The following is a 57,671-nucleotide window of genomic DNA, read 5'->3' as shown; positions in this document are numbered from 1 at the left end:
CCATCAGCTTTTGTTTCTTCGGGCTTAAGCAGTACCCCTGGATAAAACTCCCATTCTCCATCTAATTTAATATTTCCTTCTCTATCTATTTTCCAATCCCGAATATCCAAAACTCCTTTTTTTGCTATATACTTGCTCTCTTGATTTGGAAAATTAATTATTAGAAGATTGCTGATAACTATGAGAACAATTATGATTGAAATAGTTATAGAAATAATATGTTGAATTTCTAGCTTTTTATGTTTTGCCATATCCTCACCCTTTTTGATTGCCGTGAATATAAAATACTGTACTTTATATTGCCAATCCCATTATTACCCCTAACTTTGTTTTATTACCAAAATTTTATATAATAAAAAAGTTGGAACAATTTGTGAAATTATTCCAACTTATGATGATAGTTAATTAGTATTCTTTATTACAAATATTATTATAATATTTTCTTTTATTAATATATACTCTTATATTGCTAAACTTTATGATATTATTCGCTATTTTATTATCCCTTTAGGATAAATGACAAGCTACCATATGGCCTGATTCTCTCTCTATTAACTTTGGCTCTATTTCATGACATTGATTCATGGCATATTTACATCTAGTAACAAATTTGCAGCCTGACGGTGGATTAAGAGGGCTAGGTACATCTCCTTCTAATACCTTAATAGGATTCTCTATAGCCATTCTTGGATCAGGCTCAAGAACTGATGATAAAAGGGCTTGAGTATAAGGGTGAAGAGGATTGTTATAGATTTCATCACTCTTCCCTATTTCTATTAATTTTCCTAGATACATTACTCCTATTCTATGGGATATATGTCTTACCATAGATAAATCATGGGCTATAAATAAATATGTCAATCCCATTTCATTTTGCAGATCCTCCAGCATATTTACTACCTGTGCTTGAATAGATACATCAAGGGCTGATATAGGTTCATCACATAATATAAATTCTGGATTAATAGATAATGCCCTTGCTATGCCTATTCTCTGCCTTTGTCCCCCGCTGAACTCATGGGGATATCTATCCAGATGGTTCTTTCCTAGTCCTACTTTTTCCAATAATTCCAAAGTCCTCTCCTGTCGTTCCTTTTTACTGCCTATATGGTAAACATCTAAAGGCTCTGAGATTAGATCTTTTACAGTTAAGGTTGGATTAAGTGATGCATAGGGGTCTTGAAATATTACCTGCATTTTTCTTCTATAAGGTCTTAAATCTGACTCCTTTAATTTAGCTATATCTTTTCCTCTATAGAGAATCTGACCACCAGTTATATCAAAAAGTCTAATAATACTTCTACCTGTAGTAGATTTGCCACAACCAGATTCACCTACTAACCCTAGGGTTTCTCCTTCATTTATATAAAAACTCACATCGTCTACAGCTTTTAAATATTGTGATTTACCCATGAAAGATGATTTTTTCACTGGAAAATATTTTTTTAGATTATTAACTTCTATTAACCTTTCTTTTTTCCTATTTTCCATTATTATCATCTCCCTTATCTAAGAGCCAGCACATAGCTCTATGAGCATTTTCTCCATAATATTTAGGCTGTTGTTTTTTGCAGATATCCATTACATAAGGACAACGTTCTGCAAAAGGACATCCTTCTATTGCCTTAGATAAATCTGGTGGATTTCCTCTTATTGGCACAAGTCTTTGTCTTTCCTTAGTATCTTTATTTGGTAAGGATTGAAGTAATCCTTTTGTATATGGATGCATTGGATTATAGAATATATCATCTACAGTTCCTTCCTCCATAATAAGTCCTCCATACATAACTATTACTCTATTGCATGTATTAGCTACTACTCCTAAATCATGGGTTATCAAAATAATTGATGTATCCATCTTTTCCTTCAACTCCATCAGCAATTCAAGTATCTGAGCTTGAATTGTGACATCTAGAGCTGTAGTAGGTTCATCTGCTATAAGCAGCTCAGGTTCACAGCTTAATGCCATGGCAATAATAGCCCTTTGCCTCATACCACCGCTGAATTCATGAGGATAGTTATTATATCTTTCCTCTGGAGAAGGAATACCTACCATTCTTAGCATTTCTATGGCTTTATTTTTAGCTTCAATTTTACTTAATCCCTGATGCCTTCTTATTACATCAGATATTTGTGTTCCCACTGTAAATACTGGATTAAGTGAAGTCATGGGATCTTGAAATATCATAGCTATATCATTGCCACGAATTTTCATCATTTCCTTTTCAGTTTTATCTACTAGGTTTTCTCCCTTATAAACAATCTCGCCATTTGTAATCTTTCCTGTTCCCTTAAGTAATTTAATTATAGACATGGAAGTAACTGATTTTCCGCTTCCAGATTCTCCAACTACCCCAAGGACTTCTCCTTTTTCTAAGTTAAATGAAACTCCACGAATTACTTTAACCTCACCACTATTATTAAAAAAAGAAACCTTTAAATCCTTCAAACTTAATAAGGGCTCTTTCATGTTAAATCTCTCCTTTTCCTTGCCTAATCATTATTTGCCTTAGGCTCAAATGCAACTCTAAATACATCTCCTAAAATATTAAAGCTAAGTACTGTAAGCAATATTAATATCCCGGGAAATAAGGCTAAGTATGGTGCATCTCCAATATATCCTTGGGCATATTTAAGCATACTGCCCCAAGATGAATCTGGTTGACGTACTCCTAATCCTAAGAAAGATAGAGATGATTCTGTTAGAATTGCTCCTGCAATATTTAAGGTTGATGCTACTATAACTGTAGGAAAAATATTTGGTATAATATGTTTAAGCATAATAATATTAGACCTTTCTCCTATAACTTTTGAATATAGTACATACTCCCTTTCCTTAACTGAAAGTGTCTCAGCTCTAACAATTCTTGCTATCCCCATCCAGCTGAATAATCCTATTATAATGATGATATTTTGAATCCCTGGTTTTAAATAAGCATTTAATATAAGTATTAGAAAAAAAGTAGGTATACTCATAAGTATATCTATTGTCCTCATAATTAAGCTATCAACTCTCCCTCCAAAATATCCGCTGATAGTTCCTACTATAGTCCCTATTACCGTTGATATTATCATAGAAAGAAAACCAACTGTCAGAGATACCCTTCCTCCATACAGTGCACGAGCGAAATAATCTCTCCCCATCTCATCTGTACCAAATATATGGTCTTTGCTAGGGGAACTCAAACTATTCATTACATCAATCTTATTTGGATCATGGGGAGATAGAAAGGCGAAGATAGATGCAATTACTAATATGAAGATTATCGTTAGAGCTATAATCCCTAATTTATTTTGTCTTAGCTGATATTTAAGATTTGTTTTTAATCTATCATTCATTGTTATTTCAACTCCTTAATCCTTGGATCCGCAATACCGTATAATATATCTGACAATAAATTTCCTATAATCAATATAAAGGATGAAAACATGGTAATTGCCATAATAAGTGGATAATCATAACTAAATATAGATTTAATGCCTAGTTGTCCCATACCTGGCCATCCAAAAATACTCTCTGTAATAAATGCTCCAGATACTAGTCCTGGTAAAGACATGCCTAGTATTGTAATTACAGGTAAAATTGCATTCTTTAATACGTACTTATACAACACTTCTCTTTTGCTAGCTCCTGATGCATATTCAACCATTACATAATCTTCTCTTAATTGAGATATGGTGCTTGACCTAATATATCTAGTAACTGTAGCTATATTTTGTAAACTTAAAACAATTGTAGGCATTATTCCATGCTTTATTAAATCCCAAGTAGTATGTACTCCTATGGTTCTCATTCCAATACTTGGTAAGAGTTTTAATTTTAAAGATAATACATATACTAGCATCATTGCAAACCAAAAACTTGGTATGGAAATGCCAAGATAGGAAGTAAAAGTAGCAATATTATCAAAGAATTTATTTTGATTTACAGCTGAAATAAGACCTATTATAATTCCCAAAATCATAGAAATCACTAGAGAAGCCCCCATAAGACCTAAAGTTGCTGGAAGTCTTTCAATTATTTGCATTGCTACAGGTCTATGATTTACTAGTGAATATCCTAAATCACCCTTTAGTGCAGACTTTAACCATCTTATATATTGTATATGTATGGGACTATTGAGACCCATGCTTTCTCTTATACTTTCTATCTCTGCTGGCCCCATCTCTGGAGTGATATAGGCCTGTACCGGATCTCCTGGTGCTAATTTTATAAGAAGAAATGAAACTATAGATATGGCAATCATCATTGGTATTGCTTGAATCATTCTCTTTATAATCATTCTTACCACATAAATTCCTCCTAATATAATCACAAAAGTAAACTAAAATTTAGTTTACTTTTGTGGTCTTTATTTAAATTATTCCATAATATAAAGCTTAGATAAATCTCTAAACATAAAGATTGGAACTGGCTTAGCTTCTTCTATTCCACCATATTTTTTATTTACTGCAACTATTGAATTTGGATAAGCTATTGGATATACTACCATATCCTTCATTAATTGTTTTTGAATAGTTTGATAGATTTCCCCTCTTTTAGCTTCATCTGTTTCAACTACTCCATCTTCCCATGCTGCATCTAATTCTTCGTTTGCATATCCCATAAAATTGTTAAAATCCCCCGTTCTGAACAATGGTTTATATCCGTTTGGCTCTACACCCATTACATAACCATTGAACGCCAAATCAAAATCTGTATTTGAAGCATCAAGTAATTTATCATAAAATGCTCCTCTTTCCATTGGTAGAAGTTCTAATTCAATGCCAATTGCCTTTAATTGTTGCTGCATAATAAGCCCAAAGCCTTCATTTTCTTTACTTGAGTTGATATATGCTAATCTTAACTTTAGGTTTTCAACTCCTGCATTTTTAAGAAGTTCTTTTGCTTTTTCCACATTATATTCGTATTTTTCTACATCTGAAGTATGGAATTGTGTACTTGGTACAAATACGGAATATGCTTTCTCCGCATATTCTGATGATTTATAAACTCCTGTTATTATCTCATCTTTATTTATTCCATAGGCTATTGCTTTTCTTACATCCTTATTTTGTAAGTCCTTGTTAGTTAATCTAAATACCATATTATTCAACATACCCTCTTTGTAAAGAACTACATTGAAATTTTCATCTGTATTAAATTTATCCACATCTGCAGTAGTTATATATCTAGCAGACAATTCACCATTTAATAATGCTGTATTTGCTGCATTTGGATCGGCTATTACTCTAAATACTACTGATTCAAGATTTGGTTTTCCGTCAAAATATTCATCAAATCTAACTAATTCTACCTTTTCACCACTCTTCATCTCTTTGAATTTAAATGGCCCTGAACCTATTGGCTCTAGATTTTTTGTACTCTTTGCTAAATCTTCTTCGCCCTCAAATATATGTTGCGGAATTGGACGGATACCACCTAAACTTCCCATAAATGGTACTGAAACTTCTGGTAATATGAATTCTACTGTTAAATCATCTATCTTTTTAGCTTCTACTGGTTTTCCAGCAATTATAAATGAACCTCTGGAATTAGCTTTTTGCTTTTCATCTGTGATTGAATTTAACGTAAAGATTACATCATCTGCATTTAAATCCTCTCCATCATGCCATTTAAGTCCTGATTTTAGCTTTAAGGTATAAGTTAGATAATCTTCTGAAGGAGTAATACTTTCAGCCAAGAAGAATTCTGTTCCTTCTTCATCAATGACATAAAGTGGCGCAAATATTGCATTGTTAATAGTCATAGTAACTCTATCTCCAGCGTATAATGGGTTCATTACATTTGGGTCACTGGCAATTGCAAATATGAAAATCCCACCGTCTACCTTCTGTGGAGCTGTTGGCTCTTGTCCTATATCCGTAGGTGTATCAGTTGGTGCTGGGTCTTCTGTTACTGTCTTATTGCCACAAGCCGTTGATACCAGCATAACTAGTGAAAGTAATAGTACTAACCATTTCTTGTTTCTCATTTCAGTCCTCCTAATATATTGTTAATTTTTTAATATATCAAATCCATAGTTATTGTACAATTACTTTATATATGAATCAAATTGATTATTTTTATATACATGAATGCTAGTATAGCTTAATCTAATGACCTGAATATTCATAGAATTAGGTTTTTTTAGGCTGATTTTACTGCATTTTAAATAGTTTTATATGTATATGAATTTTAATAGTATAAAGCATTACTTTTTCAGCTTTCTCGATATTGTTGATGGATTTACGCTTAAGGCTTTTGCCGCTTTTCTGATACTTCCATGTTCTTTAACTGCCTTTGTAAGAATATTATATTCAAATTCATCCATAATTTCTTTTAATGGTCGATTTGTTTCAAAATAATCTATATCTTGATTTACATAGTAAACAGAGCCTTCTTTTTGGTTAATTGATTCAACATACCTCAAATCCTCAATAGTTATTATACCGTTAATAGTAATTAGAATTAATCTCTCAATTTTGTTTTTTAATTCTCTGACATTTCCGGTCCACTCTTTATCTATCAATGCTTCTATTACATTACGTGATAATTTTTTTGTGGTGTTGTATTTCTTATTAAAATAATCGGTATAATATAGAGATAAAATTGGTATATCATCTCTTCTCTCTGATAGAGGAGGTATAAAAGCTGGTATAACATTAAGCCTAAAATACAAATCGTTTCTAAACAACCCTTGCTCGACTAAATCTTTAATATCTCTGTTTGTTGCACATATAATGCGTATATCAGATTTAATTTCCTTATAGCCACCTACCCGTAAAAACTTGCCGTCTTGAATTACTCTTAAAAGTGCTGATTGTAAATTCAAAGACATTTCCCCAATTTCATCCAAAAATAAAGTTCCTTTTTGGGATTGTTCAATAATTCCTTTTTTTCCAAATCTTGATGCTCCCGTAAAAGAACCTGCTTCATATCCAAAAAATTCTGACTCTTTTAAGCCATCCACTATTGATGCACAATTTATTTTAATGAATGATTCTTCTTTTCTGTTGCTGTTATTATGTATTAATTCCGTCAGCAGTTCCTTCCCCACACCTGAATCTCCTGTAATTAAAACAGGAGCATCTGACTTTGCTACTCTCAAACATAGACTTATAATGTCTTTCATTTTATCGTTTATACTAATAATATTTTCAGTTTTATATTTATTAAAATCCTTGGGTATTATTGCACAATTGTCTTCATCATACAATACATAACCGTCATATTTTTCCATGCTTGTTCCCTCCTATGCTTTTTATTAAATAGTAATACTAAAAATAAAATCCATAGTCTTTTGCAGTTGTTTCAAATTTATTAAGATAACTAATTGAACCTTCCTTATCCAACTGACTTAAAAGAACGATAATAATATTTATTACGCTGAAAGGAGTCGCATAAAAATCTGTTATTGATATTGATTCGCAAGGTATAGTAAAAGTGATATCAGACAAAGGTGTCAGAGGGGACATTATATTGTCAGTTATAGATACAATTTTAAAATTATTCTTTTTAAAAAAATTTGTTACTCTTATAGTTTCTTTTGGATATCTGGCAAATGCAATTGAAATGACAATTGAATCATGGTCGAATAAAGAAAATTTATTAAAACTATCCGTTCCGTCCGATATTATTTTCGTAGCTTTTTTACCTAATTTATTAAACATTTGCTCGGCATATATTGCAATCACACTCGAACTTCTAGTTCCAATAATAATAATTTCCGGAGCTTTATAAATTTCTTCTATTATTGAATAAAATACGGATTCATCAAAATTTTCCATCATTTTATTTAGATTTGATATTTCCTTATTAATTATTAAATTTTTTATATTATTAATTTTGGGATTTACATTGACCAAAGAGAATTCAAATCTGTCTGTAGATTTCAATTCTAGCATAGCAAATTCTCTGATAAAATTTCTAAAACTCTCATAATCACTAAATCCTACTTTATTAATATATGATGTTATATGTTCTAAATCTACAGATGTAATTTTGGAAATGTCCATCATATCTAAGAATGATATTTTCTTATAATTTTCTTTTATATATTCAGCTAATCTTGTTTCATATTTATTCAATGTAAGGGAACTGTCTGTCAATCTATCAAAAAAGTTAATATTTTCCATACAAATCCATCCTTTCTATCCGTTTTAATAACATTTTCTTGTCCTCATTGTATCATATAGATATATATTCTCAATACCAATTCAAAAAAGTGTTGCAATTAAGCAACAACAATATTGAATTAAATGCATTTGTTTTTTAGTATTATGAGATAATATATATAAACCATTTATAAATTAGTATTTATCGTATAAATTGACAATCTAGTGTTGCATAATAACAACATGTTCGAATATAGCAACAGTAATTATCTGAATATTGAAATTATAATTCCTGATAAATGTTGAAATTCTGATATAAACCACATTGAATTGACTTGGCATGATTTTTGCTATTTATAATACTGCAGAAAGCTAAATTTTATAAATAGGGGTGATGTAAATGAAATTTATAAAATCAATTGGTTTCCCAAAAATGCATAAGGAAGAAGGTGAAAAGAGAGATTTTTTACCAGAATTATTTGAAAATTTAAACGAATATGACGTTCAAATTTTTCTCGAAGAGGATTATGGAAAAGATTTGGGGTATACTCCACAAGATTATATCCAAAAGAACAAAAATATTATATTCACTCCTCGTAATGAGGTGTATAAAAAAGACTTAATAGTCGTTTTACGAGCTCCTGAAATAGATGAGCTTAATCTTATCAATGAAGATTCAACACTAATTTCTATGCTTCATTATGAAACTAGAGAAACAAGGAATAATATTCTTCGACAAAAGAAAATAAATTGTTATTCGATGGACTCGATGCTTGATGACGAAAATCAGAGAATTATGGTAAATTACCGAGGAACATCAAGAGCTGGCTCTCGTATAGCTTTCGAACAATTAAAAAAACAAACCAATAATTTTCAGAATACAAAAGACAAAATAATCAATGTTACTATTATAGGTATGGGTGCTGTTTCTGCCAATTGCGCCAAAGCCTTCGAGGAATTTAGTGATGAGGAATTCCTTTCGAAAAATAATGGTAGAGGTCTTATAGTCCATATGATTCCAAGAAATATAACTCAAAATTATGAAAATTTAAAAATAATTATAGAAAAATCTGATATACTCGTAGATGCAAGTAAAAGACCTGATCCTACCAAAATAATAATACGAAATGAGCTGATTAATTATTTACCTGATTATGCTGTAATACTTGATCTGACTGCTGACCCATATAATGATAGTGTTTCGCCTGCACAAGTTAAGGCAATAGAAGGAATTCCAACAGGGACATTGGATAAATTCGTCATAGAAATTGACGATGATTTATATAATAATTTACCCAAAACAGTCAATAGTAAAAACAGAAGATTAGTAGTAAGCTGCAATGCTTGGCCTGGTGTTGATGCAAAAGATTGTATGAAACTATATGGCAGATTGATAACACCATTCTTGGATGTAATATTAAGCAAAGGTCCTCTTAACCTTAATGAGAAAAGTAAAAATATTTATGAAAGATCTCTCTATAGATCTTCATTAGATTATTATTTAAACAACAAAAACAATTAAAATGAGGTGATTAAATGTTCAGAATAGGAATAGATACTGGGGGAACAAATACAGACGTTGTTTTGACAAATGTTGAGACAGGAAAAATATACTATACAAAAACTCCCTCTACTCCAAAAGAATTGCTTAAAGGCATCAACACAGGCATAAATAAAATCATTGATGAATATGGAGTTAAACCCCAGGAAATCGAAGAATTGATTTATGGTACAACAATAGTCGTAAATATGATTGCACAGAAACTTAATGAGGCGACTGCATTAATAACAACTAGAGGATTCAGAGATGTTCTGGAAATTGGAAGAGCATATAGAAGTGAAAATATTTATGATATTAACATGGACAAGCCAGAACCTCTAATAAAAAGAAATTTAAGATTCGAAGTTTCTGAAAGAATAAACTTTTTAGGTCAGGAACTTGAGCCTTTAAATGAAAATGAAGTTATAGAAATTATTAATAAATTAAAAGAAAAGAAAATTCGTGCTGTAGCCGTATGTTTGATGCATTCATACGCAAATCCCGATCATGAAATAAAAATAAAAGAAATAATAAATAGAGAATGGCCGGAAGCTTATGTTTCAATTTCAGCTGATATCAATCCTCAATTCAGGGAATACGAAAGAACATCTACTACTGTAATAAATGCATTTATGATGCCAAGTATGGCTTCACATTTAGTCGATTTTAAAAATCAAATGGACAATAGCCAAATAGATGCAAAGTATTATATGATGCAAGGTAATGCAGGAATAATGACATTTGATACAGCATTAACAAAACCTGTTTCAGTATCGGATTCAGGGCCAATTGCAGGTATCATAGCGGCAAACTATATAAGTAAATTGATAGACGAAAAAAACATTATCACTTTTGATATGGGTGGAACGAGTACTGATGTTGCATTGATTCAAGACAATGTAATGAAATTTACTACAGATAGTCATATTGAAGGGTATCCCATAAGCATTCCTACAGTTGATCTTAATTTTATTGGAGCCGGAGGAGGAAGCATTGCATGGGTTGATGGAGGCGGCGCATTAAAGGTTGGTCCTTTGAGTGCAGGAGCAGAACCTGGACCTGTATGTTATGGAAAGGGCGGAGAAAAACCCACCGTAACTGATGCAAACCTCGTTACCGGAAGAATTAGACCTGAAATATTTGAAGAAAATTTGGATAATGCAATGGAAAAAACTGAAAATGCAATTTCCAGATATATTGCAGCTCCTTTGGGCATTGACACAATAAAAGCAGCGGAAGGTATCATTGATGTGGTAAATTCTAACATGATAAGGGCTATAAAATTTGTTTCTGTTCAAAAGGGATACGACCCAAGAGAATTTACACTAGTAGCCTTCGGTGGTGCAGGTGGACTTCATGCAGGAAAACTTGCTGAAGAGCTTGAAATTCCGAAAGTTATTGTTCCTTATTCACCAGGAACTTTCAGTGCAGTAGGATTAGTATTATCTGATATAAAATGCGATTACGTTCATTCTAAGTTGATGACAAAAGAGCAAATAAGTCCAGAGATATTAAATGATATATATATAGAACTGGACAAGCAGGGGAATGACGGACTTGAAAAACAAAATGTATCTGAAGAAAATAAGCTACTAATAAGAACTTGTGATATGAGATATTTTGGTCAAGCTTTTGAAATAAGTGTTCCACTTCCACCCAAAGCTTTAACTGAAAAAGATATCGACGATATGATTGAAAACTTCCATAATCTTCACGAACACGCATATGGCCATTGCATGAAAGAAGACCCTATTGAATTCGTGAATTATAGAGTCAGTGCAATTGGAACCATTGTAAAACCTGATATTAAGAAAAGTTCACAGGTAAATAAAATAGAAAAAAGATTAGGGACAGCTATTTTTGACGGCAAAGAGCACAATGTACCAATTATAAATAGAGATTCATTAAGCACCGGCGAAACCATTGAAGGTCCTGCTATAGTAGCTGAAATGGGTGCCACCGTAGTTATATACCCTAATCATACGGCTACGGTTGATGACATGAAAAACATTATTATGCACACAAATATTAATGTATAAGGATGGTGAATTAAATGGCTAATGTTATTTTGCTTGAGGTTATCAATAATGCTTTACGTTCTGTAGCTGAGCAAATGTCAGCTACTATGGTCAGAAGCAGCTACTCAACTATTGTAAAAGAAATGATGGACTGTTCTTCTGCTATTTTTGATGGCAGCGGGAGATTATTGGCTGAAGGAGCTAATATTCCGATACATTTAAATTGCCTTGGACCATGTTTAAATACTGTACTTACAAAATATTTTTCAAAGGAAGATTTAAATCCCGGAGATTTAATACTAACCAACCACCCATATGCCGGTGGAGAATCTTTGGGCAGTCACCATACTAAGGATTTAATTATGATAGCACCTGTATTTCATGATAATAATGAGCTTATTGCATTTTCTATGACAATGTTACATCACAAAGATGTTGGCGGAGTTTGGACAGGCGATTCGTGGACTGTTGAAATATGGCAAGAAGGGTTCTTATTGGAACCAATAAAATTATATGATAAAGGAATAAGAAATGAAGCACTTTGGAATGTAATTCTAAATAACACAAGAACTCCAAGAGATATGAAAGGTGACTTAATGGCTCAAATTTCTGCATGCAATATTGGAATAAAAGGTTTTAAACAAATTGTCAAAAAATATGGTTTAGAGCTTGTAAAAGAAGTTACGGAAGATCTTTTGAATTACTCCGAAAGATTGACAAGAAATGAAATAATACTTATAAAAGACGGTAGTTACACACATGAGGAAAAGATTCTTGATGACGGATTTGAAGGAGGTCCATATAATTTAAAATTAACAGTAATAGTTGAGGGAGATAATATAACCTTTGATTATACCGGCACTGATAAACAAATAAGAGGTCCTATAAATTCACCTCTTTCAGCAACTATTTCAGCAACATATTATGCCATGAGGTGTATAACAAATGCAGATATTCCATCAAATCAAGGGTGTCAACGGCCAATAAAAGTAATCGCTCCAGAGGGAACTCTTGTAAACTGTCAAATGCCAATAGGATGCTTCCAAAGAATGGTTACAGATCACATATTAGTTGATCTGATAATGGGTGCAATGGCTAATGCTATACCAAATAAAGTAATGGCTGATTCTTGCGGAACAAATTATGATTTTTGTTCAGGAACCAATTTGGAAACTCATCCTCGTGGCGGTGAAATAACTCACCGACAATATTGGGGTGAAATAGTACCTGGTGGTCTAGGTGCGAGATCTGACAAAGATGGTATAACAATAATGTCATGTCACGTCACAAATTGTCCTATTCCTCCATTAGAAGCTCAAGAAATAGAAGCCCCTATGCTGTTTATTGAGAGATCTATTCTGCCAGATTCTGAGGGTGCAGGAAAATTCAGAAGTGGATTCGCACAAAGAAGAAAATGGAAATTAGTAGGGCATGATGGCATATTCTCACACGTATCACAAAAATCAAAAATACCTCCACAAGGGATGCACGGAGGAAAACATGGAAACACGAGTAAATGGATAATAAATGAGGGAAAAGAAGATGAAAAAATATTGGACTATGCTATGGGTGATGTGATTTTTCTTAATTACGGTGATACAATAACATGTATTACAGCAAGCGGTGGAGGATATGGAAATCCATTAGAGAGAGATATGGAAAAAGTTAAAGAGGATGTTGAAATGGGCTTAGTTTCTATAGAAAATGCAAAGTTGAAATATGGAGTTATAATTAATCCTATAACACATGAAATAGATTATGAAGAATCAAACCGTCTAAGAAATATCAAATAGACCACAAAATCAAGCCACTTAAGAAATATTAAATACTAGAATTAAATTATGAAAGGAGAATTTTCATGAGTGAAAATGTAAAAAACATCCTGAATAAAGATAAAAAGCAGGTTAGTTTCGGTATGGCTTTTTTATGCATGGTCTCTTTAGCTTTAATATTCGTGGGTGGATTTGCACTACTAAAAATATCTACACAAGTTGTATTTTTGATTGCTATTATTGTGTGTTCAATAATAGGTATTATTAATGGTTTTAGTCTTCAAGATATAGAAAGCTTTTTCCTAAAAGGATGTAAAGATGTAATATTAGCTGCAATGATACTAATGGCAGTTGGTGCTGTCATTGGTTCATGGATAGTATCGGGTATAGTGCCTACTATAATATATTACGGGCTCAGCATATTAACTCCCGCTACATTTATTATTGCAGGTTTTTTAATATGTTGCATAATATCATTTTTTACAGGAAGTTCATATACTGCTATTTCAACTCTAGGCGTAGCATTTATGGGTATTGGAATTGGGCTAAATATTAATCCTGCCATTACAGCAGGCATGGTAGTTTCAGGTTCTGTTTTTGGAGATAAACTCTCTCCTTTTTCAGACTCAACTAACTTAGCAGCAGCAGTATCTGATTGCAATGTCTTTGAACACGTTAGGTCTATGTTATTTACAACAATACCTGCTGTAATTATATCAGCAATATTGTATTTCTTAATAAGTCTAAAATATCAAGGACTTGAACTTGATATGACTTTGATTAACAATATAAAGGGAGTTTTAGATACTAATTTTAACATTACTCCTATACTTCTAATAGTTCCAATATTCACAATATTTTTGGCTGTAAAAAAGATTCCACCTCTTGTTGCATTAATTATTAGCTCGCTTATGGGAATCTTTGCAGCATTTTTATTCCAAGGCTCCCATTATGAATTAAAGACAATAATAAATTCTCTTGGCAACGGATTCAGCATCAATACAGATATACCTGAAATTAATAAACTACTTAACCGAGGCGGAATGTTAAGTATGATGGGAGCAACAGCACTAGCATTCTTAGCTGTTGGACTCGGTGAAATACTTCAAAGTATAGGAGTATTAGATGTAGCATTGAATAAAATGAATAAAATTATCCGTTCTGAAGGCACTCTAGTTATATTCACTCTTTTAACGAGTTTGATTGTAACAATTTTGTGTGCGAGCCAGTATATTTCAATTATTCTTACTGGTCAATTAATGAAAAACTCATATACTGAGTACAAAGTTAAGAAGACTGTTTTATCACGGACTCTTGAAGATGGAGGAACAATATTCTGTTATTTGATCCCATGGTCTACATCTGGAGTATATATAGCAGGGGTTCTGGGTATAGAAGTCACCGCATATGCACCGTATGCATTCTTCTGCATTCTATGTCCTATAATAGCAGCTATATATGCTTTCACTGGATTTGCAATATTTAAAGAAGATGAAAGTAAAGAACCGGTTTAATCATCCGATTCATTTACAGATTAGGCAGATGAAGGTTTTTTGAGAAACAATTATTAACAACTAAAATACAAGCCTAAATTAAAGTGGCTATCCTATAATGATAAAAATAATCATTAAAAAGATAGCTACTTTTCTCTTTGAATTCACTTATGTCTGAAATTTATTTTATCTCCCTAAAACAAACAAAGCCTTTTCTTTAGCAAAGTTTTGTACATTAAACAAAAGCAATATCTCATCAATTCCCTTCTCTTTGACAAGCTCTTCTATACTCATATTAAAATGTCTAGGATCTATAACTATGATTTTTTCATAATGATTTGTTAGAAATGGAATAAAGCTATTAGCAAAAGAATCTTTGATTACCAATAAAGATTTTTTGTTTTTCACTGATGTTTCTATTTCCATTAGTGATTTATCTCCTCCTAAGAAATAAGAGTACTTATCAGTTTTATTTAAATAAGTTTCATCATAAAGGCTATAAACTTCTTCTTTATTATTAATTTTAATATTATACTTCACATTCTCCTTTGGTTCATAAATATATATATCATCTGGTTTTCCTAAATAAAAATTAGCCTTTCTATAATTAGTTCCCCAAAACTCTTGAGATATCTTTTTTACTATAAACTCCTCTTCCTTTAATGGATTTTCTCCTATTGCTTCCATATAATATTTATAAGCATAAAAAACTCCTTTAGTAGTCCAATGATGGTCAGTTCTATAGTATATATCTTCATTAGATTTTTCACTTAGGGCTTTTACTAAATTTATTAGTTTCATTTTTCCATTAAAAGAGGATTTCAATTTATCTATAATATAACTTTCATCAACTATAGGAGCATATAAGGGCAATTTATGATTTAGAACTGTAGACTTACTAGGTACCAATAGAGAGGTAACAGGAATATTATGCTTATTCATTTTATCTAAAAATATACTGATACTCTCTATATTTTTCTTTAATTGTTCTTCATCTATTTCCTTATCTATATCAAATAAATAATCTTCTTTTCCAAAGTAAGCTCTGCCATTATCCTTTTTTAATAAAGATAAATCTGCAATTGTCTTTAATCCTATCCAATTATCTTTAGAGATAAATTGGTCCGTTGTATAGGTTTCAAAATCTTTACTAAACTTTCCAGATATTATAGTATCCAAATTAAGCTTTGGAAGTCCTTGTAGATATCTATTTTCTTTGTTGGAAAACACCCTTTTGGGTGATACTATATTACCTATGGATAATGATAATAATAATCCAGTACATATTATAACTCTTGCTTTTTCTTTCATATCTATCCTCCTAAAAACGAAAATATAAAAATGGATTATAAGATTGATCTACTAGATATGCTATTGATAATACTACTACTAAGAATAAAAATACATTTTCTGCAATCCATGATATCTTGCTAAATCTATTATTCACATGCTTCCACAACCTCTTAGGTATATCTGTTGACCCTATTATAAGAATTAAAAATAATAATATATTGGTATATAGTAGATATAAAGATGTATGGTTAAAAATATCATTACTTCCAAATCCAAATAAGATTTTAATATAACTTAGCCCATCCTTTATGGAATCAAAGGCGAATATGGCCCATGATACAAGGACTAGAAATAGGGTATAAATTCTTGTAAGCCACTGAGGTAATTTCTTCAATATATCAAGAAGAAATAGTTTTCTGCAATCAATATAATTCCAAAGAATAATCCCCACAGGGCAAAATTCCAGCTGGCACCATGCCATATTCCAGTTAAAATCCAAACTATTAATATATTTCTAATATGATTAAACCTCCCTTTCCTATTGCCCCCTAAGGAATATATAGATATTCCTTGAACCATGTACCTAGAGATATATGCCATCTTCTCCAAAACTCGGTAATGCTTTTAGACATATAAGGATAATTAAAATTCTCTAAGAAATTAAATCCAAAGATCTTTCCAAGACCAATAGCCATATCTGAATATCCAGAGAAGTCAAAGTATATTTGAAAGCTAAAGGCCAATATACCTAGCCAAGCAGTTAACACTGGAATATTTGACATATTTAGATGGGATATATTGTCCCAGAGGATGCCTATATTATTTGCCAACAAAACTTTCTTTCCTAGACCTAAAGTAAATCTCTTTATACCTTCACTAAATAAATCATAGGATTCCACTCTATTATCCATTTCTCCTGCTACAGTCTGATATCTGACTATAGGCCCTGCTATAAGCTGAGGGAAAAGAGTTACATAGGTGCCAAAGGAAATAATATTATTTTGTACTTTTGTATCCCCTCTGTAGACATCTATTGTATAGGACATAGTTTGAAAAGTATAAAAGGATATGCCTATAGGTAAGGTAAGACTTAATAGCGGAATACTAGAACCTAATATATTATTTATATTGGATATAAGAAAGTCAGAGTATTTGAAAAAACCTAATAATCCTAAATTAACAAATATAGATACTCCTAACCATAGCTTTGCTTTATTTATGTTTTCATTACATTTATAATAATGAACTAATCTGCCACAGGTATAATCAAGGACTGTTGAAAATATCATAATCCATATATATTTAGGTTCTCCCCAGCTATAAAATAAAAGGCTTGCTATTAATAGTATGAAATTCCTATATTTTTTAGGTGCTATAAAATATATCGTTAAAACAAATGGTAAAAAATAAAACAAAAATAATACGCTACTAAAAACCATAATAATCCCCCATTAAAAAATATCTAGTCTGATGAAAAAACCAGACTAGATTGCAATTTATTCAAAGAACTTATTGATAATATCTTCTACCTTCTTTACTTCTGCCTTTGCGAACTCAAGTCTTTCTTCCTCTGTAGCCTCTTGTCTATCATCGTATTTACCAAGCATTAAAAAGAAAACATAATCCCCGTGTCTAACTACCTTAGCAGAGTTTACCTTAGGCATATTCATAGGATACTGTAAAGATTCCTCCACAAGGAATTTTCTGTGTTTTTCTAAACTGTCTTCTATCACAGCTCCTTTACCTTCTTCTGCCTTGATTGCAATAAAAGTATCTACGTTAACACTTATCATCGGCATCTCTGCTATAAAGACTTCTATATCTTCTTCCTTTATACCTGTCAAATCCTTTATTTCTTCTACAGTTAATTCTCTATTTGCATAATAATCCTCACCAAGTGCTTCCTTAACTGCAGCATGTACTTCCTTCAAATCCACTATCCTTACTTCTTTTTTAGGAACACATCCTCCTAAAAACGAAGTCATCATTATCATTGCTAAGAATAATCCAAATATTTTTTTCATTTTACTTATCTCCTATCTATATTATCTTTTATATCATCTATATTATATTTATTTCCCTGCTTATCTATAAAAACATCCTTTTCCACCTCTAAAAATTGACCTTCACCATCATTTACTAAATAATATACTCCTTCCTCTTTCTGAAGAAATAATAAAGATTTACTTCCTTTCTTAAATTCACCTTCCATTTGGGAGAAAACCTTTTCCTTTTCTACCTTTCCTCCCCTTACCCTAAGAATAATTTCATCCTTATGAATATCTCCTAAAAAGACCTTCTCAATGTCTATAGTAATATCTGTATATATATAATTATTTTCTTTTACATATTGACTTTTATCAATTTTCTTAGTTTCTCCTACAACTATATAATCTGCTTCATGGAAGCTAATCATAGGATCATCTATGGTAAACATCCTAGCTATTTGAGGAATTTCGGTATAGCCTTTTGGAACTGAATTTTGTCCCTTAAATAATAGTAAAGGAACTATTATAACTATAGCCGCTGCCATAGATGAAATCTTTACATATCTTTTATATATTCTACTTTTTTCAACTCTTTCTCTTTCCAACATTTCCGCCTTCTTATATACCCCTTCTAGGAATTCCCTATTATCTTTCATCATCTCCAGCTCCTTTCTCCAATACATCTCTAAGAGCTTTCCTAGCTCTATGAATCAATACTCTTGTCTGTCCTAAGGTTTTTCCTAGAATTTTTGATATCTCTTCATAAGATAATTCTTCAAAGTTAGCTAAATAAATAGCTTTTTCATAATCAGGTTTTAACTTTTTTAAACTATCAAGAAGGAGTTTTTTTTCTTCATCTTTTATTACTTTTTCTTCTAGACTATCTTCATCTAATAATATCTCATTATCTCTTTCAAAGGGAATTACCTTTAACTTTGATTGCTTTCTTACATAATCTATGGCCTTATTTCGTCCTAATGTATATATATAAGTTTTAAAGGAATAGTCAAAATTATATTTTTCCTTGTAAACATAGACATAGGCAAATACATCCTGAGCAATATCTTCAGCAATAAAGATATCTCCAGCATATCGAGAAATAAAGTATATTAAGTTGTCCTTGTGAGTAAATATAATGTCTTCGAAGGCAGTTATATCGCCTTTAAGAAATTTTTTGTAAAGAATTTTATCATCTATCATTGGAGGCCTCCATTGTCTTTCATATATTATTCGTCTGAATAAACAAAAAGTTACACTAAATTTAATATTTCTTTATTTATTAAAAATACCCTATAATATATAGGTTAAATTTTTCTTGACTTTCTTATATTAAATAGTAGAAAATAAATATAGAATACTTTTGGAGGTGAAAAATGAGATTAGATGAAAAAATTGTTCTAGTTACAGGAGCTAGTTCTGGTATAGGTAAGGAGATGGCTTTACTTTTTGCCAAGGAAGGTGCGAGGGTGGTTGCTGTGGCTAGAAGAATGAATAAGTTAGAAGAACTTGTAAATTCTTCTATAGAGTATAAAGGGATTATTATCCCCTTTGAAGGAGATGTATCTAAGCAAGAAGATATAGACAAATTAGTGGACTATACAGTAAAGAATTTAGGTAAAATTGATATTTTAATCAATAATGCAGGAAACCTTGATAATTTCACACCTGCCATGATTTGTCTGACGAACTGTGGGAAAATATATTGAATATAAACCTTACAGCACCTATGAAATTAACTAGAAAGGTTTTACCTTTTATGGTTGAATCTGGAAAGGGCAATATAATAAATGTTGCATCAATTGGTGGGCTAAATGGTGCTAGGGGTGGTGCTGCATACACTGCATCTAAATTTGGTTTAGTAGGTCTAACTAAAAACATTGGATTCATCTATGCCAATAAAGGAATTAGATGTAATGTTATATGTCCCGGTGGAGTAGATACAGAAATAACTTCAAATCAGAAACCTAATGCTTTCGGAGTTGAACGAATAATGTCTGGTACTGGAAATAATATAAGATCTGGTTCTCCAGAAGAGATTGCAAATATAGCATTATTCTTAGCTTCAGATGAATCCAGCCTAGTCAACGGCGCAACCATTGTAGCTGATGCTGGTTGGACTGCATATTAGTCAATTAAAAACTAGGTGATATCACCTAGTTTTTTATAAATTTTCTTAGCTTTTTAATGAACTCTTCATTATCTCCCCCATCAAAATATTCTCCTGACACATCTATAGTGTTCAATATTATTTGTTCTTTTGTAGCTAAAGTTATTAACTCTTCCATAAATATTTCCTTTACACCTCTTATGCTACAGCTTGGACTTTCATTAATGCCCAAAAGTCCAACAATCTCATATTCATTATCTAAGTATTCTTTCATAATATTTATAGCATCTTGAGATATGTTTTTGCAGAGAGTTCTAAACTCCGCAGTATCATACTCAAGTTTATCCATAGGCTTTCGCTTCAATCCTAAATGTCTATACTCTGGACAGGGGAGCTGATGAATTTCATTTATTTCGCTCCTTCAATATATCTCTTTGGAAGCCTTTGAATTAATAGAGAGACTATTAAACAACTCGCTATTTTATCGACAAAATTACTTGTAATCCTAGGAATAAAGCTGCAGTAAAAATCTTTTGCCCTGACTGAGCTAGCCAAGTAAATAATACGTCATTAAAGTCTCCTGTAATGCCTCCATATACATAAGTAGCTATAGGTGTACCAATTAAAGGTGCCACCACTGCAAGTATTATTCCAGTTATAGCTGCTGTCACAAAATTAAATTTCCACTTTTTAGCTATAAAACCAACTGTAATTCCTATTGCGATATTAACTAATGCAAAGGGTATGACCTTCGGATTTGTAATAACTCCTTGAAGCAAATTTGTTAATCCTCCTGCTAAAGCTCCATACCAAGGTCCAAATACAGCAGCAGTAAATATAGTCCCTACAGTATCTAGAAATAATAGGGGTATGCTTAACATGTCCACTACTGTTCCAAGTACAATATTTACTGCAATAGCCAAAGCTGAAAAAATCAATGCATAAGTCCTGTTTCTTTGATTCATGAAATGACCTCCTACTATAATTTAGTTAAATAAATTATAGTATATAGATTATTTATTGTATAATTGATAAATATTATAGTTAATTTCTAGATATAGGCGGATTTTATTACTATATTATTTATTTTCCTCACTCCATATCAAATAATGAAATTATTTCTTCTTCTGATAATTTTGATATTAATGTTTCTCCATCAGTAATCACTTTATCAATCATTTCTTTTTTCTTTTCTTGCAGTTTAAATATTTTTTCCTCTATGGTTCCCTTTGCAACTAGTTTTATAACTTGAACAGTTTTTTCCTGTCCTATCCTGTGGGCCCTATCTGTAGCTTGATCTTCTACTGCTGGATTCCACCATGGATCGAAATGGATTACCATATCTGCAGAAGGTAAATTTAATCCAGTACCTCCTGCTTTAAGAGATATTAAAAATACATCTCCTATTCCTTTGTTGAAGTCCATTACCAGATTGCTCCTTTCCATAATAGGGGTTCCTCCATCAAGGTATAAAGTCTTTATCTTATTATATTCTAAAAGTTTTTTTATTTTTTCTAGCATAGTTGTAAACTGTGAGAATATCAATATTCTATGTCCTGAAGCAACAGCTTCAGCTACTATTTCCTCTAAGGAATCTAGTTTACCGCTTCCACCATTATAGCCTTCTACAAATATTCCAGGATGGCAGCATATTTGTCTCAATCTTGTTAGCCCAGCAAGAATTTTTATATGTGACCTACTATATCCCTTTGCATTTATCTCATCATCTATTTCACCTTTTATAGCCTGTAAATATGCCTTATACAATTTTTTCTGATCTTTTAACATATCTACTACTATCTTTTGTTCTATCTTATCTGGTAATTCCTTTAATACTTCTTTCTTAGATCGCCTCAATATAAAGGGCTTAATCTGATTACTTAATTCTTTTAATTTTTCGTTATCTTCTTTCTTAACTATTGGCCATTCATACTTCTTAATAAATTTCTTACTTGTCAAAAGATACCCTGGCATTAAGAAATCAAATATTGACCAAAGTTCAGATAATGAATTTTCCATAGGTGTTCCAGTCAAAGCAAAATAATTCTTTGCCTTAATATTTTTTACAGATTTTGCACTAAGGGATTCTTGATTTTTAATATACTGTGCTTCATCTAATATACAGTATCTAAAAAATATATCTCTATACTCTCCTATATCTCTTCTAATTAACGGATATGAAGTGATTATTAAATCATAGTCTTTTATAGTACTAATGAGTTTATTTCTCTCATCCTTACTTCCAACTATTACTAAGGTTTTTAGACTTGGAGAAAATCTCTTTACTTCTTCTTCCCAATTATATACAAGAGATGTAGGTACTATGACTATACTTGCTTCGGAACCTTTTTCCTCTTTTTCAGATAGTAAGAAGCTTATCATTTGAATCGTCTTTCCTAAACCCATTTCATCAGCTAGAACTCCACCAAATCCATAATTTGATAATGTTTTAAGCCATTTGAAACCAAATTTTTGATAATCCCTTAAATCAGCTGTTAAGCCTTTAGGTAATTCATATTCTATATCATCTGGATCATTTATATCTTGTACTAATCTCTTGAAATTTACATTTTTCTTGATATAGTCAATTCCTCTATCTCTTATAAACTTGTCAAGATACAATGTCCTAAATTTAGGAATTTTAACATTTCCATCATGAAAATCTTTTCCTTCAATATCTAAATAATTCAACATATCTACTATATGGTCAAAGGCTTTATTATCAAGAGACAAAAAAGAACCATTTTTCAATTTATAATATTTCTTCTTTTCTCTTAAGCTTCCTAAGATATTTTCAAATTCAGAATCATCTACACCTTCTATATCAAAATTAAATTCCAAAATATCTGATTTATCATCAAGCTTGAGTCCACCTTTAAAGCTCTTAGAACTTATAAGGCCCACTTTCTTAAAGCTCTCAGAATAATATACTTCACAATGTTTCTGTAACTCAGGTATAATATCAGTTATAAAATCATAAATTTGCTCTTCTTCCTCTAGATAAAATCCTCCATCTTCCACCTTAAAATCTCCTTGTTCTAGGAGCATCATTATAGTCCTTTCAGTTTCTATATCCCTTAATAATATTTTCTCTGTATTTAAATCATTTGTCTTCTGTGAAGAAAAAGGATTTATACTTATATTTCCATAATTAAATATTACCTTTCCAAGAATTAACTCATCTTGTTTATCAAAATACATTATAGAATGTAATGGTTCACTATAGATCGACTCTTCTACATTTTTATCTATAATTAATTTTGAATGCTTTCTAATAGCAGGAAGCACCTCTGAAATAAAGGTCTCTTTTAAATCTTTTTCTATCCTTATTGCCGTTGTTTCTTTTTTTATTATTTCATTATATATTGGCATTATATTATTTATTTTCTCCTGAGATAATTGATAAATCTTATCCTTATAAAAAAAGTATTCTCCATTTGGTGTCAAGGATATTAACTGTGATCCATCAACAACTCTTAACAGAAGGTCTTCTTTACTCTCCTCTATTTTCAGGTTTAATTCCATATCTTCATCAGTTACTATTATGTCTTCAACATAACTATGATATATATTTGCATTAAATTTTCTATCTTTCATTAATTCAAAAAATCTCTTAAGAGATTCTGGACCTAAGTATATAGCATTTCCTTTAAATGTACTGTTATATTTATTACCATAAGAATTATAAAAATTTATTTCATAATTTTCATATAATAAGGTAATAAAATCTATCAATTTCTTATCATTAGAGTTAAAACAATGGATCTCTGGACTAAATTTAAATTTCTTGCCAAATTCTATTTCCTTATTTTCTTGTAAATCTGATATAAATTTCTCTGCCCCTCTAACCACATATAGTTTATCTACTCCAATTCTAAAATCAAGAAAAGCTCCTTCAGCTGTAAGTTTAAAATTTATTTCTAGATTTACAGGAGTTTTTATATCACTTGATTCTTGGCTATAATAATGAAGTATGTTTTTTATATCTCCTTCAGATTTCTTATATCTTGTAAGACTTGTTTCCTCGTAGTCCATAATTAATATCAACAAAGCAACTATATGTTTACAATCTCCATGATATTTTTTATAGGCTCCACATGTACAAGATGTAGCAACAATATTATCATAGCTATTAAACTCAACAATCGATTTATACACAGAACCTCCAACTACACTGGCAACATAATAATTATGGTTTGGAGTTGTCTTTACTTCTCTTACTTTTCCAGATTCATAATATTGTTTTCCTTTTTCATATGTGTCATAAAGTTCTACTCTATCTATTAATATTTCGTCTGTTAATCTTGACATTTTTTCACCACCATATCTATAAGCAATATATTTTTTCTATATTTCCATTGCTAATATAACAATTTAATTCTAATGAATATTCCATATACCTAAGAATTATTTTAACATATCCAAACATTACTCTGTCAGATAATATATTATTATAGTTCTATAATCCTGATATAGATTCTTAGTATATATTTATTTCTTTCATGATATAATGAATTGAGGTGAGAATATGAAAATATATGTGGATGCAGATGGATGTCCCGTAGTTGATATAGCGGTAGGAATTGCTAAAGAGTATAAATTAGAAATAATAGTTGTAAAAAACTATGCCCATGAAATTACCGACCTTTACGCAACTGTTGTTTCTGTAGATATTTCACGTGATAGTGCTGATTTTTATATAATAAATAGAATAGAAAAAGGTGATATAGTTATCACCCAGGATTATGGATTAGCTGCTATGTGTTTATCTAAAGAAGCTATCTGTATAAATCAAAATGGCTCTATATTTTCACAAAATAATATAGATGGAATGTTGAATCGAAGACATTTACATCAACAGCTTAGAAAACAGAATAAATATTATAGCAAGGCTAAGAAAAGGATTCCTGAAGCGGATAGGGAATTTGAAATTGTCTTAAGAAAACTAATTGAAAAACATACTTTTCAAGTACCTTAAACTCTATTCAACAATTTCTTCAAACCTATTAACTGACTTTCCATCTCGCTCTATTTTTTCTAAAAACATATCTAATGGTCTAACCCAAATTCCATATTCCCCATATAGAGCTTGGTATACAACCATATCTTCTAAAGTCTCTGAATGCTTTGCCATATGAAGAACTAAATATTCTTTTCCTTTGAAATGTTTATATTTTGTATTAGGCTTGATTGTTCTAGTATTTTCATTATTCATATAATGACTCCTTTTCTTTGTGTAATCACATCTTAATTACTTAAGTCTTATTCATCTAATTTTAGATTATATTCTCCATCTATTTTTTCTACAGCAACATTAAAGCTACTTTTGTCTAAAAATTCATCTGGAATCTTGATATCCTTCTTAGTCAAGTTATAAAGAAGCTTCTCTAGAGATTCTACAGCCTTAGATTCTGTAGCATCAACCTTACCAGTGAGAATTGTATCTTTCGTTGGGTTTATAATCACAGATAATCCCTTTCCTGATAATTTAACCCCTTCATCTGTAATTACCTCTTCCTTTAAATAATTAATGTCAGAAGAAATATTAGAGGCTAACTCTTTTAACGACATATCAATAAGGGGCTTATCCTTATATTTAAATTCGTTTATTTTAATTTTAGTTATTTCAACAGCATTATCTACTTTTTTACTTGTTTCAGGATTAAACATACCTAGAGCATTAAATATCAAGATAAATATAATCCCAATCAATATAAATTTTATAAGTTTCATGATTTTCCCTCCTAGAAATTACTAACAACCTCTCATTACATTCTATAAACCATTTCTATCCTTACTTCATTTTTCCCAATATCATCATTAGTATAACAGCTTAAATCAATTCCATTTACTTTAAATCCATTTTTTATATAAAAATCTATGGCTTTGGATCTCAAGAATTATTTCCCTAAAACCTTCATTTATAATATATTATTCTTCTATTACCTTTATAAGTACAAGTCCTTCTCTAAAAGCTCCTCTTTTCTCATTTTTCTCTTGTCTAATTCTTTCAAATTCTTCAATTGATACTCCTTTATGGTCAAGAATTCCATATAATACTTCTACTAAATCTGCAAGTTCTTCTACATTTCCACTTTCAAGATATTCGGTTAATTCTTCCTCAAGTTTTTTATTTAATAGCCTAATAAGTTGACTTTCACCTACTTTTTCAACTATTGCCTGATTGCCTGCCTTTTCAATTATTTCTGGTATTTTATCTCTTACTAACTTATTATATTCTATAGATTTCATACTTACCAATCTACCTCACCTTATCATATTACCCCTATTATACTATATTATTAAAAAAACCCCAATTTTTTATCTGTTATTTTGTATTTATTCCTTACTATATTATAGTATTTTATTTCTTATTTTAGATATATACCTTATTAAGGTAATAAAAAAATGATATGCAACCACCATACTTCTTCATAGGAAAAATAACCACCCTGCTGTGAGTCACATCAGAATGGTTATCCTAAATTAACTATTTACATCCGATTATTACGAACATATCCATATTATCTACTTCCTTTAAAACTTCCAACCCAGCATCTAAAAAGTATTGCCTTAGTATTGCCATTGGAGGTAAATCATCCTCTTTTACAGTTTCATCTGCTCCTTTATGAAGATTATTAATAGACTCCCTGCTTTGAGAATGGCAAATTGTAAGTTTTCCGCCAGCTTTCAACTTTTGTGCCAAACTTGTAATCGCTTCTGCTTTTCTGTGTTTAAAATGAGGAAACATGGAATAGCAGATTATATGATCATATATATCTTCATCATCTTTGCTCTCTAGTACATCTACACATTCAAAGATTACATTCTCATATTTGTTTTTTCTCTGAGCAACCTCAATCATTTTTTCAGCTACATCAATTGCCTTGATGTAACCTGACTGGGTTACTCTTTGAAATAAGCCGGGAATAAGTATGCCAGTTCCTGTTCCAACATCTAAAATATGGGTTCCTGCTTTTATTTCAACTAAATCCAGTATAAACTCTACTTTTATCATATCGTGGTTGCATATTTCGTCCCAAGTATTTGCTAATCTATTAAAAAAATCTTTTTGTGATTCCATTTAAATTCACCTATGTCAACTTATGAAACTCGCTAGTTGGATTGAATCTTTTCACCCCTAATACAATTGAAGGTATTAGGATTAGTTGTATGATGATCCCTGGAATCCCTTTAATGATTGCACCTTGCACAAACACAACCGGACTAGGAAGCTGTACCATAAAAATTGTTGCCAATACCCATACTGCAGCACCGGCCATAATTCTACCACATATCATACTAATGATAAGGGACATGCAGACATTCACCTTTGATTTTCTATAAAGAAGACTTACTATTGCTCCATAAGTTGCAAGCTCAAGAATCATATAGGGCAATACTGGAAAAAATGGTGGCATCCCTGTCAATAATGAGCTCAAAAGAGGAGTTAATATACCTACTGCAGCTGCAAATGGTAATTCTAGAAAAAATCCAGCAATTAGTACAGGAATATGCATAGGCAAAAACACTGGACCTGCCCCTCCTATAGCATGAAATGCCATGGGCAATACAAGCCCCGTGGCTATAAATACTCCCGATAATACCAAGCTCTTTATCATTTTATTTTTCATAATATCCCTTCCTTCAATAAGCGATAATCTCTTTAATCATAAACTCTTTACCACTTAATACCTCTATGTTTTCTCCTCCGCAATAAGGACAGCGGTATTTATTTTCAATCAGATTAAATACCTTATGGCAAGATTTACACATGCCATTTCCCGGTAGAATCTCTATCTCAAGCCTAGTATCCTCTAGCATAGTTCCATCTACTGCAGCTGGATAGCAGGCTTCAATATATCTCGGTATCATGGAGGATAATTGTCCTATTTGAAGCACTAAAGTATCTATATTTGTTATTCCATTGCTTTTAGCAAAATTTTCTACTGTTTTAACTACTTTAATAACTACGCCTAATTCATGCAAATAGCTCACTCCCACATATTCTACTTAGTATAGACACCCATAGATTTCTTAACCTTGTGGACAACCATTCTACCCTTACGCTTAATCATATTTTTGACTATTATCGGTTTAAGGTCTTCAAAGGATACATTTTCTTCATCATACTTTCTTATGAGAGATATAGCATCAAATTTACATCTTGTGGTACATGCCCCGCATCCTATGCACGTATATTCGTCTATCGTTGTAGCTCCACAGCTTAGGCATCTCTCTGTTTCCTTCTTTACTTGTTCTTCTGTAAGGGTCTCTCTTAGGTCATTAAAGGAAGTCTTAGCCTTTGCTCCATCTACATGAGCCGTCCTCTGTCTTGGAGCATTATCATATCCTTCAAGTATCAAATTGTCCTTGTCTAAGGCATGATATGCTCTTCTATCGCGTCCAAGTACTAAGCTTTGCCCCGGTTGAACAAAACGATGAATGGAAATTGCAGCTTCTTTTCCTAGAGCAATAGCATCTATGGCAAATTTAGGACCTGTCATAGCATCACCACCTGCAAATACATCTGATTCAGCAGTTTGAAGAGTAAAGGAATCAGCTTTGATAGTCTTATTTGGATTAAGCTCTATCTTTGAGCCCTCTAATAGATTTCCCCATTCAATACCTTGACCTATGGATAATAATATATGGTCTGCTTTTACTGTAATAGTATTGTTTTCATCATACTTAGGATTGAACCTCTTGTTCTCATCAAATACAGAAGTACACTTCCTAAATTCTATGGCTACTACACGGCCATTTTCCGTGACAATTCTCTTAGGACCCCAAGAGTTATTTATTACGATATCTTCTGACATTGCCTCATCAACCTCTTCATCTAGAGCGGGCATCTCCTCTCGACTTTCTAAACAGAACATATCTACCTTTGATGCTCCTACTCTTGTAGCTGTTCGAGCTACGTCTATAGCCACATTCCCTCCACCTATGACTACTACATTTCCTTCAAGCTTTACTTCTCTTCCCAAATTTACATCTCTAAGGAAATCAACTCCTGTAATAACCCCTTCCCCCTCTTCTCCTTCAATTCCTAATTTTCTTCCTGATTGTGCTCCTATTGCAAGATAAAATGCCTTGTATCCTTGTTGTCTTAATTCCTTGAGGCTTATATCTTCTCCTACTTCAATACCCGTCTTAAACTCTACCCCTAATTCTTTTAGAATATCTATTTCAGCATTTACTACATTTTTTTCCAATCTATAGGATGGAATTCCGAGAGTAAGCATGCCGCCTAGAGCCTGTTGTTTTTCAAATACTGTCACCTTGTATCCATCGATGGCTAAGTAATATGCACAAGATAAACCAGAAGGACCTGCTCCTATAACGGCTATTTTCTTTCCATAATTATGTTTAACTTTTGGTATATAACGATTTTCCTTGTTTAAGTCCTGTTCCGCTATGAATTTTTTAATATCATCTATAGCTACTGGGTCATCTATATCCCCTCTAGTACATACAGATTCGCATTTTCTTGGACATATACGTCCACATACTGCTGGGAATGGGTTTTCATTTTTTATCAGTTCAAGGGCCTCCTTGTATTTTCCTTGAGAAGCCAACTTAATATAACCTTGGATAGAAATATGAGCTGGGCACTGAGTCTTACAAGGGCTTGTTCCTGTATCCACTACATTCTCTCTGTTTGTACGATAATCAGGATTCCATTTATCTGGTCCCCATTCTGTATTAGATGGAAAATCCATCCTTTTATTTTCTTTAATTGGTGTTTTAGCACATATTTTTTGACCTAGCTTTAATGCATTTACAGGACAGACTTGGACACATTCTCCACAGGCAACACATTTCTCCTTATCAATATGAGATACATAGTTTGATCTGACCATATCATTATTTAAGAACATCCCTGCAGTTCTTAAAGATAGGCAGCTACATCCACAACAGTTACATATTGCATGAGTCTTTCCAAAACCATCTAAATTTGGTATTTGATGCATCAAACCATTTTCTTCTGCTCTTTTTATGATTTCAAAGGCTTCTTCCTTAGTTATTTGCTTACCTCTTCCCGTACGGATATAATATTCCGCTGCATGTCCCAATTGGATACACATATCCTCCTTTAAATGTCCACAGCCTTCTCCCATAACCTCTCTAGCCGTACGACAGGAGCAATCAGATACTGAAAATATTTCATTTTCATTTAGATATTTTGATACTTCCTCATAAGATGCTCTTCTTGTTTCACCATCAATGGCTGTTTCAATGGGAATAACACGCATTAGACCTTTCCCCACGGGAAATGCTCCTGCTGTTTTTGGCCCTCTTACTCTACCATAAGCCTCGAAAGCTTCTGCTATTTGAGGATATTTCTTTACATTTTCCTTATTGTTAACCATCATTTCCATAACCCCTGGCACCCAAGTATCAAGCCAGTATTTATCTTCTCCATCTATTTTGTTTACAAAACAAGCACCAGCAACTGCTAATTCCCACAAATGTTTTTCTGTATCCTCCAAGGATTGGCTGCATAAAGGTGCTACTTCCTTTGCACTCTTTGGTTTCCGAAACTCTAGGCATAATCCTACTTCTGCCATTTCATCTGTAACTACTGGTTCTAATATCATATATTCAGGATCTTTATAGTTATATGCTGATTTCGAATTAGGCTTCTTTCTGCCAATATGATTTGCTAAGTCTAATACTTTTGGCTTTCCCATAAATCTCACTCCTTAATGTTTTTATTCCTGCCAGCTTTTTACCTCATTACGAATCCAATCAGCCATTCATCAACTCCCTCTCCAGTCCTTGCTGAAATAGGAATGATCTTTATATTTGGATTTAATTTCTTTGCACGAGACTTTACCGCCTCTAGATCAAAGTTAAAATAATCAATTACATCTATTTTATTAATAAGTAAAACATCTGCAATTGAAAACATCAAGGGATATTTAAGGGGCTTATCATCACCCTCTGGTACACTTAATATCATGGCATTCTTAGATGAACCTGTATCGAACTCTGCCGGACATACAAGATTACCTACATTTTCCAATATTATAAAGTCAAGGTTTTGTGTTCCTAATCCTTCTAGACCTTGTCTTGTCATATCAGCATCTAGATGGCACATTCCCCCTGTATGCAATTGAATTACCTTTGTACCTGTTTGAGCTACTGAATGAGCATCCACATCAGAGTCTATATCTGCTTCCATAACTCCAATTTTCATATCCGATTTCAAAGCTTCAATAGTCCTTAAAACTGTAGTTGTTTTACCTGATCCTGGTGATGACATGAGGTTTAACAGAAATATCCCCTTCTTTTTCAATTCATCCCTAAGGATATCCGCTTGTCGATTGTTATCTTCGAAAATATTTTCCTTGATTTCTAAAACTTTAAATTTTTCCATTTATTATCCGCCTCCCTATAAATTTTCATTACATTTACAATACAGCTCTATGAAAATCGTTACTATTTTATCACTTTCATTGTATTTAAAATAAAATTTACTGTCAAAAAAAGGGAGACAGTAAGATTTCAATGTTTATCGACTTTCTATTTCAAGCATTGTTTACACTTATAAATTATATAATCCTAATTCTAAGCACTTCTCATAAAAAAATATGTAAATATGACTTGAATGTAAAAAAGTCATTGGAATGTGCTGAAATACTATGGATTAGGAATTAAATTAATGATAAACTATAGTTGAATTTACGTTATTTTTTTAACGTAATATTTTGAAAGTATCAAATCATTATATTTATATGAAAGGGGTTTTGGTTATGTTCTTTTTTGAAACGCTTCCCTGGTATAACATAATTATGTGGTTTGTTGTTCTTGGTATTCTTATTGGATTGAATGAGCTTTCCCGCACAAGTAAAAGAGTAAGTATTCTTATGTTTATGGTTTTACCGATAATCCTTACTATAGTTTGGGTCACCAGAGGCCCTAATGAAATCACGTCTTGGTTTACTTGGGTCAAAGTTTATTCGGCACTAGCAGGTTGCCTTATTTATATGGTGGTTCGATTTACAGACTACCATAAGAAACACAGGTGGTATCTAACACTTATTCCATCTATCTTAGCTATCAATATCTTGGAAGCTGTAGCACGAGAATTTCAAGTTGGTATAGCTGGCTTTAATGGAATGGTTGACGGTATGTATTATATATCCGGAGGGTGGAACTATTTAAATGCAATAGCCGGAATTCTAAATATTCTAGTGATTTGCGGTTGGTTTGGTATCTACTCTACTTCAGGTAAACGTAAGGATATGATATGGCCTGACCAAAATCTCCTTTATATTATAGCTTATGGAGTTTGGAACATATCCTATGTATATTCCTGTGCACCTGGCAACGCCTTGTATTCAGGATTAGCATTAAATCTTGCACCTACTATTCCTGCACTTTTATGGTCGAAAGGAACTTGGATGCAAAACCGTGCACATACACTTTTATTTTGGATGTCATGGGTCATGACATTCCCATATTTCTTTGCTACAGGCAGTATTTTAAATGTAAAGGTAAGCTATAAACCTCAAGCTAACTGGACTCTAGCAATACTATCTTTAAGTCTTAATATAATATTAGCAGTTTGGCAGTTCTACCGAATCGCTAAATATGGTCTCAATCCTTTAAAAGACGAGATTTGGAAGGATTCAAAAATAAGTTCAAAGCTAGAATCTATATAAACTAAAGAAAATCTCCTTAATCACTAGTGATTAAGGAGATTTTTAACATATGGCTAAAAAAAACGATTTAATAAATCTATAGAATACCGTATACAGTTTTCCATTGAAAGTGTACTCATAATTTCACCTGCTAAAAATACATTGTATTTACCTTGCATAGATTCCATTTTATCATAAAATCCATTTTCTAAGGCATAAGTATCTACATAAGGGCAATGCTGCCAATTTTTAGCCTGATAAAGCCTTGGATTCTGTATACCTAATTTTAACAAGTCATCTTTAATAATATCTAAGGCAGGAATTTTAGAGCTATCACTAGGATTATATGCATAAAGCATCACCATCCCTTCATTATCCTCTTTATCCCACCTAGAGTTCCATATGGTAATATGTCCTTGCCGATTGGGTGATAAGTTTTCTAATACGCATCCACAGCCTTTGGGGATTTTGTCAGCTATGAATGCATAAACATTAAATGATTGATATCTTATACTGTTTAGTTGTCGCTTCATATCTTGATCCCAAAAATGAAGATTTGAAAATTGATCCAAGGGAGCAGCAATGATGACTCGATTAAATTCAAGAATTTCAAATTGGGTTTGTACTAATAGGGTTTGTTTCTGAGATACAGAAATATCTATTACCTTTTGACCTAGACGGATATCTTTGATTTCCTTTCTTAGTCGTTCTGTCAATGAAGAAACCCCATTCTTCCAAGTGGCAAACTCCGGTAACTCCATAAAGGACATTAAATGATCGTAGTTTAAGATTCTAAGTACGTATAGAGCTGGTACTTCATCAATATTACCTAATCCAAAGATAGTAAAATATTGGGTATAGATGGTCTTTAAAATCCGAAATTCATGTATATCACACCATTTTGAAAATGGAAGCATTAATACAGGCTCAACATTTTCAATATTTGATTTTTTAAGTGACTTATACATCTCTAATACGTCTGGCAATCGATCCAGTTCATCCACAAAGTCTTCCAATTTTTCCTTCGGTATGGGTATAGTTTTTTGACCATTAGTATTATAATTGGTACGAGATAATTTTGGTCCGTCTGCTTTGATATTTAACCGTTTCATCAAAGCCTTAAGATACGGTTGAGAAGGTAGGCCAAATATTGCCCCCAGTTCGTGAGATTTTCCCTTATGCCAGATGGTATACAATTTACCACCTATCCGTTCATCTTTTTCAAAAACAGTGATATTTTTATATCTCCTTTTTTGCAGACCTTCGGCTATAACAAGTCCTGAAAGTCCTCCACCAATTACTGCAATTTTACAGTCTTCCCTGTTCACCTTTCTCACCCCGCCTTGAATAATTTATCAATGCCAGAATCCAAAGTGGCAATGTATCTAAATCTACATTATTTTGTGATGCCCTTTCAAGTACTGCCTCAACAGGTGTCCTACCTATATTATGACCATCTAGTATTATATTGTAAAAATTATATTCCCTTATAAATTTATTAAGTGCACCTTCAACCTTTGTAAATGAATCAAGTTCATGATTCAAACCAATTTTATCATAGAACTCTGTAACCAAAAACTTATTTAGTGACATCATATCTTCTAATGCCGTATTATCCTCAGGAGAAATAAATATATGATTTATATGAAGGTCTTCTATAACTTCTTTATACTTATTATCCTTTACAAAGTAAGGTAAAAACTCCTTTTTTCTGTCAGTAGCTAAATTTGTAATATTTATATTGAATAGTTTCAATAAATAAACTAATTTACGCTCAAAATAATTCCAGATATCAATATCCTGTTTTTTATTGTATAGTTTTACTGCTATCCATTTTGAAGCAATATCATAGAAGCTATATTGATATATTTTACCAATGCCATCGAAGGTTCCCATAAAGTTAATCTGCTGGATAACTAAATATCCCGGATAAATCTCCTGTTTATTAAAAAATCCAAGTATTTCCTTACTATCCTTTCGATTAGTTTTCATATGAAATGCTTTATTCTTAGAATATTGCACTCTCTGAGCCTTTGTTGCTAAATTATTTCGCCTTAAGACATTATAAATACCTGTCTCTCCGATATCAATTCCTTCAGCTCTTAGCTCATAATAAATTCTTTTGGGTCCATCGGCAGGATAACTGCTTACATATGCTAATATTTCCTGCTCAATAGTCTTATTGACTTTATTAGGCATTTGTGGCTTTTGTGGTTCCTTTATTTCTAGTCCAACCATGCCATACTTCTGATAAGCCCTTTGCCAATTATAAAAGGTTGTCCTAGAAATACCAAACAGCTCACAGGTCCGAGAAACGTTGTTTTCCTTCAATGCATGTTTCAATATCATATATTTATTATGTGCATTAAATCCTTTGAATTTCATAACAGTACCTCCTTTTCCTTAATGAGCATTTCAATGATATAGCCTTCATATCTACTAATCTACTTCACATTATCTGTCACCATCATTATACTATATTATCAAGGATTTCCCAATTTTTCCCTTATCATCTCTATTTATTTCTTGTTTAATGTACCTATCATAATATGAATTTACTTTCATCTATTATATAATAATAAGTATAATAATAAATATGGAGGGATTATATATGACTAAATTTAAAGAAACTAGACCTGAAGAATTTAACTATAGCCCATTTAAATTAATTGGCAAGGATTGGATGCTAATTACTGCAGAAAAGGATGGAAAAACTAATACAATGACTGCTTCCTGGGGCGGTTTAGGTGTTATGTGGAATAAGAATGTGGCATATATAGTTATTCGTCCACAACGCTATACTAAGAAGTTTATAGATAATTCAAATTCATTCTCATTGACATTCTTTGATAACAGTTTTAGAGAAACATTATCTTATCTTGGAACAAAATCTGGTAGAGATGAAGATAAAATTAAAAAATCTAATTTTACAGTTATACATGATAATAATATTCCTTATTTTGAAGAAGCAAATATAGCAATCTTCTGTAAGAAATTATTTGCTCAGGAATATAAACCTGAGTCATTCATTGATCAGGAACTTAATGAAAAAATCTATCCTAATTCTGACCATCATACATTATATATTGGAGAAGTAACTAAGATATTGGTAAGAGAATAATAAATATCTAAAATACACATCATGAAAATATAGGTTTAATTATAATGGATTATATAACCAAGAGAGACTGAAATTATTTCAGTCTCTCTTTTAAATTTATCTCTTTGATTTAATTGAAAAAATACAATGATATAAAATATTTTGAAATACTGTTGCCAACAGGAAACAAATACTTAAAATATAATAAGCACGATTCTTTTCTGTACTATAGACAAGCAAAAAATATGCTGTCCATATACTCATGATAATAGTCAATAGCATTACAGGTATATTAATATTATAGTCTGTATTTCCCTTACGATAACGCAGATATGCAATGATTACAAGAGCAAGAATGATACTTATAGCAATCCATTTCATCGCTGGAATAGGAAATGCCTTCTCCCATTTACCGTTAAGATATATCACATGACGAAGCATCCCCATACGAGTTTTAGTGAAATAATGAGCTGCATAGGCTCCGATTATTGCTAAAAACTCTAAGATACCACACAAAATTGCGCATATATATTTACTTCTATTTTGCCGCCTTGTCATTTGAAAGTTCACCTACTGTCGTATAAACGACTTCACCAGTATTTGGATCTCCCACTTGAACAGGGAGATTATCATTCATTTGCCATTGATACCATCCACCATCATACATACTCATATTGGTATATCCATTTTCGTACATAATTAAAAACGGAATTGATGCACGCCAACCTGTTCCACAATAGAAAGAAAGCTCATTGTCCAAGGTAAAGTTAAGTCCTTTCCAAAGCTCTTTCATTTCATCCATTGTAATATAGGTTCCATCTTCATGGGTATAGTCTTCCATATGGTATGGATCACTACCTGCTTTACCCCATACAGCACCCTTAGGCTCTCCAGCTTTATCAATGTAAGAATAACCGCTTGTTTCACCATTGAACTCCTTATATGAACGAATACTTACTAAACGGAAATTAGAATCATCTTTTAATTTCTTATCTGCATCTTCAACTGATATCCAGAACTGTGGATTCACCGGAACCTTTGCACCAAATTCCGTTGCAGGTGTTGCAGTATTTGCAGTAGTTTCTAATTCATATCCTGCTTTTCTCCACGCATCAAGACTTCCATTAAGCATTTTAACATTCTCAACTCCTGCCCATAAATATGCATATGCAACTCTGGCAGTACCAGAAACATCAGATCCATATAGAATAACAGCAGTATCCTTTGTAACTCCAAGTTCAAGCATTGCTTGTTCAACTTCTTCTGGAGATTTTAGATTCCAATAAGGTTCCCCCTCGATGCTTGCAATATCTACATGCACAGCACCTGGTATGTGACCAGTATTATAATCCGGACTATCATCAGCTGATCCCCAAGAAGCTTCCAAAATTATATATTTCTTTGATTCTTCCTGCTCCCCATCAATAACACTTTTAACCCATTGCGGAGAAACAAATACCTTCTTTACATCCACAGCTTCAACCTTTTCAACTTCTGACTTCTGTGTATCTTCATCCTTAGCTACTGATTCTTTATTTACCGGATCACTATCTGATTTCTTAGGTTGTTGTTTACATCCTGTAAATACTGTCATCATTAATGCAGCTACAAGTAACAAAGTTAAAAATTTCTTGTTCATTTAAAATCCTCCTACTAGTATCTTATTATAATATCCTTATATCAATATAAAGTTAAATATCTTTAAAAGTGTAGCATTTCTATTTTATAAAGTCCAATTAATAAAATCTATAAATAAAATTAAAGATATAGATAAAATCTATATATAAAGATTCTAGTATAGTTAATAATTATGGCTATTAATATGTAAGTCTCAATAATAGTAATGTATATATAATTATATCGATTATCTCTAAGTCTATATCTACTTATGATCAACTCATCCATTAATCCCCATAATATAAATGAAAAACCATAATATACTAAAAAAACTAGGCATAAGCCTAGTTTCAGATTGTTGACTTATTGCTTCTTGGTTTGCAAAAATCAACAAGCAATTTCAAGTTCGCAAATTTTTTTGAAAAACTTCGAATATTGACACAAACAAGCAGAAAAGCAAAGGGGTTACCGTTCTTCCACAACCTATTTGCCAATTTTTTGAGATTCATGTAACCAAATAAGAGGTTTAGTTCCATTTTCACTCGGTCTAAACCTCTATGCTTGGCATAACGCATACCATGAAGCCCCTTATCATCTGCAAAGATCCGTTCAATGGTTTGGCTTCGGAGTGCATGGAGTTCCTTGCTTCCTATGGTATTATGCTTATTAGCCATAATTGAAATTATATATTCAACCACAAAGCAGGACGGACGCCGCCTGTACATTTGCCATCACTGATGTTGCCTTTCAATATATTGTTGCCTTGGATACCTATATTACCGTCAGTCCCAAAGATGTATACGGCTTTTACATTAACGCGGCCGGGCGACCGAAGCCACCACCACCAACTCCATTCTTTACCCTGAAGTCTTGCTATTCGCTTACTGTTGTTTTCATCTTTTCTTTCAAACCAATATCTTTGATTTTTTCCTCGGTTTTGCAGTTTTGAACGGCTATCACCGAAATATTTGCACACTTCCTCAAGGCTTAATAAAAATATACTGTCTTGCGTATCTTCTCCGCCCTTTGAACCATACCACTGATTATCAGGATTTTTATTTATTACCGGAATTATCCTTGATTTATCAGTTACGTTGAATTTGTCATAAAATTCACCATTAAGATATTTTCTTAACGCGCAGTCAGCCCATGTTATATCTTTATAAGCATCATGGTAAGCACGTTGTTCTATTATTTCTTCAGTTATAACCAAAGCCGCGTTATTTTGTATGTCAAGCACACGCCAGTTGTAGTCACCAAATGATATTATCGAGCCAATTTTATAATCTTCCATTGTCCTTCTCCTTAATAGGGAATAATAAATCAAGTTGTAAATCTTCCATTTTACTGCCTTTTTGTATAAAATTATAAAAATTCAACGTTTCTTCAAATCCCTGCCCCGCAACGGTTTCAGGCGATATCCAGCGTGGGGAATCCCAGTCGTTATCATATTTATCGCTGGCGTTGACCCATTCTCTTAATAAACGCCAATCCTCAAAATCCCATGTCCTCAATACATGTGCGGCATATAACCCACCACTAAAGGTTCGCTTTACTAAAGGCATGGGTATTTCTATGTCATCGGGAACAGATACCCAACCTTCATATATGTGAGAAGGTTCTCCGAGTACTACTTCCTCCTTAGAGCAGTCAAAACCAAAACTTCGGGCGTCTGGTTTGATTTTTAACAATCCGCTATCTTTTACGAATTGATTAATCATGCCCATCACTTTGCCTTCGCAGCCTTCTCCTGATGCGTAAGCGGCAGCAACGGTCATGGGCGGAAGGTAAACAATCCGTACATCTTTGTCCTCAAGTTTACTAAGCTTCTCGCTTGCGTGGTTAAGTTGTTCCATTGACTTTGCCTCCTTGAAATTAATTTTAGAGACAGTCAATGAATCTACAATTTCTAATAAACCTTCATCATCCGGTAGTGCGAATATCGCACTTCCAAGATTTAGATGTTGGATAAAGGCTTTAATAACGCTACGGATAGTGGAGAGTGCGGTAATTTCGTCCTCAATTTCCATAAGGTTGCGCTCAAAGGCTTCGATTGCAACACCCACATCCGCACTTTGCAGAATCTCGGCAATCTGTTTAAGCGGTATCCTCAGTTTGCGTAGAATAATAATCTGACGCAGGCGTGTGATGGCTTCGATATCATATACGCGATAAGCGAAATCTTCTTTTTTCATAGGTGTTATCAACCCTATTTGTTCGTAATATCTAAGTGTCCGAGTTGAAATTGAAAAATGTTTAGATACTTGACTGATGGTTTGCAGTTCTATGACTATCCCCCCTTTCAAGTATAAGTGTACAGGTTGACGCGACGTCAAAGTCAAGAGAGAAACCAAAAAATTCGGGCAAATAATGTGTATATTATCCGACTAATAATCAGTATAGCATAATTCTTTTACTAATCATAGATATTAAAAGGCCATCAACATATAAAATGTCGACGGCCTGAAACTAGGCATAAGCCTAGTTTTTATTTAACCAATCTATTGTATTCTGTATAATAAGGGCTGCACCCTTCCACATTTGTCCTTCGTCTATATCAAACTTAGGATTGTGATGCGGGTGGAATTCTCCGTCTATTTCTGCCATGTTACTAAGATAGAAAAAGGTTCCCGGAACTCTTTGTAAGAAAAAGGACATATCCTCTGCACCCATTACAGGTGATTTCATCTCTACTATATCTTCTTCTGGGATTATCTTCTTAGCAGATTCTACAAATCCCTTAGTAAACTCCTCTGAGTTTATAAGTGCCGGATAACAGAATTCATAATCAATCTCATAGCTGGCTCCATGGGCTAGGGTTACTCCCTTTACTATTTCTTCTATTCTTCTGGAGATTCTCTGCCTAGTCTCTTCATTTACCGTCCTTATTGTTCCTTGAATTTCAACTGAATCCGGAATTATATTATGGTTAAATCCACCGTCTATTCTAGTAACAGATACTACTGCTGGTTCCACTGGATCTACTTCACGGCTGATTATCGTCTGTAGTGCTAAAACAATTTCTGAAGCTGTAACAATAGGGTCTATAGATTGATGAGGGTATGCACCATGAGAACCCTTGCCATTTATTTTAATATACATTACATCTACTGCTGCCATCATAATTCCATAAGATACTCCTATTTTTCCTTTAGGAATTTCCTTCCCTAGATTTCCTAAGTGCAGTCCCATTACAGCATCTACCTTAGGATTTTCCAAGGCACCTTCTTCTATCATAGGTTTTGCACCACCTGGATATTCCTCTCCAGGTTGAAATAATAACTTTATATTACCTTTGAACTTATCTTTATTTTCATTTAATACCTTAGCTACTCCTAGCAAGATGGCAGTATGTCCATCATGTCCACAGGCATGCATACATCCATTATTTGACGCAAATTCTAATCCCGTTTTTTCTTTAACAGGAAGAGCATCGGTGTCTGCCCTTAATCCTATGGTCTTTCCTTCTTCTTTACCTTTTATTAATCCTACGATAGCATTTCCATTTACTAAGGTATGGTATTCTATATTCATATTATCTAATTCATCCATTATAAACTTTGCGGTCTTTGGTAAATCCAGTCCTATTTCTGGTATTTGATGAAGTTCTCTTCTCCAGTTAATTATATCTTCTTCTATTTTCTTTACTTCTTGGATTATATTGAACATATCTACATCACCTCAATGATTAATTTAGCAATCTATACCGTATATAAAGCTATCTTCATTTCATTATATCTCTTATATCTGTAATGTCTCTAATTATATCATATAATCCATCTTAGTATTACTCTAACTATTATATATTATTGTTCCACTTTCTCCAACTAATGCTTCCTTTGCTTTTTCTAATGAAGCTATTATTGCTTGTCTTCCTTTTCTTGATTTGGCAAAATTTACTGCCGCTATTACCTTTGGAAGCATACTTCCCGGTGCAAATTGTCCTTCTTCTATATATCTATAAGCCTCTTCTATAGACATCTTATCTAAATTGGTTTGGTCTTCCTTTCCAAAGTTGATAGCTATTCTATCCACAGCTGTTAGGACAAACAAATAATCTGCATCAACTAATTCTGCAATTTTGCCGCTAGCGAAATCTTTATCTATTACACCGTTAACTCCTTCATAGCCAAAGTCTTTTTTAACTACTGGAATTCCGCCACCACCAACTGTTATTACTATATGTCCATCCTTCACTAGAGTTTTTATACATTCTTTTTCAACTATGTCTATAGGTTTTGGTGAAGCTACTACTCTTCTATATCCTCTCCCAGAATCCTCTATCATTTTATAGCCCTTTGCTATTACTAGTTTTTCTGCTTCTTCTTTAGAATAAAATCTTCCTATAGGCTTTGTAGGATTCTGTAAAGCTTCATCATTTTCATCTACTACAACTTGAGTTACTATAGCTACCACATCTTTATTTATATTTCTTCTATTTAACTCTTCATATATTCTATTTTGGAGATGGTATCCAATATATCCCTGACTCATTGCAATACATTCTGGAAAAGGCATAGATACTTCTTCCATAGCTAGGTTAATCATACCTACTTGAGGCCCATTTCCATGAGCAATTATTACTTCGTGCCCTTTCTCTATAAGGTCTACTATTGGTTTTGCCGTTTCCTTTACCAGCTCAAATTGTTCTTTTGGAGTATCTCCTAAAGCATTTCCTCCTAAAGCAATTAATATCCTGCTCATATTTCCCTCCTAGTTATTTTTATTAAACTCAAGAATTGCCTTTTTAAAACATTCCATTGGTGGACTTACTAAACCTGCACCAACTTGTCCTATACCTGCAACCTTATGAGCCATTCCAGTATTGATTATAGGTAAAATACCTTTTTCAATTACTTTAACTATATCTATTCCTATGGCAGAACCACGAAAGTCTAAAGTTGGAATAGAATAATTTGTATTTTCACCTACAGTTATTTCATACATTTTTTCACTATATCCAATGGCATCTTCTACAGTTCCTCCTACAAACTGAACTATAGCTGGAGACCCACCCATGGCAAATCCTCCTATGCCCATGGTTTCTGTAATAGCACTATCTCCTATGTCTGGGTTAGCATCTTCCTCTTTAAACCCTGGGAACATCAGTCCTTTTATCATATTTGCAGGAGCAGTAAACCATTGGCCTTCACCAAGACCACTTACTCTTATTCCAAAATCTACACCGTTTCTTGCCATTGTAGTTACCACAGTAGAATTTTCTACTCCATGAGCTGCATCTGTTGCAACCTTACAGGATGGCATAGATAGATTTAGGAAATAATGTTCATTCATCTTTATGAAATTTAATACTCTCTTTTTTATGTCTATATCTACATCAGTATCTATGATATAAGAAGTTATTTCCCTAAAGAATAAACTAGTAGCAGCCTTGTTCCTATTATGACATTCATCTCCCATATGAACTGCTTGAGAAATTATAGACTTTATATCTATTCCTCCATCAATACTCTTTAAAGCCTTTTTCATAGTAGGTGCAAACTCTTCTTCTATCCATTTAAGTCTTTCTATAACTTCATCATTAAATGCACCATATCTTAGAACCTTTCCTAATCCCTCATTAATTGTACAATAACCATAATTTCCATATGTCTTGTTATATACTACATGTACTGGCATAGAAGGAGATACTATACCTGCCATAGGTCCCACAGTACAGTATTCATTACAAGGTGAAAACTCAATTTCTCCCGATGATGCTATCTTTATTGCTTCTTCTTCATTTTTAGCTCTGCCTTCATAAATTAAAGCTCCTATTACGGCTCCCTTCATTGGTCCAGCCATTCTTTCCCATTCTATAGGTGGTCCCGAATGGAGTATCATATTTTCCTTCATCCCCGGGATTACATTTATTGCCTTATCTATATCTATGAGCATAGGATGAGAATTCATCATTCTTTCTACTGCCTTTTTATTAGCCTCTTTTATATCTTCTCTACCAGATAATCTATCAATCATATTTAATAATTCTATATCTCCACCAGCAGCAGGTACCCAATCTAGTTGCAATACATCTTGCCCCTGAAGTTCTAGATCGTCTTTAAATTTGCTTGTCCCTATATTTAATATCTTTAATTCTTGTGAAAACAAATTATTAATACCACTCATGTCAAACCCTCCTATTATGATAATATTTCTATTACTATATTGGCTGCTTCAATATTACTTTCTGCAATTAATACTCCTTCCTGCTCTAACATTTTTCTTTGATTTTCATAATTTTGTTTATCAATATCTGTACCACAAATATAAGCTACAAATATTAAATTTCTTCCATGAGAATTAGCAATATTTTTTGCCTCTTTAATAGATTTTATAGTAACTCCTACAGGATCTTCATGAGACCCATATCCTAGTTCAAAATCCATGAGTATAACTCCTACTTCTTCATCCTTTGCTTCTTTTATTATCCTATCAAGCCTTAAAGTAGGCTCTATCATGGGATGAGGTTTTCCTACAGTGAATTCATCTTCTCCTAAATCTAATAGTACATTCCCATGATAATCATTTATGTTCTCAAGCTTTTCGTTTTCATTTTTAGCTACATTGCTTCTAACAGAATCAAAGCTTCCCCTTAAAATAGATAGTGCTTCAGCACATAATGTACCTCCACAGAATAATCCTCTAAAATACCTTTGTCCTGGCTTTAATGACTTCTTCAACTCTTTAACATCTATAAATGAATTATTCTCTTTTCCAATTTCCTCTTTACATCCACTTGATAGCTCCACAGCTTTCTTTGCTGCTTCATAAAGTCCATAAACAAATGTAGCCTTTGAATCCTTTTCATCTTCTTTATCTCCATCTATAAAACATATAACTACTGGTTTATCTACCTTCTTTACTTCCTCCAGTATTTTCTTTTCCACAGATTTTGCTGGCGGCTTAGAGATCAAAACTATTACTTCAGTATCCTTATCTCTACTTAAAGCCTTTAGCCCTTCTATCATCATAATTCCACCAATTTCTTCTTTAAGGTCTCTTCCTCCTGTTCCTATTCCTTGAGAGATTCCTCCTCCAAGTCTATGGATTTGAACCATGACCTCTTGAAGTCCTGTACCTGAAGCTCCAACTATTCCTATATCTCCATTTCTTACTTCATTGGCAAAACACAATCCAACATTGTTTATACTAGCAGTACCGCAATCAGGTCCCATTACTAAAAGTCCTTTTTCTCTACCTATTTCCTTTAACTCTTTTTCCTCTTCTAGAGTTACATTGTCACTAAACATCATTACATGAAGACCTTTTTCCAAAGCTTTTTTTGCTTCCCTGGCTGCATATCGCCCCGGTACTGAAATTACTGCTAAATTAGCATCTTCCATTTGTTGTAATGCTGTATCGATTGTCTTGGGACTTTCTAGTTCTCCTTTTTTCTTCTTTTTATTTTTTGGACTTAAAAGCTCTTCTACTAACTTTAAAGCCTCCTCATAACTATTCTCATTTTCTGCCTTTATAGCAATCATTAAATCATTATTTCCAGCATCATCTGACTCCTTTGTAGCTAATCCAACATTTTGTAGCAATTGTTTATTCATTTCTGTTGCCATAGATACTACTGCCTCTTCTACCCCGTTTACATCTAGTATTTTACTGGACAAAGACATCAAAGTAACAGAGTCATAATAAGCATTTTTTCTAATTATTGTATTTTTCATAGTTCTTATTCCTCCATATTGAAATTGTTTATTAATAAAATAAATGCAGTAACTACTCCAACAGCTAGGTCAGTCCCGGAAGAAGACCCAATATTCAGTAATCTTTCCAAAAATAAAAGGAACTGTTCTTTATCTCCATCTAAGAATGCATTTATAAAACTTAAAATATATTCTCTGGATTCACCTCTTAAAGTAATTGAAAGCATTTGTTTGCTTACATCAGTAGTTGAGATTTTATCTATATCAATTAAATTTATTAATTTTCTTTTTATTTTATTGGAATAATCTGTTGAGATTATATTTAGTACGGATAAGAAACCCGTTAGAAAATCATCACCAGAAGGTGTTAACCCAATTCCAAATCCGATTAAGGAATTAATCTTAACTTCATCTATATTTCCATAATTTAAAGCATCTAAGAATACTTCTATTCTCACCGATAATTCTTTTTCAATTAACCCGAGATTACAAGCTTTTACTTTTAAATAATTCTCTAAATAAAAATATCTACATCCACCATTTGAACCCTTCTCTAAAATAAAATCATTAAAATATCCTATATTTTTCATTATTAAGTTTTTATTTAAATCTCTTCTCTTTTCTACATTAGGATTCCACAATATGCCATTAGATCCCAAATCTATTTTTACTTTATCCTCTATAATTAGGCTGTTGTCCATTTTAAATAATCTATTTCCTTCTTCTAAATCCAAATCTTCAAAACTTATATTTCTATTGTCTATTCTCAAGGTGAAGGGACTATTATCTATACTTTTAGATCCTATGGTATACATATTGTCTTTATTATCTAAAAAGTTTATAGTTCTAGAGTAGATGCTGTGGATTTTGCCTACTCTCTCTAAATTCCTATTCTCATTAAAAAATTCAATGAAGTGTTTGTCATAAGCATAAGCACTAAAACTTATGATTTCATATCCATCTTTCTCCATAGACCGTCCCTTCCTCTTAGTTAATCCTTACTCATTATCTGGTAGACATAAATCTAAGATTATTGATACTAATCCTGCTGGAACTACTCCAGATGTCAAGAAAAGTTGTATATCTCTAGGCAAATTTTGGGTTGCTTCCGGTACTATATTTAATCCTATACCAAGTCCTAAGGATATTGCGATTATAAGCATGTTTCTACTATTCATCTTTATATTTCTCAATAAAGATAAGCCAGATACAGCTACCATAGAAAACATGGCGATAGCTGCCCCTCCTAATACTGGTTCTGGCATTATAGCTATCAAAGAACCAAATTTAGGAAATATAGATAGAACTATTAAAATAATTCCTCCTATCTTTACCACATGTCTGCTAAATACACCTGTTAAGTTAACTACTCCTATATTCTGAGTATAGGAAGTATTAGGAAATCCGTTAAATAAAGCTGCTATACTACTTCCTAATCCATCGGCAATTACTCCTCCACTCATTTCTTCGTCAGTGGCTTCTCTGCTTCTGCTCCGATAGTAAGGGCAGATATATCTCCTATGGTTTCTATTGCTGTGGCAACATACATGAAAAGCATGGCTATAATAGCAGTTGGTTTAAATGACCATTTATATGCAAAAGGCTTAGGTAGTGAAATCCAGCTTGATTCCATCACTGGAGTTATATCTATTATTCCTAAAAAATAAGATATTAAATATCCAGATACTAATCCTATTAGTATTGATGAGGATTTTAAGAATTTGTTCTTGCTCTGATTAAATAAAATTATTATGACTAGAACTGTTGTTGAAATTAGTAAGCTTCTTAAATCCCCTATATTGGTACTTCCACCTGCTGCCTGCTTTATACCAACAGGTATAAGTGTTATCCCTATTGTTAGTACTACTATGCCTGCTACTAAAGGCGTAAATATTTTCTTTAATCTTAGAAGGTTTTTCCCTAAAAATACCTCAAATAATCCTCCGATAAAGCTAGCACCTAAAACTCCACCTATTCCAAAATCTTTGGCTATGGCTAAAACTGTAGATATAAAAGCATTGCTAGTCCCCATTACTATAGGAAGCCCTGAGCCTATCCCTTTATATTTCATTATCTGAATAAAGGTTGCTACTCCAGCCATAAGTAAAGCACATTGTATTAAAAATGTTGTTTCACTTGGTGGTAAATCTAATAAAGCTGATAATAAAAGGGGTACAGTAATATTGGCAGCAAACATAGCTAATATATGTTGAAATGCTAAAGGTATGGCTTTGGATAACTCTGGCTTATCTTCAATACCATAAACAATATCCATTTCCGTTTTTTTATTTTCCATAATATCACCTCTGTTTTATGAAAGGGATATATCATCGCTATATCCCTTTCATATAGTTTTTTATATTACTACGACTGCAATTATAATCAGTAAGGCTAATGCTCCTAATATATATCTTAGATTTCCCTTTATAACGTCTATTATGTCTATTTCAAAACCTTTTGATAGGGCTGCAATATTTATCTGAACAGGACTTATTTGAGTTCCAAGTCCTGTTGCTATGGCTACAAAACCCATGGCCTCTGAAGGTAAGCCTAATGCTGATAAAGTAGGAAGTATCAATGTTAGAACTCCGGCCGCAAATGCTCCAGAAGGAATAGCTATTAAAAATGCTATAATCATTGCTACAGGTAGTATTATTGCTTCTGGAACATTACTTGCTAAGGCTGCTATTTGCTCAAAGGTTCCCAGTTCTCCAATCATATTTATGAATGCTAGGAACATTCCTACTGCAAATAAAGTAGTTAATATAAATCTAGAGCCCTCAATCAATGCCTCACAGGTTTCATCTATATTAAGAGGAGTTAAGAGCACTGTTAAAATACTTGTAAAGATAACCGCTGTTGCAGGTGTAAATAGATTTATTCCAATTAATGAATTTAAGGCATTTCCACCTACTACCATTACTAATAGGGCAATTGCTGGTATAGATTGTTTTAGCAGAGTACCATTGCTTTTATTTTCATCATTGTTTTCTTTTTTAGCATTGTCTTTTGTAAGAGCCCCTCTTTTATAAACACCATAGATAGCTAGTCCAGCAGCTAGCAAATAAAAAGCTATAGTATATGGTCTCATAGCCGCTGCGTGAGATATTACATCTCTTCCAACACTTTCTGCCGCTAATACTGTTTCTGTTGATGCTGGAGATGTGGTAAATCCTACTGCTGAAACTATTGCCATTGCTACAATAACCTCAGGAATTGCCCCTACTGCAGCTGCCGCTAATGGTGCAGTAACCATGGTATTTCCTGCACCCATTCCTGCCATATATGTTGCAAAACCTTGTATTAAAACTATAATTCCTGCTAGTATACCTATCTTTCCCTTTAAACTCCTTCTAGCTAATTCTACTAAAGATTCTATACTTCCAGCTTTTGAAACCATTGCAGCTGATGCAGCATAGATTATTGGAACTGTAATGCCTAACATATTAGTTATACCACCTACAAACATTTGGCTTGCTTTTGACATCTCTAATCCACCTATTAAAATGGCCAGAATTCCTCCTATTAATCCCGCAAAAAGCATATGCTGCTTTTTAAATAAAAGTGCCAATACTACAACTAATGGTATTATATTTATTAACAAACTCATGCCTAGTCGCCTCCTTATTGATTATTTATTACATTAGTTCCAAAAATATCATTTTTGAAGTATCCATATATATTAGCTTGTCTGATTATTGAATCCACTTTAGTTCCGGCATCTATAACTATGAAGTTTGCTTTATTTCCTTCTTTGATATTATAATCAAATTTTAAAGCTTCTCCAGGAATAATAGACACCATATCAAATAATTTATTTAGGTCTTTTTCTCCACCCATATGACATCCATGAGCAGCTATTAATATTTCTTCCAATAAGTTTCCATTTCCAAAAGGATTAAAGGGATCTCTAATGTTATCAGATCCAATTGCTACAGGTATATCATGGTCTAGCAAATATTTAACTGGGGCTATGCCTCTTCTAATATTTATTTTATCTCCTCTTCCTTGTAGATATAGGTTAGTAGAAGGTAATGAAATTATATTTATCTTTGCTTTTTTAACTAACTCAATAATAGGTAATATAATTTCCTTTTCATTTGCCGATAGACTACAGCAATGACCTGCTGTCACTCTACCAATATATCCATTAGCTATAGTCAACCTTGCCAAATCATTGATTATTAAAGAATCAGCATCATCGGTTTCGTCTATATGCATATCAATATCTACATCATATTTCATTGCTAAATCAAATATCATATTCATATGCTTTATTGGGTCTTCTTCTATTGCAGGTATTCCACCAACTATATCAGCTCCCATCTTTAAGGCTTCCTCCAGATAAAAATAAGACCTACTATTTTTTATTATCCCATCTTGAGGAAAAGCTACTATTTGAATATCCATTGATTCCTTATATTCTTCTTTTAATTCTAATAAAGCTTCAATTGATTTTAGTTGAATCTTATCATCTACATCTATATGAGTTCTAAGGAATCTAGTTCCATTTCTAAAAGAAAGATCTAAGATCTTCTTAGATCTTTCTTTTACATCTTCTTTTGTCATACTATGTTTATATTTACTCATGATTTCAATTGCTTCATATAAGGTACCACTTTTATTTATTACTTTTTCTCCTATTAAAGCCTTATCAAGATGCATATGACCATCTACAAATCCGCTTATAACTATCCTATTTTCTAAGTCTATAATTTGGGTATCTAGGTCTATAGGTTCAATATCTTTTTCGACTTTTTCAACTAATCCATCTTTAATATAGACATCTTGTATTTCATTAACGAAAGGGAAATATCCATTTTTCAAGATATAATCCATTTAGCCACCTCAATTCTTATATTATTTTTCAATAATAACAGCCACAGGACCTCCACCAGCTGGACCTTGATGTTCTGCACCACCTGATACATAAACCATGGGATCTCCTACAATTGAAGCTATAACACCATTTACTACTGCCCTAGCATGACGAGTATGATTTATATCTGAATCAGTTAACATGGTGTTTCTTCTATTTCTTACATATCCATCTGGAGAAGCTTCTGCCTTAGCAAGTATATTCACTATTCTTTTCTTATCTTCTTCATTTGGCAGTTTATCTATGTCTAATCCACTATTAATCATAGCTTCAATAACTCCTTCTAGATCTATGGCATCCTTCATGACACTATGACCTATCCTATATTTACTAATGGAGTTTTTAGAATTACCCATCAATATGATTTCGCAGTTCATTAACTCTACTCCTGCAGAAGTTGAAGCCACTTTTGAATATAAAGACCAATCTTTTAATATAGTCTCTTCTGTAACTTTTGCTTCTTCTACTTCATCTAAAGCAACAGCCACTCCTAAAGCAGAAGCTCCTCTTGTATATCCCATTGATTTGTAAGTGTCTTCCACAACAACAGATTTTCCTCTTGATTTTGCTTCTATAATCCTATCTGAAGTCAATAAGGGACATTTTATTTGTACAAAATGAACATCTTCCTTTTCTTCAATTCCCGCTGATTCCATAAGCTCTAAAACTACTCTTTTTACTTCTTTAACCATAGTTAAAGTACCCATTTCTTCAGGTAAAAAGTCTCTAGTAAAACCTACACTTACAGCTAAGGATTTTTCTTCTGTTTTTACTTCTTCTACTTCTTTTTTAGTGAAAATAGTAGCATGGGGAGTCATTACCCCTTCAGTTCCACCAGACATTACAAAAGCAACATTTTCTTCTACTTCTTTTTCAGTTTTTCCTAACTCTCTAGCTAAAAAACTTCTGAAGGAAGCTGTACAAAATCCTCTGGTAAAGTCATTTACACAACCATTACCTTCCGTTTTACCTAAAACAGCCACAATTTCTTCAGGTATAATCTCACCCGTTTCTATTAATTTTTTCAAACCAACTACATCATCTGGTCCTGCCATAGGAATCTTATACACTTTTACATCCATCATTGCTTTCTCCTCCTTATTCATATTGATTAGTTTTCCTCCATTTGTTGAAATTTAATAATTTATTTGAAATTAAAAAATATTTTAATTTTTCCCTTGACAAAAGCATATCATACACCTTTTTTATAGTCATCATTATATCTAGCCAAAAAAATGGGTCCCATTGTCAATAGTTGACAATGGGACCCATTTTATTACTTTTTCCATTATTATATATATATAATTATCTTTGATTTGATGCAAGCCATAGATAGATATTATATGCTAATACTAATTCTCCAACTTCAAATCCGTTATCTATCTTTATTCCCAATTCTTTTATCCTATCTATTCTATATCTCAAAGTATTGTAGTGTATAAACAAACTCTCTGCTGATTTCTTAACATTAAAATTTTCCTCTATTAAAACCTTTAAAGTTTCCATTAACCTCATATCATTTACCTTATCGTATTCTATTATTTTCCCTAGCTTATTATTTACATATCTATTTAGAATCTCTATATCCTTTACTTCTTTTATAATATTAAACATCTCATAATCACTATAATGACTTACAAAGGAATTTTGATTTAAAATAGAACCTGTGATTACACTGCTTTGAGCTTCTTTATAGGCTAAGGAAAAACTGTCCATATCCTTTGCCGTATTAGATATCCCTATCCCTATCTTAACCTTATCTCTTAGCCTTTCTACGATTAATTTTCCCACTTCTATGCAATTTTCTTTAATGTTGTTCATAAATATAACATTAATAAAAATTACAATGGAATCATCTATATACACAGTTTTAATTTTATTACTATTTATTAATAATTTCTCCTCAAGAATCTTTTCTATATACTTCGAATCTAAAATATATTCATATAATAGCTTCTTCTTTTTATCATCTTCCATTAATAATTTTGCAATCATTATTACCTCTGGAAATTCCATATTCCATCCAAAGGTTTTAGCTTTATTGATAGTATCTATAGGAGAATCTATCTTTCCCTGTAATATATCTCTAATAAACGCATCTTGAAAACTTTTCTCCTTCTCTAATACGGCATAATTCTTATAGAACACAGATGCTATTAATAGAGAAGCTTGCTCGACAGCCACTATTAAACTCTGATTATTAACTTCTCCTTTTAACAATACGATGTATCCAAATCTAGTCTTTCCTGCATTTATATAATGTTTTATATAGTATTCTTCCTCATATTCTATATCTTTTACTTTAACTTTAAATCTATTATTTCCATGGTTATTAGAAAATGATATTATAGATACTTCCTGTTCCTCTAAATCTTTAGACATATGTGTAATATTTAAATCATTATCTAATAAAAGAACTGGAAACTTTACTATTTCAGATAAATTATTTACTAATGAATCTATATCTTCTCCTTTTAGAAAAAGCTTCATCAGGCTTTCATGGACGTGATTTCTAAAATTTAATATATTTATATGTTTATTTAGGGATAATTCAAGGATTTCAGTTACCAGCTTAGATAAATTGGCATCCTGTGGTAGCTCTATAATTGGAAAATCTAAATCATCGGCTTGCTTTATCATGGTTGGTGGTATTTCCTTTATATACCTTATAGGTTTTATACATATGCCAGCTAAATTTAGTTCTACTGATTTTGGAATAAGTTCATTGGTGGCTGTTTCATTGTTGTATATTGGATATAAAGTGGTAATCAGCAGACTATGAGTATCTACATAGGGAAATATATCTGGAACCTCCATTAATGTTGCGTTATTTACTATATTAGATAATCCCTTTTTGCCAGCAACTATTCTAGCATGTTTAAATCCATCTAATTCTAATACATCTTTTACTGTTATAAGCATATTAATCACCCATTTCTAATTTAGATAATCATCTATTAATCTTTCTATAGCAGTACTGAAATTATTGGTATAGTCAATATAGATAATATATGGCTTATTATATTGAATTTTAAGGCAAACTCTATTTCACAATCATGTTTTTGAGTTAAGACTACAAGTAGTATTGCTGTTGGTAATGATTGCATTGTAACTACTATACTTGTAAGGAGCTGTGGTGCATTTATAGCCTTAAGTAATAATACTGCCACAATTGGAGCTACAATTAATTTAATAAAACAAGCATAATATATATCCTTATCTCCTATTATTTCCTTTAATTTCAGCTTAGTCATTTTTTCACCCAATATTAGCATTGATAATGGTGAGGTAAGTGCTGACAACATTGAAAGAGGCTTACTAACTACATAAGGCATCTCTATTTTTAGTATAAACATTATTGTACCTAGAAATACTGCAATTAATGCTGGAGTTTTCGCTAATATTTTAAATGGTGATTGTGTTTTTTCCTTTGAAAGTATTCTTTCTCCATAAGTCCACAATATAGTATGGTAAGGTATCATAAATACAGAGGCATAAAGCACCGCTTCTTGTCCAAACAATTCAAATATCAAAGGAAGCCCCATAAATCCTGAGTTAGGAAATGATGTACCAAATATTAAAACAGCTTTTTTCTTTAGGATATTTTATAAAAAGAATCTTAGATATTAACACGGTGATAACATGTATTCCTACAGAATATACAAATATTAATAATACTCCTCTTAATGTATCCTTTGAATAACTCATATTAAAGGACGAAATTATAAGTGCTGGTAAGGCTATTGCTGTAAGCACTTGGGTCATCCCCTTGGATATATCTTCATTTATTATATTTTTCTTTGTTGCTATATATCCTACTGCCATTAGTATTGCTAATACTGTGACTTGCTGTATTACAAAAGATGTTTGCATATTGTTCCCCCTCAATCTAAATTACTTTTATTATATATATTTATTTTATTAAAAAACTAGGTGGAGAACGCCTAGTTTTGGAATCTATATCTTCATTATATCTTTAAATTCATTTAATTTACTTCGGCTAACAGGTATCTTTTCCTTTACTCCAGTTAATTCCAAGGCATATGTGGCATTATACCAAGGAATTATGCTTTCTATAAAATCTAAATTTACTAAATAACTTCTATGAACCCTAAAAAAGTTGGGATAGTCTAGTTGTTCTTCTAAGCTGTTTAGTGTTATACGAGATTTAAAGTTTCCTTTAGTAGTTATTATATATGCATATCCATCCAAACTACTAATATATACTATATCAGAATGATTCAAAACTATTATCTTGTCTTTTTCATTAATATATATCTTTGTACTCTTGTACCCTTGGTCTTTGCGTAATTCTCTGACTATTTCCTCTATTTCTTTTATATGCCATTGATTCTCCTCTTTGTTTAATCTCAGGATTTTTTCAATGGTTTGTCCTAATCTAGATCTCGATATAGGCTTTAATAAATAGTCTACTGCATTGACTTCAAAGGCTTTTATTGCGAATTCATCATAAGCTGTTGTAAATACAATTACAGTTCGTCCCTTCTCTTTCATAATAATATCTGCAACTTCTAATCCACTCATTTGGGGCATTCGAATATCTAAAAAAATTAAATCCGGTACTAATTCTTTGTTCTTACTTATAGCTTCATATCCATTAGAAGCCTCTCCAACTACTTCCACTTCTTCAAAATGTCTAAGCAATGAAATTAATCCCTTTCTCGCATAGTCCTCATCGTCAACAACCAGACACCTCAACATTGAGTTCAACCTCCCTTATTTTAGGAATCTTCATTGTTACAGCTGTCCCCTCATTATATCGACTATTTATTTCCAGTCCATAATTGTCTCCATATTTGTTTTTTAACCTACTGTTTACATTAGTCAATCCTATGGAGTCATTATTTTTTCCATTATTAAATATCTTAGATAAAAATTCTTCTTTAATTCCTATACCGTTATCTTCTACAATTAAAATTGTCCTTTCTTTTTCATCTATAGCTGTTATCTTTACTGTACCCCCCTCTATTTTTTCAAATATTCCATGATTTATTGCATTTTCAACTATAGGTTGGAGTATCAAAGGCGGTAAGTAACAATCTAAATTATCAGGTATATTAAATATGACTTCTAATTTCGACCCGAATCTGGCTTTCTCAATTTCAACATACGACTTTATGTATTCTATCTCTACATATATATTTACTTCCTCAGAATTCTGTTGCAGATTTTTCCTAAAGCAAGCTCCTAAATGTAATAATAGTTCTTTAGCTTTTTCCGGCTCCGTTTCAGTGCAAAAAGCTATAGTATTTATTGAGTTAAACAAAAAATGAGGATTTATCTGAGATTGAAGTGCTTTTAATTCAGCTTTTGCTAAGAGTCGCTTTTGATGTTCTAACTTGCTTAAAGCTATTTGAGTCGAGAATAGATCACCCAATCCTAGAGTTAACTCTAAATCCACTTTAGTGATGGAGTCTTCTTTCTCTTTATACAATGTTAAAGTCCCTATGGTTTCAGTGTTTTCTTTAAGTGGAACAATAATCGCTGAACCTAAATTTTGCTTATCGCTATTAGAATCTATTTTTATATTTAATACTTTTGTATATCCTGTTTCTATAACTTCTCTTGTTAAAGCTTTTATATCATTTTCTTTAACCTCATAATTTCCCTCTTTAGATCCTACATATGATAATATATTTTCTTTATCCGTAAAAACTATAGCCTCAACATCTATCATTTCTTGTATTATCTTTGAAGTTGCCAGAGCTGTTTCTTCATTAAATCCTTTTATAAAGTATGGAAAAGATCTATTAGCTATTTGTAGAGTAACCTGTGCTTGTTTAGCAGCCACCCTTTCTTGTTCACTAGATATACCATCTATTATTGCAATGAACACAGCTATACCTGTGGAATTTAATATAATAATAGGAAGTGCAATTATTTTTACTATTCCTAGAGCATCCGAAAAAGGTCTAGAAATCAGTAATATTAAACCCATCTGTATGCTCTCTACTATTATTCCTCCTACTGTTGCCATCACACATTTATTTTTACTTTTATAATATCTCTTGCTTAATAATCCAGATATTATCCCTGTTAGTATGGTAGCGGTGGTGCAAGCCATAGTGGTTAGTCCATTCATATCTATTATCATTCTATGAAAACCTGCTATAATCCCAGCTAATATGCCCACCATAGGACCACCTAAAAGTCCTCCTACAAAAACTCCAATAGCTCTGGAATTAGCAAGTCCTCCATGTATGTATATTCCTATATAAGTTCCAATTATCCCAAATACTCCAAAAATTACAGATAAAATTAACTTATCTCTAATTTCGATATTCTTCTTGGCTAATAATTTTTTAACTGGCTTTACCCTAGAAATTATAAAAGCAAGTATCATTATTATTCCAACTCTATTAACTAAATCAATAAATATAGTTGACATTTTGTCCTCACCTCTTATGTGCCATAAGTCAATTATATATCTTTTTAAAAAGAATTAACAGGGTTTATGTTCACATAAAAAAGGATGGTTCCCACCATCCTCTTCTATCTATTATTTAAGCAATTCTGCCATTAACGCTCCTACACCTCTACCAAGCTCTACTTCAATTCCTGATTTATATAAAGCTCTTTCTATGGCTGCTATGGTGGAAACCATATCATGTGTATCTATATTACCCATATGACCTAGCCTAAACATTTTGCCTGCATAGGCTGCTAATCCTCCTGCTACAACTACTCCTTCCTCTCCTAAAACTTTCCTGAATTCCAGATCATTTACTCCATCCATATATAAAACATTTGATAATGTAACTGCTCTATGCTCTTTTTCTGCTAACAATGTAAAGCCCATAACTTCTAATGCTGCCTGCATTGCTCTTGCATTTTTTCTATGCCTTTCATATCTATTTTCTATTCCTTCTTCTTTGATTATTCTTACTGATTCTTTAAGTGCCCAAATCATATTTACTGCTGGTGTAGCAAAATATTTTGAAGGATCATTCATAATTGGAAGCCATTTATCAAAGTCTATATAATACTCTGGAATTCTTCCAAGTTCTTTTCTTCTCTCCATTGCTTTAGGTCCTGCCCATACTATTGCAAGTCCTGGTGCTACTCCAAATGCTTTCTGTGACCCAGTGATTAGAATATCTATATTCATATCATCTACATATTCTGGTTCAGCTGCAGTAGCACAAACTCCGTCAACTATATACATTGTCTCAGGGAACTTTTTCATCATTTCACCAATTTCTTTTATTGGAGCACAAACTCCTGTTGATGTATCAACATGAGTTACTGTCATAGCAGCATATTTCTTTTCACTTAATTTTGCCTCAATATCTTTTACAGGTACAATTTTTCCCCACTCACTGCTTATTACATCTACATTTATACCTTTTCTCTCTGCAAGATCAATAAATCTATCTCCAAAGAATCCATTTGATACAATAAGTAAATTATCACCTGATTTTAAAGTATTTGCTAT

56 protein-coding genes and 1 pseudogene (1 of these 57 running past the window's edge) are annotated in these 57,671 nt (G+C 32.3%); 9 read left to right on the top strand and 48 right to left on the bottom strand.

The annotated features are described in order from the left end of the window. The 8 genes from CIW83_RS14540 to CIW83_RS14505 all read right to left on the bottom strand — a co-directional run. Positions 1 to 251, bottom strand: partial view of an ATP-binding protein gene (locus CIW83_RS14540; RefSeq protein ID WP_094902403.1) — the 5' end (the start) only. 2,863 nt of this gene lie to the left of the window's left edge; the window shows 251 of its 3,114 coding nt (coding positions 1–251); it begins with the start codon at positions 249 to 251; the stop codon falls past the left edge of the window. Positions 252 to 507: 256 nt separating this feature from the next. Beyond that, positions 508 to 1,491: an ABC transporter ATP-binding protein gene (locus CIW83_RS14535; RefSeq protein WP_094902401.1), complete on the bottom strand. Its 984-nt coding sequence runs from the start codon at positions 1,489 to 1,491 to the stop codon at positions 508 to 510. Then, a complete protein-coding gene (locus CIW83_RS14530) occupies positions 1,481 to 2,470 on the bottom strand; it encodes an ABC transporter ATP-binding protein (RefSeq protein ID WP_094902399.1) in 990 nt (329 codons plus the stop codon). The genes CIW83_RS14535 and CIW83_RS14530 overlap by 11 nt, the downstream gene beginning before the upstream one ends. Positions 2,471 to 2,493: 23 nt before the next feature. Next, positions 2,494 to 3,339, bottom strand: a complete 846-nt coding sequence (locus CIW83_RS14525) for an ABC transporter permease (RefSeq protein ID WP_201259908.1) — start codon at positions 3,337 to 3,339, stop codon at positions 2,494 to 2,496. Between the two features lie 2 nt (positions 3,340 to 3,341). After that, positions 3,342 to 4,283 (bottom strand): ABC transporter permease, encoded by a 942-nt coding sequence (locus tag CIW83_RS14520; protein ID WP_235601351.1) that lies wholly within the window; start codon positions 4,281 to 4,283, stop codon positions 3,342 to 3,344. Between the two features lie 78 nt (positions 4,284 to 4,361). After that, positions 4,362 to 5,975 (bottom strand): ABC transporter substrate-binding protein, encoded by a 1,614-nt coding sequence (locus tag CIW83_RS14515; RefSeq protein WP_094902393.1) that lies wholly within the window; start codon positions 5,973 to 5,975, stop codon positions 4,362 to 4,364. Between the two features lie 219 nt (positions 5,976 to 6,194). Beyond that, positions 6,195 to 7,223, bottom strand: a complete 1,029-nt coding sequence (locus CIW83_RS14510) for a sigma-54-dependent Fis family transcriptional regulator (protein WP_094902391.1) — start codon at positions 7,221 to 7,223, stop codon at positions 6,195 to 6,197. A 37-nt stretch (positions 7,224 to 7,260) separates the two neighbouring features. Beyond that, complete coding sequence (locus CIW83_RS14505; protein ID WP_094902389.1) at positions 7,261 to 8,118, bottom strand: MurR/RpiR family transcriptional regulator; 858 nt, start codon at positions 8,116 to 8,118, stop codon at positions 7,261 to 7,263. A 379-nt stretch (positions 8,119 to 8,497) separates the two neighbouring features. On the opposite strand from CIW83_RS14505, the gene CIW83_RS14500 reads away from it, so the two are divergent. The 4 genes from CIW83_RS14500 to nhaC all read left to right on the top strand — a co-directional run bounded on the left by CIW83_RS14500 (position 8,498) and on the right by nhaC (position 14,941). Continuing rightward, positions 8,498 to 9,619 carry a hypothetical protein gene (locus tag CIW83_RS14500; RefSeq protein WP_094902387.1) on the top strand — a complete coding sequence of 374 codons (1,122 nt, stop codon included), beginning with the start codon at positions 8,498 to 8,500 and terminating at the stop codon, positions 9,617 to 9,619. 14 nt (positions 9,620 to 9,633) lie between these two features. Beyond that, on the top strand, positions 9,634 to 11,676 hold the full coding sequence (locus CIW83_RS14495) for a hydantoinase/oxoprolinase family protein (RefSeq protein WP_094902385.1): 2,043 nt from the start codon (positions 9,634 to 9,636) through the stop codon (positions 11,674 to 11,676). Between the two features lie 14 nt (positions 11,677 to 11,690). Beyond that, positions 11,691 to 13,448: a hydantoinase B/oxoprolinase family protein gene (locus CIW83_RS14490; RefSeq protein ID WP_094902383.1), complete on the top strand. Its 1,758-nt coding sequence runs from the start codon at positions 11,691 to 11,693 to the stop codon at positions 13,446 to 13,448. A 65-nt stretch (positions 13,449 to 13,513) separates the two neighbouring features. Then, positions 13,514 to 14,941, top strand: coding sequence for a Na+/H+ antiporter NhaC (gene nhaC, locus CIW83_RS14485; protein ID WP_094902381.1), 1,428 nt, complete (start codon positions 13,514 to 13,516; stop codon positions 14,939 to 14,941). Positions 14,942 to 15,106: 165 nt separating this feature from the next. Here nhaC and CIW83_RS14480 read toward each other — a convergent pair whose 3' ends face one another. The 6 genes from CIW83_RS14480 to CIW83_RS14460 all read right to left on the bottom strand — a co-directional run bounded on the left by CIW83_RS14480 (position 15,107) and on the right by CIW83_RS14460 (position 19,401). Beyond that, positions 15,107 to 16,231, bottom strand: a complete 1,125-nt coding sequence (locus CIW83_RS14480; RefSeq protein ID WP_094902379.1) for a DHHW family protein — start codon at positions 16,229 to 16,231, stop codon at positions 15,107 to 15,109. Between the two features lie 10 nt (positions 16,232 to 16,241). Next, positions 16,242 to 16,664, bottom strand: coding sequence for a hypothetical protein (locus CIW83_RS23085; protein ID WP_201259910.1), 423 nt, complete (start codon positions 16,662 to 16,664; stop codon positions 16,242 to 16,244). A gap of 97 nt (positions 16,665 to 16,761) precedes the next feature. Next, the gene (locus tag CIW83_RS23075; RefSeq protein ID WP_201259906.1) at positions 16,762 to 17,652 is read right to left on the bottom strand and encodes an MBOAT family protein; all 891 of its coding nucleotides are present in this window, start codon (positions 17,650 to 17,652) and stop codon (positions 16,762 to 16,764) included. A gap of 57 nt (positions 17,653 to 17,709) precedes the next feature. Then, the gene (locus tag CIW83_RS14470) at positions 17,710 to 18,237 is read right to left on the bottom strand and encodes a DUF4358 domain-containing protein (RefSeq protein ID WP_094902377.1); all 528 of its coding nucleotides are present in this window, start codon (positions 18,235 to 18,237) and stop codon (positions 17,710 to 17,712) included. A 5-nt stretch (positions 18,238 to 18,242) separates the two neighbouring features. After that, positions 18,243 to 18,857: a hypothetical protein gene (locus CIW83_RS14465; protein ID WP_094902376.1), complete on the bottom strand. Its 615-nt coding sequence runs from the start codon at positions 18,855 to 18,857 to the stop codon at positions 18,243 to 18,245. Then, positions 18,847 to 19,401 carry an RNA polymerase sigma factor gene (locus tag CIW83_RS14460; protein ID WP_094902374.1) on the bottom strand — a complete coding sequence of 185 codons (555 nt, stop codon included), beginning with the start codon at positions 19,399 to 19,401 and terminating at the stop codon, positions 18,847 to 18,849. The genes CIW83_RS14465 and CIW83_RS14460 overlap by 11 nt, the downstream gene beginning before the upstream one ends. Positions 19,402 to 19,574: 173 nt before the next feature. Here CIW83_RS14460 and CIW83_RS24455 point away from each other — a divergent pair, with 173 nt between their 5' ends. Together CIW83_RS24455 and CIW83_RS24450 are read left to right on the top strand one after the other, a co-directional pair. Then, on the top strand, positions 19,575 to 19,907 hold the full coding sequence (locus CIW83_RS24455; protein WP_255374449.1) for an SDR family oxidoreductase: 333 nt from the start codon (positions 19,575 to 19,577) through the stop codon (positions 19,905 to 19,907). Continuing rightward, positions 19,904 to 20,329 carry an SDR family oxidoreductase gene (locus CIW83_RS24450; protein WP_255374448.1) on the top strand — a complete coding sequence of 142 codons (426 nt, stop codon included), beginning with the start codon at positions 19,904 to 19,906 and terminating at the stop codon, positions 20,327 to 20,329. The genes CIW83_RS24455 and CIW83_RS24450 overlap by 4 nt, the downstream gene beginning before the upstream one ends. 25 nt (positions 20,330 to 20,354) lie before the next feature. Here CIW83_RS24450 and CIW83_RS14450 read toward each other — a convergent pair whose 3' ends face one another. The 3 genes from CIW83_RS14450 to CIW83_RS14440 form a co-directional block, all read right to left on the bottom strand. After that, positions 20,355 to 20,657 carry a hypothetical protein gene (locus CIW83_RS14450; RefSeq protein WP_094902372.1) on the bottom strand — a complete coding sequence of 101 codons (303 nt, stop codon included), beginning with the start codon at positions 20,655 to 20,657 and terminating at the stop codon, positions 20,355 to 20,357. Between the two features lie 127 nt (positions 20,658 to 20,784). Then, entirely contained in the window at positions 20,785 to 21,273 is a 489-nt protein-coding gene (locus CIW83_RS14445) for a CD3073 family putative ECF transporter S component (protein WP_235601349.1), read from the bottom strand. A gap of 127 nt (positions 21,274 to 21,400) precedes the next feature. Further along, positions 21,401 to 24,619 carry an SNF2 helicase associated domain-containing protein gene (locus CIW83_RS14440; RefSeq protein WP_094902370.1) on the bottom strand — a complete coding sequence of 1,073 codons (3,219 nt, stop codon included), beginning with the start codon at positions 24,617 to 24,619 and terminating at the stop codon, positions 21,401 to 21,403. Positions 24,620 to 24,836: 217 nt separating this feature from the next. Here CIW83_RS14440 and CIW83_RS14435 point away from each other — a divergent pair, with 217 nt between their 5' ends. Then, on the top strand, positions 24,837 to 25,286 hold the full coding sequence (locus tag CIW83_RS14435) for a YaiI/YqxD family protein (RefSeq protein ID WP_094902368.1): 450 nt from the start codon (positions 24,837 to 24,839) through the stop codon (positions 25,284 to 25,286). Between the two features lie 3 nt (positions 25,287 to 25,289). On the opposite strand, the gene CIW83_RS14430 is transcribed toward CIW83_RS14435, so the two are convergent. The 9 genes from CIW83_RS14430 to hypB form a co-directional block, all read right to left on the bottom strand. After that, on the bottom strand, positions 25,290 to 25,523 hold the full coding sequence (locus tag CIW83_RS14430; RefSeq protein WP_094902366.1) for a DUF1653 domain-containing protein: 234 nt from the start codon (positions 25,521 to 25,523) through the stop codon (positions 25,290 to 25,292). A gap of 47 nt (positions 25,524 to 25,570) precedes the next feature. Next, positions 25,571 to 26,041 carry a hypothetical protein gene (locus CIW83_RS14425; RefSeq protein WP_094902364.1) on the bottom strand — a complete coding sequence of 157 codons (471 nt, stop codon included), beginning with the start codon at positions 26,039 to 26,041 and terminating at the stop codon, positions 25,571 to 25,573. 35 nt (positions 26,042 to 26,076) lie between these two features. After that, a complete protein-coding gene (locus tag CIW83_RS24445; protein WP_255374447.1) occupies positions 26,077 to 26,205 on the bottom strand; it encodes a hypothetical protein in 129 nt (42 codons plus the stop codon). A 34-nt stretch (positions 26,206 to 26,239) separates the two neighbouring features. Next, positions 26,240 to 26,560, bottom strand: coding sequence for a nucleoside triphosphate pyrophosphohydrolase (locus CIW83_RS14420; protein ID WP_094902449.1), 321 nt, complete (start codon positions 26,558 to 26,560; stop codon positions 26,240 to 26,242). A 238-nt stretch (positions 26,561 to 26,798) separates the two neighbouring features. Further along, positions 26,799 to 27,392 carry a class I SAM-dependent methyltransferase gene (locus tag CIW83_RS14415; protein WP_094902362.1) on the bottom strand — a complete coding sequence of 198 codons (594 nt, stop codon included), beginning with the start codon at positions 27,390 to 27,392 and terminating at the stop codon, positions 26,799 to 26,801. A 10-nt stretch (positions 27,393 to 27,402) separates the two neighbouring features. After that, positions 27,403 to 27,942 (bottom strand): ECF transporter S component, encoded by a 540-nt coding sequence (locus CIW83_RS14410; protein WP_094902360.1) that lies wholly within the window; start codon positions 27,940 to 27,942, stop codon positions 27,403 to 27,405. A gap of 13 nt (positions 27,943 to 27,955) precedes the next feature. Beyond that, complete coding sequence (locus CIW83_RS14405) at positions 27,956 to 28,297, bottom strand: hydrogenase maturation nickel metallochaperone HypA (RefSeq protein ID WP_094902358.1); 342 nt, start codon at positions 28,295 to 28,297, stop codon at positions 27,956 to 27,958. A gap of 20 nt (positions 28,298 to 28,317) precedes the next feature. Further along, a complete protein-coding gene (locus CIW83_RS14400; RefSeq protein ID WP_094902356.1) occupies positions 28,318 to 31,005 on the bottom strand; it encodes an FAD-dependent oxidoreductase in 2,688 nt (895 codons plus the stop codon). A gap of 38 nt (positions 31,006 to 31,043) precedes the next feature. Next, a complete protein-coding gene (gene hypB / locus CIW83_RS14395; RefSeq protein WP_201259904.1) occupies positions 31,044 to 31,694 on the bottom strand; it encodes a hydrogenase nickel incorporation protein HypB in 651 nt (216 codons plus the stop codon). Positions 31,695 to 32,052: 358 nt separating this feature from the next. On the opposite strand from hypB, the gene CIW83_RS14390 reads away from it, so the two are divergent. Further along, a complete protein-coding gene (locus CIW83_RS14390) occupies positions 32,053 to 32,982 on the top strand; it encodes a DUF5692 family protein (RefSeq protein ID WP_369819399.1) in 930 nt (309 codons plus the stop codon). A 53-nt stretch (positions 32,983 to 33,035) separates the two neighbouring features. Here CIW83_RS14390 and CIW83_RS14385 read toward each other — a convergent pair whose 3' ends face one another. After that, on the bottom strand, positions 33,036 to 34,289 hold the full coding sequence (locus CIW83_RS14385; protein ID WP_158220139.1) for an FAD-dependent oxidoreductase: 1,254 nt from the start codon (positions 34,287 to 34,289) through the stop codon (positions 33,036 to 33,038). Beyond that, entirely contained in the window at positions 34,270 to 35,346 is a 1,077-nt protein-coding gene (locus tag CIW83_RS14380; RefSeq protein ID WP_094902350.1) for a helix-turn-helix domain-containing protein, read from the bottom strand. The genes CIW83_RS14385 and CIW83_RS14380 overlap by 20 nt, the downstream gene beginning before the upstream one ends. Before the next feature lie 226 nt (positions 35,347 to 35,572). Between CIW83_RS14380 and CIW83_RS14375 the strand changes: the two genes are divergently transcribed. Further along, on the top strand, positions 35,573 to 36,082 hold the full coding sequence (locus CIW83_RS14375) for a flavin reductase (RefSeq protein ID WP_094902348.1): 510 nt from the start codon (positions 35,573 to 35,575) through the stop codon (positions 36,080 to 36,082). A gap of 96 nt (positions 36,083 to 36,178) precedes the next feature. On the opposite strand, the gene CIW83_RS14370 is transcribed toward CIW83_RS14375, so the two are convergent. The 20 genes and pseudogenes from CIW83_RS14370 to CIW83_RS14280 all read right to left on the bottom strand — a co-directional run. Further along, positions 36,179 to 36,619 carry a hypothetical protein gene (locus tag CIW83_RS14370; RefSeq protein ID WP_094902346.1) on the bottom strand — a complete coding sequence of 147 codons (441 nt, stop codon included), beginning with the start codon at positions 36,617 to 36,619 and terminating at the stop codon, positions 36,179 to 36,181. After that, entirely contained in the window at positions 36,600 to 37,700 is a 1,101-nt protein-coding gene (locus CIW83_RS14365; protein WP_094902344.1) for a sulfurtransferase, read from the bottom strand. Before CIW83_RS14365 ends, CIW83_RS14370 begins: the two co-directional genes overlap by 20 nt. Positions 37,701 to 38,028: 328 nt before the next feature. Further along, positions 38,029 to 38,352 carry a transposase gene (locus CIW83_RS24930; protein WP_158220138.1) on the bottom strand — a complete coding sequence of 108 codons (324 nt, stop codon included), beginning with the start codon at positions 38,350 to 38,352 and terminating at the stop codon, positions 38,029 to 38,031. A gap of 8 nt (positions 38,353 to 38,360) precedes the next feature. After that, positions 38,361 to 38,972 carry a DUF6273 domain-containing protein gene (locus CIW83_RS14355; protein ID WP_094902340.1) on the bottom strand — a complete coding sequence of 204 codons (612 nt, stop codon included), beginning with the start codon at positions 38,970 to 38,972 and terminating at the stop codon, positions 38,361 to 38,363. Further along, on the bottom strand, positions 38,959 to 39,984 hold the full coding sequence (locus CIW83_RS14350; protein ID WP_201259902.1) for a MerR family transcriptional regulator: 1,026 nt from the start codon (positions 39,982 to 39,984) through the stop codon (positions 38,959 to 38,961). The genes CIW83_RS14355 and CIW83_RS14350 overlap by 14 nt, the downstream gene beginning before the upstream one ends. A 175-nt stretch (positions 39,985 to 40,159) precedes the next feature. Next, the gene (locus tag CIW83_RS14345; RefSeq protein ID WP_094902338.1) at positions 40,160 to 41,347 is read right to left on the bottom strand and encodes a M20 family metallopeptidase; all 1,188 of its coding nucleotides are present in this window, start codon (positions 41,345 to 41,347) and stop codon (positions 40,160 to 40,162) included. A 123-nt stretch (positions 41,348 to 41,470) separates the two neighbouring features. Further along, positions 41,471 to 42,382 carry a carbamate kinase gene (arcC, locus tag CIW83_RS14340; protein WP_094902337.1) on the bottom strand — a complete coding sequence of 304 codons (912 nt, stop codon included), beginning with the start codon at positions 42,380 to 42,382 and terminating at the stop codon, positions 41,471 to 41,473. Between the two features lie 9 nt (positions 42,383 to 42,391). Beyond that, positions 42,392 to 43,807, bottom strand: a complete 1,416-nt coding sequence (locus CIW83_RS14335; protein WP_094902335.1) for a DUF1116 domain-containing protein — start codon at positions 43,805 to 43,807, stop codon at positions 42,392 to 42,394. A gap of 14 nt (positions 43,808 to 43,821) precedes the next feature. Further along, positions 43,822 to 45,357, bottom strand: coding sequence for an acyl-CoA synthetase FdrA (gene fdrA, locus CIW83_RS14330; RefSeq protein ID WP_094902333.1), 1,536 nt, complete (start codon positions 45,355 to 45,357; stop codon positions 43,822 to 43,824). Between the two features lie 5 nt (positions 45,358 to 45,362). Next, on the bottom strand, positions 45,363 to 46,307 hold the full coding sequence (locus CIW83_RS14325) for a DUF2877 domain-containing protein (protein WP_094902331.1): 945 nt from the start codon (positions 46,305 to 46,307) through the stop codon (positions 45,363 to 45,365). A gap of 27 nt (positions 46,308 to 46,334) precedes the next feature. Further along, entirely contained in the window at positions 46,335 to 46,799 is a 465-nt protein-coding gene (locus CIW83_RS24440; protein WP_201259901.1) for a solute carrier family 23 protein, read from the bottom strand. Next, positions 46,796 to 47,632, bottom strand: a complete 837-nt coding sequence (locus CIW83_RS24435) for a uracil-xanthine permease family protein (RefSeq protein ID WP_201259900.1) — start codon at positions 47,630 to 47,632, stop codon at positions 46,796 to 46,798. The genes CIW83_RS24440 and CIW83_RS24435 overlap by 4 nt, the downstream gene beginning before the upstream one ends. Before the next feature lie 60 nt (positions 47,633 to 47,692). Continuing rightward, positions 47,693 to 48,946, bottom strand: a complete 1,254-nt coding sequence (locus CIW83_RS14315; RefSeq protein WP_094902329.1) for a hypothetical protein — start codon at positions 48,944 to 48,946, stop codon at positions 47,693 to 47,695. 14 nt (positions 48,947 to 48,960) lie between these two features. Beyond that, the gene (locus CIW83_RS14310; RefSeq protein WP_094902327.1) at positions 48,961 to 50,175 is read right to left on the bottom strand and encodes an amidohydrolase family protein; all 1,215 of its coding nucleotides are present in this window, start codon (positions 50,173 to 50,175) and stop codon (positions 48,961 to 48,963) included. A gap of 21 nt (positions 50,176 to 50,196) precedes the next feature. Next, on the bottom strand, positions 50,197 to 51,321 hold the full coding sequence (locus CIW83_RS14305; RefSeq protein ID WP_304440624.1) for a ring-opening amidohydrolase: 1,125 nt from the start codon (positions 51,319 to 51,321) through the stop codon (positions 50,197 to 50,199). A 199-nt stretch (positions 51,322 to 51,520) separates the two neighbouring features. Next, on the bottom strand, positions 51,521 to 53,137 hold the full coding sequence (locus tag CIW83_RS14300; RefSeq protein ID WP_094902325.1) for a PucR family transcriptional regulator: 1,617 nt from the start codon (positions 53,135 to 53,137) through the stop codon (positions 51,521 to 51,523). A 44-nt stretch (positions 53,138 to 53,181) separates the two neighbouring features. After that, positions 53,182 to 54,040, bottom strand: a pseudogene (locus CIW83_RS24925) (AEC family transporter). A 132-nt stretch (positions 54,041 to 54,172) separates the two neighbouring features. Continuing rightward, a complete protein-coding gene (locus CIW83_RS14290) occupies positions 54,173 to 54,937 on the bottom strand; it encodes a LytTR family DNA-binding domain-containing protein (RefSeq protein WP_094902323.1) in 765 nt (254 codons plus the stop codon). Next, a complete protein-coding gene (locus CIW83_RS14285) occupies positions 54,915 to 56,624 on the bottom strand; it encodes a LytS/YhcK type 5TM receptor domain-containing protein (protein ID WP_094902321.1) in 1,710 nt (569 codons plus the stop codon). The genes CIW83_RS14290 and CIW83_RS14285 overlap by 23 nt, the downstream gene beginning before the upstream one ends. Before the next feature lie 111 nt (positions 56,625 to 56,735). Then, positions 56,736 to 57,671: alanine--glyoxylate aminotransferase family protein (locus CIW83_RS14280; protein WP_143598569.1), on the bottom strand; the 936-nt coding region annotated here is incomplete at its 5' end.

It is taken from the genome of Tissierella sp. P1, assembly GCF_002266425.1.
GTDB classification, from domain to species: domain Bacteria; phylum Bacillota; class Clostridia; order Tissierellales; family Tissierellaceae; genus Tissierella; species Tissierella carlieri.
This window is presented reverse-complemented; position numbering and strand designations above follow the sequence as displayed.

Bases quoted from the DNA above. Each gene is read 5' to 3' on its own strand.
- CIW83_RS14390 (WP_369819399.1), top strand. From the start codon at position 32,053: ATGAAAGGGGTTTTGGTTATGTTCTTTTTTGAAACGCTTCCCTGGTAT.
- CIW83_RS14370 (WP_094902346.1), bottom strand. From the start codon at position 36,619: ATGACAAGGCGGCAAAATAGAAGTAAATATATATGCGCAATTTTGTGT.
- CIW83_RS14500 (WP_094902387.1), top strand. From the start codon at position 8,498: ATGAAATTTATAAAATCAATTGGTTTCCCAAAAATGCATAAGGAAGAA.
- CIW83_RS14410 (WP_094902360.1), bottom strand. From the start codon at position 27,942: ATGAAAAATAAAATGATAAAGAGCTTGGTATTATCGGGAGTATTTATA.
- CIW83_RS14285 (WP_094902321.1), bottom strand. From the start codon at position 56,624: ATGTCAACTATATTTATTGATTTAGTTAATAGAGTTGGAATAATAATG.
- CIW83_RS14315 (WP_094902329.1), bottom strand. From the start codon at position 48,946: ATGAGTTTGTTAATAAATATAATACCATTAGTTGTAGTATTGGCACTT.
- CIW83_RS14375 (WP_094902348.1), top strand. From the start codon at position 35,573: ATGACTAAATTTAAAGAAACTAGACCTGAAGAATTTAACTATAGCCCA.
- CIW83_RS14300 (WP_094902325.1), bottom strand. From the start codon at position 53,137: ATGCTTATAACAGTAAAAGATGTATTAGAATTAGATGGATTTAAACAT.
- CIW83_RS14515 (WP_094902393.1), bottom strand. From the start codon at position 5,975: ATGAGAAACAAGAAATGGTTAGTACTATTACTTTCACTAGTTATGCTG.
- CIW83_RS14495 (WP_094902385.1), top strand. From the start codon at position 9,634: ATGTTCAGAATAGGAATAGATACTGGGGGAACAAATACAGACGTTGTT.
- CIW83_RS14525 (WP_201259908.1), bottom strand. From the start codon at position 3,339: ATGAATGATAGATTAAAAACAAATCTTAAATATCAGCTAAGACAAAAT.
- CIW83_RS14520 (WP_235601351.1), bottom strand. From the start codon at position 4,283: ATGATTATAAAGAGAATGATTCAAGCAATACCAATGATGATTGCCATA.
- CIW83_RS14355 (WP_094902340.1), bottom strand. From the start codon at position 38,972: ATGGAAGATTATAAAATTGGCTCGATAATATCATTTGGTGACTACAAC.
- fdrA (WP_094902333.1), bottom strand. From the start codon at position 45,357: ATGAAAAATACAATAATTAGAAAAAATGCTTATTATGACTCTGTTACT.
- CIW83_RS14335 (WP_094902335.1), bottom strand. From the start codon at position 43,807: ATGAGTGGTATTAATAATTTGTTTTCACAAGAATTAAAGATATTAAAT.
- CIW83_RS14440 (WP_094902370.1), bottom strand. From the start codon at position 24,619: ATGTCAAGATTAACAGACGAAATATTAATAGATAGAGTAGAACTTTAT.
- CIW83_RS14490 (WP_094902383.1), top strand. From the start codon at position 11,691: ATGGCTAATGTTATTTTGCTTGAGGTTATCAATAATGCTTTACGTTCT.
- CIW83_RS14445 (WP_235601349.1), bottom strand. From the start codon at position 21,273: ATGAATCAAAGAAACAGGACTTATGCATTGATTTTTTCAGCTTTGGCT.
- CIW83_RS14290 (WP_094902323.1), bottom strand. From the start codon at position 54,937: ATGTTGAGGTGTCTGGTTGTTGACGATGAGGACTATGCGAGAAAGGGA.
- arcC (WP_094902337.1), bottom strand. From the start codon at position 42,382: ATGAGCAGGATATTAATTGCTTTAGGAGGAAATGCTTTAGGAGATACT.
- CIW83_RS14345 (WP_094902338.1), bottom strand. From the start codon at position 41,347: ATGTTCAATATAATCCAAGAAGTAAAGAAAATAGAAGAAGATATAATT.
- CIW83_RS14480 (WP_094902379.1), bottom strand. From the start codon at position 16,231: ATGAAAGAAAAAGCAAGAGTTATAATATGTACTGGATTATTATTATCA.
- CIW83_RS14305 (WP_304440624.1), bottom strand. From the start codon at position 51,321: ATGAATAAGGAGGAGAAAGCAATGATGGATGTAAAAGTGTATAAGATT.
- CIW83_RS14420 (WP_094902449.1), bottom strand. From the start codon at position 26,560: ATGAAATCTATAGAATATAATAAGTTAGTAAGAGATAAAATACCAGAA.
- CIW83_RS14415 (WP_094902362.1), bottom strand. From the start codon at position 27,392: ATGGAATCACAAAAAGATTTTTTTAATAGATTAGCAAATACTTGGGAC.
- CIW83_RS24455 (WP_255374449.1), top strand. From the start codon at position 19,575: ATGAGATTAGATGAAAAAATTGTTCTAGTTACAGGAGCTAGTTCTGGT.
- CIW83_RS24930 (WP_158220138.1), bottom strand. From the start codon at position 38,352: ATGGCTAATAAGCATAATACCATAGGAAGCAAGGAACTCCATGCACTC.
- CIW83_RS14530 (WP_094902399.1), bottom strand. From the start codon at position 2,470: ATGAAAGAGCCCTTATTAAGTTTGAAGGATTTAAAGGTTTCTTTTTTT.
- CIW83_RS14535 (WP_094902401.1), bottom strand. From the start codon at position 1,491: ATGGAAAATAGGAAAAAAGAAAGGTTAATAGAAGTTAATAATCTAAAA.
- CIW83_RS14470 (WP_094902377.1), bottom strand. From the start codon at position 18,237: ATGAAAAAAATATTTGGATTATTCTTAGCAATGATAATGATGACTTCG.
- CIW83_RS23075 (WP_201259906.1), bottom strand. From the start codon at position 17,652: ATGGTTTTTAGTAGCGTATTATTTTTGTTTTATTTTTTACCATTTGTT.
- nhaC (WP_094902381.1), top strand. From the start codon at position 13,514: ATGAGTGAAAATGTAAAAAACATCCTGAATAAAGATAAAAAGCAGGTT.
- CIW83_RS14400 (WP_094902356.1), bottom strand. From the start codon at position 31,005: ATGGGAAAGCCAAAAGTATTAGACTTAGCAAATCATATTGGCAGAAAG.
- CIW83_RS24435 (WP_201259900.1), bottom strand. From the start codon at position 47,632: ATGGAAAATAAAAAAACGGAAATGGATATTGTTTATGGTATTGAAGAT.
- CIW83_RS14425 (WP_094902364.1), bottom strand. From the start codon at position 26,041: ATGAAACTTATAAAATTTATATTGATTGGGATTATATTTATCTTGATA.
- CIW83_RS14505 (WP_094902389.1), bottom strand. From the start codon at position 8,118: ATGGAAAATATTAACTTTTTTGATAGATTGACAGACAGTTCCCTTACA.
- CIW83_RS14465 (WP_094902376.1), bottom strand. From the start codon at position 18,857: ATGAAAGATAATAGGGAATTCCTAGAAGGGGTATATAAGAAGGCGGAA.
- CIW83_RS14435 (WP_094902368.1), top strand. From the start codon at position 24,837: ATGAAAATATATGTGGATGCAGATGGATGTCCCGTAGTTGATATAGCG.
- CIW83_RS24440 (WP_201259901.1), bottom strand. From the start codon at position 46,799: ATGAGTGGAGGAGTAATTGCCGATGGATTAGGAAGTAGTATAGCAGCT.
- hypB (WP_201259904.1), bottom strand. From the start codon at position 31,694: ATGGAAAAATTTAAAGTTTTAGAAATCAAGGAAAATATTTTCGAAGAT.
- CIW83_RS14450 (WP_094902372.1), bottom strand. From the start codon at position 20,657: ATGGATAAACTTGAGTATGATACTGCGGAGTTTAGAACTCTCTGCAAA.
- CIW83_RS14510 (WP_094902391.1), bottom strand. From the start codon at position 7,223: ATGGAAAAATATGACGGTTATGTATTGTATGATGAAGACAATTGTGCA.
- CIW83_RS14460 (WP_094902374.1), bottom strand. From the start codon at position 19,401: ATGATAGATGATAAAATTCTTTACAAAAAATTTCTTAAAGGCGATATA.
- CIW83_RS14325 (WP_094902331.1), bottom strand. From the start codon at position 46,307: ATGGAGAAAGATGGATATGAAATCATAAGTTTTAGTGCTTATGCTTAT.
- CIW83_RS14310 (WP_094902327.1), bottom strand. From the start codon at position 50,175: ATGGATTATATCTTGAAAAATGGATATTTCCCTTTCGTTAATGAAATA.
- CIW83_RS14365 (WP_094902344.1), bottom strand. From the start codon at position 37,700: ATGAACAAGAAATTTTTAACTTTGTTACTTGTAGCTGCATTAATGATG.
- CIW83_RS14380 (WP_094902350.1), bottom strand. From the start codon at position 35,346: ATGAAATTCAAAGGATTTAATGCACATAATAAATATATGATATTGAAA.
- CIW83_RS14430 (WP_094902366.1), bottom strand. From the start codon at position 25,523: ATGAATAATGAAAATACTAGAACAATCAAGCCTAATACAAAATATAAA.